At 56.2% G+C, this 57,671-nt stretch carries 48 protein-coding genes and 1 tRNA gene (2 of these 49 only partly in view); 27 read left to right on the forward strand and 22 right to left on the reverse strand.

Features of this window, described 5'->3' with window-relative positions:
• Positions 1 to 354, forward strand: partial view of a site-specific integrase gene (locus tag NQ519_RS01125; protein ID WP_026076356.1) — the final stretch only. It extends 864 nt beyond the left edge of the window; the window shows 354 of its 1,218 coding nt (coding positions 865–1,218); its start codon lies off the left edge, out of view; its stop codon occupies positions 352 to 354.
• A gap of 63 nt (positions 355 to 417) precedes the next feature.
• On the opposite strand, the gene NQ519_RS01130 is transcribed toward NQ519_RS01125, so the two are convergent.
• The 3 genes from NQ519_RS01130 to NQ519_RS01140 all read right to left on the reverse strand — a co-directional run bounded on the left by NQ519_RS01130 (position 418) and on the right by NQ519_RS01140 (position 2,355).
• A complete protein-coding gene (locus NQ519_RS01130) occupies positions 418 to 960 on the reverse strand; it encodes a hypothetical protein (protein ID WP_019149906.1) in 543 nt (180 codons plus the stop codon).
• 166 nt (positions 961 to 1,126) lie between these two features.
• Positions 1,127 to 1,966: a hypothetical protein gene (locus NQ519_RS01135; protein WP_019149905.1), complete on the reverse strand. Its 840-nt coding sequence runs from the start codon at positions 1,964 to 1,966 to the stop codon at positions 1,127 to 1,129.
• A 170-nt stretch (positions 1,967 to 2,136) separates the two neighbouring features.
• Positions 2,137 to 2,355, reverse strand: a complete 219-nt coding sequence (locus tag NQ519_RS01140; RefSeq protein WP_161603968.1) for a hypothetical protein — start codon at positions 2,353 to 2,355, stop codon at positions 2,137 to 2,139.
• 196 nt (positions 2,356 to 2,551) lie between these two features.
• Here NQ519_RS01140 and NQ519_RS01145 point away from each other — a divergent pair, with 196 nt between their 5' ends.
• The 8 genes from NQ519_RS01145 (at position 2,552) to NQ519_RS01175 (ending at position 8,884) form a co-directional block, all read left to right on the forward strand.
• On the forward strand, positions 2,552 to 3,040 hold the full coding sequence (locus tag NQ519_RS01145) for a hypothetical protein (RefSeq protein ID WP_019149904.1): 489 nt from the start codon (positions 2,552 to 2,554) through the stop codon (positions 3,038 to 3,040).
• A 126-nt stretch (positions 3,041 to 3,166) separates the two neighbouring features.
• Positions 3,167 to 4,222, forward strand: coding sequence for a hypothetical protein (locus tag NQ519_RS01150; RefSeq protein WP_227901054.1), 1,056 nt, complete (start codon positions 3,167 to 3,169; stop codon positions 4,220 to 4,222).
• A 191-nt stretch (positions 4,223 to 4,413) separates the two neighbouring features.
• Positions 4,414 to 4,812, forward strand: coding sequence for a hypothetical protein (locus NQ519_RS01155; RefSeq protein WP_147513145.1), 399 nt, complete (start codon positions 4,414 to 4,416; stop codon positions 4,810 to 4,812).
• 279 nt (positions 4,813 to 5,091) lie between these two features.
• A complete protein-coding gene (locus NQ519_RS16215; RefSeq protein ID WP_019149902.1) occupies positions 5,092 to 5,481 on the forward strand; it encodes a DUF6908 domain-containing protein in 390 nt (129 codons plus the stop codon).
• Complete coding sequence (locus tag NQ519_RS01160) at positions 5,478 to 5,756, forward strand: hypothetical protein (protein WP_026076355.1); 279 nt, start codon at positions 5,478 to 5,480, stop codon at positions 5,754 to 5,756. The genes NQ519_RS16215 and NQ519_RS01160 overlap by 4 nt, the downstream gene beginning before the upstream one ends.
• 446 nt (positions 5,757 to 6,202) lie before the next feature.
• Positions 6,203 to 7,426, forward strand: a complete 1,224-nt coding sequence (locus NQ519_RS01165; RefSeq protein WP_083870937.1) for a leucine-rich repeat protein — start codon at positions 6,203 to 6,205, stop codon at positions 7,424 to 7,426.
• 7 nt (positions 7,427 to 7,433) lie between these two features.
• Positions 7,434 to 7,919 (forward strand): hypothetical protein, encoded by a 486-nt coding sequence (locus NQ519_RS01170; RefSeq protein ID WP_147513144.1) that lies wholly within the window; start codon positions 7,434 to 7,436, stop codon positions 7,917 to 7,919.
• Between the two features lie 859 nt (positions 7,920 to 8,778).
• Positions 8,779 to 8,884 (forward strand) — tRNA-Lys (locus NQ519_RS01175).
• Between the two features lie 135 nt (positions 8,885 to 9,019).
• On the opposite strand, the gene NQ519_RS01180 is transcribed toward NQ519_RS01175, so the two are convergent.
• From NQ519_RS01180 to NQ519_RS01250, 15 genes are all read right to left on the reverse strand, one after another.
• Positions 9,020 to 9,703 carry a hypothetical protein gene (locus NQ519_RS01180; protein ID WP_019149897.1) on the reverse strand — a complete coding sequence of 228 codons (684 nt, stop codon included), beginning with the start codon at positions 9,701 to 9,703 and terminating at the stop codon, positions 9,020 to 9,022.
• Positions 9,684 to 10,481, reverse strand: a complete 798-nt coding sequence (locus NQ519_RS01185) for a metallophosphoesterase family protein (RefSeq protein WP_019149896.1) — start codon at positions 10,479 to 10,481, stop codon at positions 9,684 to 9,686. The genes NQ519_RS01180 and NQ519_RS01185 overlap by 20 nt, the downstream gene beginning before the upstream one ends.
• A complete protein-coding gene (locus tag NQ519_RS01190) occupies positions 10,478 to 11,413 on the reverse strand; it encodes an AraC family transcriptional regulator (RefSeq protein ID WP_083870935.1) in 936 nt (311 codons plus the stop codon). Before NQ519_RS01190 ends, NQ519_RS01185 begins: the two co-directional genes overlap by 4 nt.
• A gap of 21 nt (positions 11,414 to 11,434) precedes the next feature.
• Positions 11,435 to 12,292 (reverse strand): ATP synthase F1 subunit gamma, encoded by an 858-nt coding sequence (atpG, locus tag NQ519_RS01195; RefSeq protein WP_019149894.1) that lies wholly within the window; start codon positions 12,290 to 12,292, stop codon positions 11,435 to 11,437.
• Between the two features lie 4 nt (positions 12,293 to 12,296).
• Entirely contained in the window at positions 12,297 to 13,877 is a 1,581-nt protein-coding gene (gene atpA / locus NQ519_RS01200) for a F0F1 ATP synthase subunit alpha (protein WP_019149893.1), read from the reverse strand.
• A gap of 4 nt (positions 13,878 to 13,881) precedes the next feature.
• Positions 13,882 to 14,439, reverse strand: coding sequence for an ATP synthase F1 subunit delta (gene atpH, locus NQ519_RS01205; protein WP_019149892.1), 558 nt, complete (start codon positions 14,437 to 14,439; stop codon positions 13,882 to 13,884).
• Positions 14,424 to 14,945: a F0F1 ATP synthase subunit B gene (gene atpF, locus NQ519_RS01210; protein WP_019149891.1), complete on the reverse strand. Its 522-nt coding sequence runs from the start codon at positions 14,943 to 14,945 to the stop codon at positions 14,424 to 14,426. The genes atpH and atpF overlap by 16 nt, the downstream gene beginning before the upstream one ends.
• 18 nt (positions 14,946 to 14,963) lie before the next feature.
• Positions 14,964 to 15,179 carry an ATP synthase F0 subunit C gene (gene atpE / locus NQ519_RS01215; protein ID WP_019149890.1) on the reverse strand — a complete coding sequence of 72 codons (216 nt, stop codon included), beginning with the start codon at positions 15,177 to 15,179 and terminating at the stop codon, positions 14,964 to 14,966.
• Between the two features lie 4 nt (positions 15,180 to 15,183).
• The gene (gene atpB / locus NQ519_RS01220; RefSeq protein WP_026076353.1) at positions 15,184 to 16,263 is read right to left on the reverse strand and encodes a F0F1 ATP synthase subunit A; all 1,080 of its coding nucleotides are present in this window, start codon (positions 16,261 to 16,263) and stop codon (positions 15,184 to 15,186) included.
• 7 nt (positions 16,264 to 16,270) lie between these two features.
• Positions 16,271 to 16,528, reverse strand: a complete 258-nt coding sequence (locus NQ519_RS01225; protein WP_026076352.1) for a FoF1 ATP synthase subunit delta/epsilon — start codon at positions 16,526 to 16,528, stop codon at positions 16,271 to 16,273.
• 26 nt (positions 16,529 to 16,554) lie between these two features.
• Positions 16,555 to 18,051 carry a F0F1 ATP synthase subunit beta gene (gene atpD / locus NQ519_RS01230; RefSeq protein WP_019149887.1) on the reverse strand — a complete coding sequence of 499 codons (1,497 nt, stop codon included), beginning with the start codon at positions 18,049 to 18,051 and terminating at the stop codon, positions 16,555 to 16,557.
• Between the two features lie 142 nt (positions 18,052 to 18,193).
• Positions 18,194 to 19,375, reverse strand: a complete 1,182-nt coding sequence (locus NQ519_RS01235; RefSeq protein WP_019149886.1) for an ABC transporter permease — start codon at positions 19,373 to 19,375, stop codon at positions 18,194 to 18,196.
• Positions 19,372 to 20,553 (reverse strand): ABC transporter permease, encoded by a 1,182-nt coding sequence (locus tag NQ519_RS01240; protein ID WP_044118588.1) that lies wholly within the window; start codon positions 20,551 to 20,553, stop codon positions 19,372 to 19,374. The genes NQ519_RS01235 and NQ519_RS01240 overlap by 4 nt, the downstream gene beginning before the upstream one ends.
• Positions 20,550 to 21,545 carry an HlyD family secretion protein gene (locus NQ519_RS01245; RefSeq protein WP_019149884.1) on the reverse strand — a complete coding sequence of 332 codons (996 nt, stop codon included), beginning with the start codon at positions 21,543 to 21,545 and terminating at the stop codon, positions 20,550 to 20,552. Before NQ519_RS01245 ends, NQ519_RS01240 begins: the two co-directional genes overlap by 4 nt.
• Before the next feature lie 19 nt (positions 21,546 to 21,564).
• Positions 21,565 to 23,001, reverse strand: coding sequence for a TolC family protein (locus tag NQ519_RS01250; protein ID WP_026076351.1), 1,437 nt, complete (start codon positions 22,999 to 23,001; stop codon positions 21,565 to 21,567).
• Between the two features lie 201 nt (positions 23,002 to 23,202).
• Here NQ519_RS01250 and NQ519_RS01255 point away from each other — a divergent pair, with 201 nt between their 5' ends.
• Complete coding sequence (locus tag NQ519_RS01255) at positions 23,203 to 24,072, forward strand: helix-turn-helix domain-containing protein (RefSeq protein ID WP_019149882.1); 870 nt, start codon at positions 23,203 to 23,205, stop codon at positions 24,070 to 24,072.
• A 183-nt stretch (positions 24,073 to 24,255) separates the two neighbouring features.
• On the opposite strand, the gene NQ519_RS01260 is transcribed toward NQ519_RS01255, so the two are convergent.
• Positions 24,256 to 25,683, reverse strand: coding sequence for an L-fucose/L-arabinose isomerase family protein (locus NQ519_RS01260; protein ID WP_019149293.1), 1,428 nt, complete (start codon positions 25,681 to 25,683; stop codon positions 24,256 to 24,258).
• A 189-nt stretch (positions 25,684 to 25,872) separates the two neighbouring features.
• Here NQ519_RS01260 and NQ519_RS01265 point away from each other — a divergent pair, with 189 nt between their 5' ends.
• Both NQ519_RS01265 and NQ519_RS01270 read left to right on the forward strand, forming a co-directional pair.
• Entirely contained in the window at positions 25,873 to 26,793 is a 921-nt protein-coding gene (locus NQ519_RS01265; protein WP_019149294.1) for a helix-turn-helix domain-containing protein, read from the forward strand.
• Positions 26,794 to 26,831: 38 nt separating this feature from the next.
• The gene (locus NQ519_RS01270) at positions 26,832 to 28,826 is read left to right on the forward strand and encodes a hypothetical protein (RefSeq protein ID WP_227901173.1); all 1,995 of its coding nucleotides are present in this window, start codon (positions 26,832 to 26,834) and stop codon (positions 28,824 to 28,826) included.
• Between the two features lie 65 nt (positions 28,827 to 28,891).
• On the opposite strand, the gene NQ519_RS01275 is transcribed toward NQ519_RS01270, so the two are convergent.
• From NQ519_RS01275 to uxuA, 3 genes are read right to left on the reverse strand one after another with little or no spacing between them, the layout of a single operon-like run.
• Positions 28,892 to 30,820, reverse strand: coding sequence for a glycoside hydrolase family 127 protein (locus NQ519_RS01275; RefSeq protein WP_044118682.1), 1,929 nt, complete (start codon positions 30,818 to 30,820; stop codon positions 28,892 to 28,894).
• On the reverse strand, positions 30,820 to 32,013 hold the full coding sequence (locus NQ519_RS01280; RefSeq protein ID WP_019149879.1) for a glycosyltransferase WbsX family protein: 1,194 nt from the start codon (positions 32,011 to 32,013) through the stop codon (positions 30,820 to 30,822). Before NQ519_RS01280 ends, NQ519_RS01275 begins: the two co-directional genes overlap by 1 nt.
• A gap of 19 nt (positions 32,014 to 32,032) precedes the next feature.
• The gene (uxuA, locus tag NQ519_RS01285; RefSeq protein ID WP_019149878.1) at positions 32,033 to 33,232 is read right to left on the reverse strand and encodes a mannonate dehydratase; all 1,200 of its coding nucleotides are present in this window, start codon (positions 33,230 to 33,232) and stop codon (positions 32,033 to 32,035) included.
• Positions 33,233 to 33,345: 113 nt separating this feature from the next.
• Here uxuA and NQ519_RS01290 point away from each other — a divergent pair, with 113 nt between their 5' ends.
• The 15 genes from NQ519_RS01290 to NQ519_RS01360 all read left to right on the forward strand — a co-directional run.
• A complete protein-coding gene (locus tag NQ519_RS01290; RefSeq protein WP_044118681.1) occupies positions 33,346 to 34,251 on the forward strand; it encodes an AraC family transcriptional regulator in 906 nt (301 codons plus the stop codon).
• Positions 34,252 to 34,419: 168 nt separating this feature from the next.
• Complete coding sequence (locus NQ519_RS01295) at positions 34,420 to 34,920, forward strand: DUF1735 domain-containing protein (protein ID WP_044118680.1); 501 nt, start codon at positions 34,420 to 34,422, stop codon at positions 34,918 to 34,920.
• 12 nt (positions 34,921 to 34,932) lie between these two features.
• Complete coding sequence (locus tag NQ519_RS01300) at positions 34,933 to 37,161, forward strand: SusC/RagA family TonB-linked outer membrane protein (protein WP_083870930.1); 2,229 nt, start codon at positions 34,933 to 34,935, stop codon at positions 37,159 to 37,161.
• A 24-nt stretch (positions 37,162 to 37,185) separates the two neighbouring features.
• Positions 37,186 to 38,010, forward strand: a complete 825-nt coding sequence (locus tag NQ519_RS01305; protein ID WP_019149874.1) for a SusC/RagA family TonB-linked outer membrane protein — start codon at positions 37,186 to 37,188, stop codon at positions 38,008 to 38,010.
• Between the two features lie 4 nt (positions 38,011 to 38,014).
• A complete protein-coding gene (locus NQ519_RS01310; RefSeq protein ID WP_019149873.1) occupies positions 38,015 to 39,694 on the forward strand; it encodes a RagB/SusD family nutrient uptake outer membrane protein in 1,680 nt (559 codons plus the stop codon).
• A gap of 36 nt (positions 39,695 to 39,730) precedes the next feature.
• Positions 39,731 to 42,745, forward strand: a complete 3,015-nt coding sequence (locus NQ519_RS01315; protein ID WP_019149872.1) for a SusC/RagA family TonB-linked outer membrane protein — start codon at positions 39,731 to 39,733, stop codon at positions 42,743 to 42,745.
• 20 nt (positions 42,746 to 42,765) lie between these two features.
• Positions 42,766 to 44,592: a RagB/SusD family nutrient uptake outer membrane protein gene (locus NQ519_RS01320; RefSeq protein WP_019149871.1), complete on the forward strand. Its 1,827-nt coding sequence runs from the start codon at positions 42,766 to 42,768 to the stop codon at positions 44,590 to 44,592.
• 12 nt (positions 44,593 to 44,604) lie between these two features.
• Entirely contained in the window at positions 44,605 to 46,443 is a 1,839-nt protein-coding gene (locus NQ519_RS01325; RefSeq protein WP_019149870.1) for a formylglycine-generating enzyme family protein, read from the forward strand.
• A gap of 10 nt (positions 46,444 to 46,453) precedes the next feature.
• Entirely contained in the window at positions 46,454 to 47,878 is a 1,425-nt protein-coding gene (locus NQ519_RS01330; RefSeq protein ID WP_019149869.1) for a family 43 glycosylhydrolase, read from the forward strand.
• Between the two features lie 30 nt (positions 47,879 to 47,908).
• Complete coding sequence (locus tag NQ519_RS01335; protein ID WP_026076349.1) at positions 47,909 to 48,712, forward strand: SDR family oxidoreductase; 804 nt, start codon at positions 47,909 to 47,911, stop codon at positions 48,710 to 48,712.
• 18 nt (positions 48,713 to 48,730) lie between these two features.
• Positions 48,731 to 51,682, forward strand: coding sequence for a glycosyl hydrolase 115 family protein (locus NQ519_RS01340; RefSeq protein WP_019149867.1), 2,952 nt, complete (start codon positions 48,731 to 48,733; stop codon positions 51,680 to 51,682).
• Positions 51,683 to 51,704: 22 nt separating this feature from the next.
• Positions 51,705 to 52,688: a family 43 glycosylhydrolase gene (locus NQ519_RS01345; RefSeq protein ID WP_019149866.1), complete on the forward strand. Its 984-nt coding sequence runs from the start codon at positions 51,705 to 51,707 to the stop codon at positions 52,686 to 52,688.
• 20 nt (positions 52,689 to 52,708) lie between these two features.
• Positions 52,709 to 55,657: a glycosyl hydrolase 115 family protein gene (locus NQ519_RS01350; RefSeq protein ID WP_147513142.1), complete on the forward strand. Its 2,949-nt coding sequence runs from the start codon at positions 52,709 to 52,711 to the stop codon at positions 55,655 to 55,657.
• A 12-nt stretch (positions 55,658 to 55,669) separates the two neighbouring features.
• Entirely contained in the window at positions 55,670 to 56,980 is a 1,311-nt protein-coding gene (locus NQ519_RS01355) for a glycoside hydrolase family 99-like domain-containing protein (protein WP_129650704.1), read from the forward strand.
• A 9-nt stretch (positions 56,981 to 56,989) separates the two neighbouring features.
• Positions 56,990 to 57,671 carry the 5' portion of a beta-L-arabinofuranosidase domain-containing protein gene (locus NQ519_RS01360; RefSeq protein ID WP_147513141.1) on the forward strand. The gene runs 1,703 nt beyond the window's last position, so 682 of the gene's 2,385 nt are visible here — the first part of the coding sequence; its start codon is at positions 56,990 to 56,992; its stop codon lies beyond the right edge, outside the window.

The raw sequence follows: 57,671 nt of genomic DNA on the forward strand, positions 1-57,671 counted from the left end.
GCCATGCGGATTATCGAGAAATACAGCAAGGCCAACCACGCACAAGAAGATTATATCTTCCCTATTCTCGACCGCTCGGAACACAAGACTGCTCAACAGATTTTCAACCGAACGCACAAGGTTCTGCGGAAAGTTAATCGGGAATTAAAGACGCTGGGAGAGCAAATAGGATTGGAAATGCCATTGACTACCTATGTTGCTCGGCATACGTTTGCCACGGTTTTGAAGCGTTCGGGAGTGAATATTGCCATCATTTCCGAATCGCTCGGTCATTCAGACCTATCCACGACACAGATTTACTTGGATTCTTTCGAGAACAGCCAAATCGACGCGGCAATGCAGAACTTGTTGTGAACGAAAAAGGGCACTCCGACGAATATACGGAGTGTCCTTTTTTTCAACGACAGCAGGCTGAAATTAGGCGACCGTCGCGTGTTCGGGAAGACGTTTTATATCTTCCGACAGAAATCTGTCCGCATCTTCGGGCGAGAAGCGTTTCCCGTAAAGTTGCACATCAGCCCCTAATGTACGGGATACACCGTCTTTCAGCACCTTTTTCATCGTGGCACTACCGAGGAACACGATATGTTCCGCTACATATTCAGGCTTCAAGCCCAAAATTTTGCACTCACGGCAATACCTGCGGCTGTCAAGCAGGATATTTACCTGCTCCATGAAATCAGCCCAAAACTTGTTTGCATCCGAGTAAGCCGCATTCATAAATTTGTTGATGCAGGCCAATTTAATTTCGTTATCCTTTTTCAGTTGGACATCGAAAACGGGCCGCGCCTGCGTCATTACCCGCCACATCGGGGGCGTAGTCGAACGGCGGCGGCGCGAGGTCGAATTTGTCTGCGGCTCTTTCTGCTCGGTGGCAGGGGCAGTCAGGATGGTTGCGGCAGGAGCCGTTACTTGGTTGGTTGCAGCGACCTCGGCTGCGGGAATGATAGCATTTGCCATATCTTTTAAGTACTCCCTTACGGGAGGGGCTAAAATTATTCTGCATCCCTTGCCCAAGCGTTTGCAGGTCGTCGGGTTTATCCCTTTCGACACTACAAAGATTTGACTTTTCGCACCCCAAACACGGGGAGTGAAATAAAGGGCGTTTTTACTCTCCCTTTGCAAATTACAGATAAACAGCGGAATAAGTTGCAGGCATGCGCCCTTTGCAGGACTTAATTATTCCTTTTAACGAATCGTCGCTATACAAAAAGCTGTCATTGCGGGTAAATTCATAGAGGTAACAGATACGCGAAATCAGCAACAGCCGATTCAACGAAACACTCTTGTCGGGTTGCTTTGGGCGGTTGTCCCCCAATAAAGCGTTCAGCATATCCCGATACATCTCCACAGTCCGATAAATCCGAAACGACGTACTCGGATAGGTTTCGTCGAAATTGCCCGTGTCAATCCCGTAATAGTGAATCTTCCTGCCTTTGCATTCCCGTTCATAGGTTTCCCGCAGCCAGTCCAAAATCCCACGCTTTATAACGGGCAGAACCTCGACTTTCTTTCTGTTCTTTTTAAGGGTTATTTCAATATCATCGTCCGTGAAATCCTCGCCCAACTCTTTGAACAGATTTTGCACCGCCTTATCCAAAGACGCGGGTTTCACAAGGCTGTAGTTTTTAAACGAGGTTTCGACATAATCGTAAATAAAGACCAGCGCAAACCAGAATTTCTCGACATCCAGCCCCAATCCCATAACCGTAGCGATTATATCGTCGTTAGCAAGATAATCCGACTTGGCAAAGGGCATCTTAATCTTACCCGTACAGTAGCGATATTCAAACTGCGGCGTGCGGATTCCATACGTCTGTTCATCGCATCCGCAGGCAATATCGACATACTCGCGCAACTCTCGGCGCATCGGGTCGAAATCCCAATGCACAATCTTATCGTTTTCATCCATCAGTAAGGATTCATACATACTCTTACGAATGGCATCGGCCTCTTTTTCATTCATAAAATAGCGTTTTACACCCAAATTTACGGCTTTTTACGTGTACATCGCACTTATTTACCGTGCAAAAACCGCTATTAGCACTTAAAACACGTGTTCGAAAGGAATTTCAGAACAGCCGCACCATGTACCGAACCGCTAACAGTACTGAATTACATGACACGAAAGGCGTTTTAGAACAACGGACTATGTAAAACACCCGCTAATACTGCTTTTTGCACATTAATTTCCCCGTTGAACACACTCCGCCACCCCGTAAACAGCCCTATAATGCCATTTAAGACATAGATAAAAATGTTCGGATTAATTGCTGTCCGACCTTTGTTCCCAATAAAAAAGGTGCTATCTTTATAATACGAAAAAGGAGTAATCCTAATGTCGAGTCCGTCCATAATCGGGAGGTGTTTTTCAGCACCTCTTTTTCTTGTTTCCGAGTGTAATATTTTTTGATTCCGAAATGGACTTTCTCTTTAATAATAACATTACAAGATTAAAAATAATTACAGATTTTATTTCATGAAAAACAAATTACTTATGCGAAACTGAACCATCGACGCACCCAAAGGTGCAAAATTTCTTCGGGACTTTATGACCGAAATTCCCGTGAATTGTCTATTTAACAAGAAAAAGACGGGGTGCGGGGCTACCGAACTGGCTATCCGCAATTCCATTCCCACCCTTATCGCTATGCCTTACGTGGCATTGGTGAAGAACAAGACCGTCTGCCGCACCGACGATATAGAGGTGTTGGGTGTTTACGAAGACATTACCGAGTGGGACATCACGCAATTCGCCCGTACCCATTCCCCCTTAAAGATAGCCACGACTTACGATTCCCTGCCGCGTGTCGTTTCCGCTTTACAGAGCATCGGCATAGACCCTTACAAAGAGCTGTTCCTGCTGGTGGACGAGTGGCACGTGCTGTTCAACTCCTATTCGTTCCGACACCGAGCCATCCGAGAACTGCTTGCGACGGCGGCACGCTTCGACCGTGCGACCTACATGACGGCAACGCCCATAGAACGGGAATACATGTTGGAGGAACTGCGACACCTGCCGACCTGCGAAATCGACTGACCCGACCTTACGGAGGTCAAGGTACGTTCGCGGCAGACCAACAAACCCGATAAATATATCGTCTCGGAGTGCGCCAAAGTCCTGCGCGACGAATTGCCCTATAACCTGCATATCTTCGTCAACAGCGTGGAATTTATCGCAAAGGTCATCGACACGCTCAAACTCGCTCCCGAAGCCGTTAAGGTAGTCTGTTCCACGAGCGGGGAAAGTCGGCAGGAGAACCAGCGCAAATTAGGCAATGCCTATCCCATCGGCCAGCCCTCCGACCCTGCGAAGAAGATAAACTTCTACACCTCGACCTGCTTCGAGGGGTGCGACATCTTCGACCCCGACGGCGTTACATTCATCGTCAGCGACGGACGAAAGGCGCACACGCTGTTGGATATTTCAACGCTCTTTACGCAGATATGCGGACGCATCCGAGATTCCCGTTACAAGGCGCAAATCGTGCACGTCTATTCCACGACCAAATACAGCAAGGCCGTAACGCTCGACGAATTTGTTGCGGCTACCCAGCGGACGCTTGCCCAAGCCGAAAAGTTTGCATCCGACATCAACGCAGTAGACGAACCGAGCCGAGAGAAACTATTGAAGAAAATCCCCTACATCAACGAACAATATGTGCGGATAGTCGATAACCGCCTTGTCGTGGAAAAGAACCTCGCCAACATGGACATCGTGAACTTTAAGATAAGCCGACATATTTATGCGACCTATGTAAACCTTACCGACGAACTGCAACGAAACGGCTACAAAGTAACGGTGCAGACATACAGCAAGGTCGTGGAACACCTTGCGGCCAACCCGACAGCGCGGACTACTTTTCGGGAGTTGTTCGACGAATACTGCCGACTGAAAACAATGACCGAGCAATTTTTCGTGGTAGAAAGCCCTGCCGAATTATGCGCCGTGATAGAACAACGGCATCCGCTGGTGAAGCAGGCTTACGACCAGTTGGGAACGGCTAAAGTGCAGGCGTTGAAATACCATGTCGGCAACATCCGCCGAGAGTTGGTAAAGGGGCTTTCAATCGGCGACGACTATAAAATCGTGAAGATGATAAACGACGCATTTCAGAAGCAGACGCCGATTGCCAAAAACAAGGCGAAAGAACGCTTGCAGGAGATTTACGACACGTTAGGACTGACACGAAAAGCCAAAGCGACAGACCTCGCACAATGATACGAGATAAAGGACGCACCGACACGAATAGAGGGTAAACCGACCGCGTGTGTGACAATTATCAGGGACAAGTTCGTGAGAAGATAGAGGGCGATTACGACCTTATATAAAGAAAAACACCACACATAAGACATTACAACTGTAAACCAATTCAATCAATAATTTCTTATATTTGTACAAAACGTACAATGATGAATAGCATAATATTTATGTGGATAACAATAATAGTTAATATTTTAGGATGGTTTATATTACATATACTATCTAAACGTCGAGATTTATCCAACAAGAAAAAAGAAATTACCATCCAATATCTAATAACAGCATGGCAATTATTAGAAAATGCATCTAACCGCAACGATGGCACTCGGAATGCTGATGTTGAAAAAGCTATTGCGAACATTCAACTATTCGGAACCCCAACACAAATACAATTAGCTCAAAAATTATCTGATGAAATTGGGGATACTCAGCAAGGAGATACTAAACCTCTTCTTATTGAATTAAGAAAAGAGTTGAGAAAAGAGTTAGAGTTAGAAGTTGTTGGAGATAAATTAAGACATTTACGTTTTAATAAAAAAGCCTTATAGTTAGGGCTTTTTTATTTTATCCATGCAGACAATCCCTATTTTTCACCCCTCCCCCTTTTCAGATGGAAAACCGAATTTTTATCCATCCCATTTAATAGGATTCCACATAAAACAGACCACCCCTATCTGCGTCCGAAACCATATAACCACATAGAATTATTTGCATTATATAGAATCGGAAAGCTATTCTTACATGGAGATATGCCGCCCTTTTTAGTTGGTTATGAATGGAGTTATCTTTTTACAAGTAATGGGGAATAACTCTAAACTTTACAGACCATGAAAACATTAAATGAAAGGGCGACAGAAATTCTGCAAGCCTTGTTAGCCGTGCGGTCTTACAGAATCGACCACGGAAACGGAGTTTACACACGCTTACGTGCCGCAATGATTGGGCGCAATGGAAAGTACAACCTTATTTCGCTGGTAGAATACTACGAAGCTAAAGGTAAACTTGCGCAGAGTACAGAAATGAATTTTGCATTTGACACAAGTACAAAGCAGTTTATCCCGTACTATTACTGCAACAAAACTCTCCGCATTGAATCGCATAGTGCGTACCCGACAGAAAACGGAATGGAGAATTGCACCGAGGAACGACAGGCTGACCACACAAATTTTGCAAACCGATGGCTAATACGCATGAACTCGCAACAACCGATGATATGAATGCGCAACGAGTAGTACAGAATTGTGTTTTGAAGAATCAAAGCACGGTTATCGAGGAAATGATACGGGCAAACCTTATTTCCGAAGAATATCTTTATCCGTTCGTAGATGATGTCATGGAATGGTGGCTGATTGATTCTTGGCTGGCCGAACGACTGAAAGCGCAAGGCGAGGTTATCATCGAGGAATACGGTTGCTACTGGTGGGGCAGGCAATCCAGCGGTCAGGCTATTTACATGGACGGCGTAATACAAGAAATCTGCGGGGAAGATTAACCCAACTTACAACTAACAAAGTTTCGATTCCATACTCCCTGCTATTGGATAGAAACTTTGTTTTCAAGAACTTTGCAACAAAATTTAACGGCAACACCCCAACGGAGAGCATTGTAATTCAAAAACATTTTCTAACTTTGCATTGTCACCGAATAGGTGGCAGACATATTGATTAGTGAAAGTGTTTCGCTATATTCCTCGTCAGAAATCTGGAAAATTTCACGTAAACAGGAATAAGCATTACAAACGCTCTTCACCTTGTGTAGATTATATCCTTTCGATATATCTGCCCAAGTGTGGGGTGTTGCTTATTTGTTTACGGGCATTCCAGAGCCTCTGACGAAATAGGTGAACAACTCCACACTTTCTTTTTGCATATAACCCACCGCAGCAGGAGTTGATACGGTAAGATTTGAAACACTTGTTTAACTTAAATAAATCTTACTATGAAAAAATTATTTTTATTTGTGCTTACTGCAATGATGATTTGCGGATGCTCCAAGAACGGAAACGAAAACCCTGCACCTCCTGAAGAGGATATATTTTCCGTCGATATAACATCGCTGGAATTTAGCGGGCGGGGAGGCACACGATACATTTCCTTTGAAAGCACCCAAGATTGGACACTTTCGGGTGGTGCTTCTTGGTGTGAACCGTCGCAGAAAAGCGGAAGCGGAACAGACCGCTATTTTTCTGTCGATTTTTCTGCAACAAGCAATACGACAACTGATAACCGCTCAACTGCATTCACGCTCAAAAGCGGAGAACAATCGGTAGAAATACAAATAACACAGGGATTTGTTCCGACCGTCATTGTGTCCGAAGCGGGAACATTACAACAAATCTTAACGGAACAAAATCTATTGGAAACGACGGAATTGAAAATTAACGGCAAGCCCGATGAAACGGATTTCAAATTTCTCAAATCCGTGCTGACATTGAACTATTTGGATATTTCGGACGTAAATTTGGAAGAGTTGCCTGAAAGAGCCTTTGCAAATTCCCTTATTTCCCATGTTATATTACCGCGTTCTTTGAAAGTAATCGGCAATGAAATGTTCTATATGGCAGAAACGAGAACCGTACAAATGTTTGACGAAGTAGTTACCATAGGCGACAAGGCATTTTCTATGAGCGAAATTCATTCGGATTTTCATTTTTCATCCAAATTACAAACTATCGGTAAAGAGGCGTTTTATCATTGTTCGGGCTTATATTCTCTAAAATTTCCTGCATCACTTGAAACTATTGGGGAAAGTGCATTTGCGAATTTGACATATTCCGTCACGAGTTACCCATCTCTTGATTACATATTTTTTGAAAAAGGGTCGAAATTGAAAACAATCGGAGCTGGAGCATTTAAAGACGCAATAGATCACGATGGAATTATTTATATGCAACATTGTACCGAAATAACAGATATGGCGTCAGACGCCTTTAGGCGTGACATAGCTTCCAAGTTCTATTTAGGAGTAAAAACACCCCCTGCATCGCTTCTCCCATTTGATAGAGGAAGGCTTGATGATGGAGGACGCTATACAAACGGATGGACTGTCGAGATCTATGTTCCAGAAATGTACGTTGACGCATATGGTAAGATATGGGGCAGTCGTGATGGGATAACTGGTAGATACATGTCGTTAGAAGATAATATGCCCGAAGACAAATGATACTGCTATGAAGCAAAATAGGATAAATAAAGCCCAATGGCGAGAATTGATTGCAAATTACATTTCTTACTGCAACAATAGAGGAAATTTAGGATTGTTGGTCAAGACGGATAATCTACGGCATATTTCAAATGTAATTTGGGATGAGTGGAGCCGCATTATATCAACAAATTGCAATCGCCTTTCCCAATCGGCCGATTTTAACGAATTGTACGAACGCATAGAGGATTTGAAAATTCGGGGAATAGGAGCACAATCCATGATTGAAACAGCCCGACAAGTCGCTTATAAATACGATATTCCATTGGATGATTCCTGCTGGAGAGTGGTAGTGCGAAAATCCCCTATTATCAAATTACTTGGTGTTCCTGCAAGAGATATTAAAAGTTACTTTGCCCGATTATCTTCCGATTTTGGACAATTAACCTCACAGCAGAAAATAGATTTTATTATTGCCTACCAAAATAAAATTAGGCGTCTGCTAAAGAAATAAGATACACCACCTATCGAGTGACAGACTTTGTGAAAAGGTTAATCTATAAGACCCTTTTGCAGAGTTTGTCACTCTCTTATTTTGTTTATTCCACTAATAATCTTATCTTTATAAAGATAAATAACGATTAAATTTTAGCTAAAATGAACAGATACAAACAACCTAAAACAGAATGAATGACCAAAACATGAGAGGATAAACAAGCTATTTGCAAGTTGGTCGAATGGAGCAAGGCAGAGGGAATAGGCTTAATTGTCATAAAGCCTCAAAATGAGATTTATCCCGAAATGTTTTACTTTGTTTTCTCGCCCGAAACAGCGGACATAAATAAACCCGTTGAAATCGCACTTGTAAAGAATAAACAATGAATAATCGGGTGAAAAAGCGACCTTGAAGAGATAAACGATATAATAGGAATAATAATCGCCAACGAGATGAAGATGGAGGGCATGAGCGAAACGGTAAATTTATTCAACTGCCTTGTCAGAGCGAACACTATATTATTCCATTACACCACACCCGACGGACGGGACGAGATGGTGAAATTCCCGTTAGCTGGATTCTGCGAAAACTATCTGATGCAGTTTGCAAAGTAGCGGCAGGAACCGTACGGTAGTATGGAACAGGCGCACGTATTAGAGGCAACGAATATTACTCCACAAAAAATGGAGTTATATATACTATATATCTTAAAAGGTTAAGGGCAGGCCGAAAAAATGCGGTTTTCCTTTGACTACAATAATACTAATTCACTTATATATATTAATTGCAAGCAGGTTTATCCGCATTTATTGTTTAACACTTTGTTTAACACTTACCTTATAGCTACCTTTGCACTCGCAATCGGATAACGATTGATGCCTCTTTAGCTCAGTTGGTTACGCCGAAACGCGGAGCGTTTTGGTGGCTTGGAGAGCACGACACTCTTAATGTTGGGGTCCAGGGTTCGAGCCCCTGAGGGGGTACAAAAAGCGAGAATCAAAAGATTCTCGCTTTTTTCGTTTGTCTGCCCCCCTTACATGCGCCGGGAAGACGATGCGGGGAGGGTATCCGCCGTCTTCATCCGGTTTCTGCGCCCTCCCCGGGCCGGAAGGGCACATCTATCGCAACAACTGGAACTTGATCCCCACCGAGAAATAGACGATCTCGGACAAGTCGAGCGACTTGTTCCCGCATTTGGCGACGATGTCGAGGTCGTTGGCGCTCAATTCGTAATAAAGCGTGATATGACGCAGCAAACTGTCGTTTTTCAGGTAATACGTGAAACGCTGCCCAACGTAGAGATGCGTCCGCAGGCGCGAGGTGAAGCCGTAGTAGCTGTCGCCGGGGTATTTGTCGGATTCGCGCACCCAATAATCCTCGCCCGTAATCAGGTTGAGATAAACTCCGGTCGTGAAGGGCTCGATGGCGAACCGCTCGCAGCACCGGATGCTCCACGGAATGTAATTCTGCCGGAGCGTGAAGGTCGTATGCGTCCGGTCGGAATAGGCCCCGGGCAGAAAACCGACCAGCACGTCGGTCTCCCAGCGGCATTTCTTTCCGTAGTCCCAACCGCAGCCGAACGACATGAATCCCATGCCTCCTGCGTACTGCGCCTTGACATGCGTGGGAATCCCCCGCTCCCACCCTTCGTAACCCCGATGCTCCCGGAAGTCGAGGCGTCGGTTCTGTCCGAGCCGGATGTTGGCGAGCGGAACGAACGACGGGTCCTGAGCCGTCGCAGGCGACAACCACAGACAACCGGCCAATATGACGATCAGCCGCTTAAAATTCCACCCGTTCATAGCTGTATCCCTCCCCGGTAATGGTAAAGAGCAGATAGGTCTCTTTGCCGATGTTGTCGCATTCGTAGTAGATCACGCCGTCGCCGAACAGATCCTCGGCGGCGAAATGGTGCCCGTGGCCGTTCAGGCAGAATTGCAGCTGCGGGAACCGCCGGATCGTCTGTTGGAAGATTTTGGCCACGTTGTTGTCGAACTGTTCGGAATAGGGCTTGGCGTGCATGACCACGACGGTCTTTTCGGCCCCGGCGGGGAAGCCGTCGATCTGGCGTTCGAGAAAGTCGAAGTTCGGGACGGGCGTGTCGTGGTCGAACTCCAACGCATTGGTGTTCAGGCAGACGAAGCGCACGTCGCCGGCCGTGAAGGCAAAATCGACCTCGCCGAAAATCTTAGTGAAAATCCGCTCGCCGGTGGCCAGACAGTCGTGGTTGCCCAGCAGGACGACGTAAGGAACATTCAGACGATTGAGGATGTCGCGCTGCCGCTCGAACTCGTCGCGCATGCCGAAATCGGCCAGATCGCCCGTGTGGATCACGAAGTCGATGTCGTCGCGGGCGTTGATGGCTTTCACGGCATCTTCGGTCTCGTCGTACCACCGCTGCGTGTCGCTGATCTGCGCGAAACGGATCGTCCGCCGGCCCTCGCACGCCGCCTCGATGCGGGCGATGTTGCGGGCGTTGACACCCGTCGGACCGTCGATGCGGGTGTCGTAGGGGTGGTATTCGACCTGGCAGGCGGTCAGGAACACAACGGCCAAAAGCGAAAAGAGTTCGGTTTTCATAACGGCTGTTTTACGGACTGCAACCGGAAATTGCTCGGCGAACACCCGACATGTGCCTTGAAGAAGACCCCGAAGAACGACTGATTCGGAAAGTTCAGGTCATAGGCGATCTGCTGAATGCTCCGGTCGCTGTTTTTCAGCAGAAACAAGGCGTCGTTGATCACGAAATGGTCGATCCACTCCCCGGCACTGCGACCGCTCACCTCACGCACCAATGTCGTCAGGTATTTGGGCGTCAGGTTGAGCTGTTCGGCATAGAATCCGAGCCGCCGCTGCTCCCTGTAATGCTTCGCAAGCAGCTGGATGAAGCGCACGAAATAGGAGTTGCGCCGGTCTTTCACCGATCGTTTCACCTCCTGACGCGGCAATACGGGATCGGAAAGCACGTCGCCCAATGAATAGAGAAACGAGGCGACGGCATTGCGGACCGCCATAGCGCAGAATTCCGAATCGCTTCCCCGGTCGGTCAGATGCCGGATATTGTGCAGCTGCACGAAACAAAGGTCGATCTGCTCCGGAGTCAGCCGGATAACCGGGTATTCAGCGAACCGCATCATAAGTTCCGAGACATGTTTCATCGCCATGACACCCCGAAACGCAGGGGCGGAGTCGAGGATGAGACACCGGGCGGAGAACTCACGCCGGCTTCGGATGACGATCCGGGTTTTCGGAAGGATGAAGATCATCCGGTTCCGTTCCAGGCGGAATTCCGTTCCGTTGACGGCGAAATCGACCCGGCCTTTCGTACAGAATACGAAACCGCCGATCTCCGTGCGAATCAAAGATCCGGGCTTCAACCGCTCGTCGGACGCAGCGTCCAGATGTCCGATCACGCATCCGTTGCGACGCATATTGGCTGATGCCATGAAATGACGGGCGGCATCGTCGAAGGTCAAGACCGAAATCGGTGAAAAAGTGTTGGTTGCGTTCATTACTATACGTTTTTTGGATATTTATTCTGCGGGCGTGATGTCGGCCAGTTCGTCGGTGATGGCCTGCTGGCGACGCTTGTTGTAGGTCAGCGACAGGTCGTCCAACAGCTCCGCAGCGTTGTCCGAGGCGGTCTGCATGGCAACGGTGCGGGCCGCCTGCTCGGCCGTAATGCTGTCGAGCAACACCGCATGGAGGCGCGCGCGAAGCGTCTGAGGCAGCAGCGCCGCGAGGAGCGTCTCCACCCCGGGCTCGCAGATGTACTCCGGCACGCGGCCGGGCCGTTCTTCGCCTGCGGGCAGCGGCAAAAACATCTCCTGCACGGGCGTCTGACGCCCCATCGAGCGGAAATGGTTGTAGACCAATACCACCCGGTCCGCCTCTCCGGCCGCATACTCCGCCATCAGGGCATCGGCCAGCGCCGCAGCACCCTCGCAGGCCGGATTCGACACGAGCGTGCGGAAGCGGCCGTCCGTATCGTAGTCCGCTTCGGCGGCCGCCTGCGCAATCTTCTCGCCGACGGGAATCACCGTCACGCGGTCGAAGCCCTCGGCACGGAGCCGTTCGACCTGCTGCGCCAGCGCCTTGACGGCATTGGCGTTGAACGACCCGCACAGCGAACCGTCGGACGAAAAAGCCACGACGACGGCCCGTCCGTGCTTGTCGTGCGGCAGGAGCAGCGGCGACGCAGCCTTCGCGCCGGATGCCGCCGTCAATGCCGCCGCGATCTGCGACAGGCCCCGTTCGTATTCGGCCGCCGCCTGCGCCTGACCCTGCACGCGGTGCAGCTTGGCCGAGGCGACCATCTTCATCGCCGAGGTGATCTTCAGCGTACTTCGCACCGAAGCGATGCGCGCCTTTATCTCTTTGAGTGCGGCCATACTCCTATGCTTTCAGATGGGACGACACCCGTTCGGCCGCGGCTTCGATGGCGGCGGCGGTAGCCTCGTCGATCACCCCCTCGCGCAGGGTCGGGAATACCTCCGACGTTTCCAGCTCACGGAGCAGCTCCCGTTCGAAATCGGCGACCCGCTCGACGGGAATCTCCCGCATCAGTCCGTGCGTGCCGCAGTAGAGGACGGCGATCTGCCGCTCGACGGGCATCGGGCTGTACTGCGGCTGCACCAAAAGACGTGTGTTCTTGCGCCCCTTGTCCAGCACGGCGGCCGTCACGGCGTCCATGTCGCTGCTGAACTTGGAGAAGGATTCCAGCTCGCGGTACTGCGCCTGGTCGATCTTCAGCGTACCGGCCACCCGCTTCATCGCCTTGATCTGGGCGTTGCCGCCGACGCGCGAGACGGAGATGCCAACGTCGATGGCCGGGCGGTTGCCCTGATTGAAAAGGTCGGCATCGAGGAAAATCTGACCGTCCGTGATGGAGATGACGTTGGTCGGAATATAGGCCGACACGTCGCCCGCCTGCGTCTCGATGACGGGCAGCGCCGTGAGCGACCCGCCGCCGCGCACCTTGCCCCAGAGCGATTCGGGCAGGTCGTTCATCCGTTCGGCGACCTCCTGCTGGTCGATGATCTTGGCGGCACGCTCCAAAAGACGCGAGTGGAGGTAGAAAATGTCGCCCGGGTAGGCTTCGCGGCCCGACGGACGGCGCAGCACGAGCGACACCTCGCGGTAGGCCACGGCCTGCTTCGAAAGGTCGTCGTAGACCACGAGCGCATGGCGCCCCGTGTCGCGGAAATACTCGCCGATGGCCGTCCCCGCGAAGGGTGCGAAATACTGCATGGCGGCCGAATCGGCGGCCGTGGCGGCCACGACGACCGTGTAGTCCATCGCCCCGTGGCGGCGCAGCGTCTCGACGAGCGCGGCGACGGTCGATGCTTTCTGGCCGACAGCTACATAGATGCAATAAATCGGGTCGCCCGCCTCGAAGCAACGGCGCTGGTTGATGATCGTGTCGATGGCGATCGCCGTCTTGCCGGTCTGACGGTCGCCGATAATCAGCTCGCGCTGTCCGCGGCCGATGGGAATCATCGCATCGACGGCCTTCAGGCCCGTCTGCAAGGGCTGGTTCACCGGCTGGCGGAAGATGACGCCCGGAGCCTTGCGCTCCAACGGCATCTCCGTGAGGTCGCCGCCGATCGGGCCCTTGCCGTCGAGCGGCTCGCCCAACGGGTCGATGACACGGCCGAGCATCGCCTCGCTCACGCGGATCGAGGCCGTGCGGCCCGTGCGGCGCACGAGATCGCCCTCCTCGATGCGGTCGGTGGGCCCGAGCAGCACGGCGCCCACGTTGTCCTCTTCGAGATTCATCACCACGGCCCGCATGCCGTTGTCGAACTCCAGCAGTTCGTTCGCTTCGGCGTTCCGCAATCCGAAGATGCGCACCACGCCGTCGCTGACCTGCAACACCGTGCCCACCTCGGCGAACTGCGCCGTGAGGTCAATGCGCTGCAATTCGGAAAGGAGTATATCCGAGACTTCCGATGGTTTTATCTGTTCTGTGTCCATGATTTCATACGATTCTGTTCTGTTTGTTTCCGAAGCCCCGGCGCAGCGTGTCCAGCTGGCGCGCAAGGCTCGCATCGACCAGCAGGTCGTCGAAGCGCAGCACGAAGCCGCCGATGAGCGACGGATCGGTCTCACGGCGAAGCCGCACCTCGCGGCTGCGGGTCCGCATCTGCATCAGACCGGCGATCCGGTCGGCCTCCTCGTCGGCGACGGGAGCGGCCGTCGTCAGCGTCGCGTCGAGTATGCCGTGCCGCTGCTTGTACAGGGAGAGGTAGGAGTGCAGCATGAAGCACAGATACTTTTCCCGGCGGCGGCGCAGCACCAGCGAGACGAACCCCTCCAGCGTGCGGCTGACCGTGCCGTCCAGCACCTGCCGGAAGAGCGCCTCCTTCGCCGCGACGGGCAGCACGGGCGACAGGAGCGCATCCCGCAAAGAGAGGTCGGTGCGATAGACGGCGGCCAGGCGGCGCACCTCGTCGTAAACCCGCCGTTCTTCGCCGTTGGCGGCGGCGAAGTCGGCCAAAGCCGTGGCATAGCGTCGGGCGATCAATCCGGTGTACATGTCGTTCGGTTTTTCGGGCGTTCGATTTCGTCGAGCAGCCGCTCGGCCAATGCGGTCTGCGATGTCTTGTCCTGCAACTCGCAGCGCAGCATCTTTTCCGTGACGGCCACGGCGAGCAGGGCCACCTGCTGCCGGGCGTCGCGCAGAATGGCTTCCCGCTCCGCCCCGGCCTCGGCACGGGCCTCCGCCACCAGGCGGGCACGCTCCCCGGCGGCCTGCTCCCGCGCTTCGGTCAGCATGCGTTCCCGCTCCTCGGCGGCCGTGCGGAGGATGTCCGCACGTTCGGCTTCGGCCTCCATCCGCATCATGCGTTTCTCCGTCTCGACTTCGGAGAGCTGCTGGCGGGCTTTCCGCGCCGCATCGAGCGAAGAGTCGATGTAGTGTTTCCGATCGTCGATCGCCTTGACGATGACCGGAAAGCCGAACTTCGCCACGAGGAAGAACACCGCGCCGAAGGCGAGCGTCATCCAGAACAACAGTCCCGATTCGGGTTGTAACAGTCCCATGATTGCCGTCGCTGAGGGTTACAGGGCCATGAAGCAGACGGCCACGGCGAACAGCGCCACGCCCTCGATCAGGGCCGCCACGATAATCATGTTCGTGCAGATCTTGTCCGCCGCTTCGGGCTGGCGGCCGATGGCCTCCATAGCCGACGAACCGATTTTGCCGATACCGAAAGCCGCACCGATGACGGCCAGACCTGCGCCGATGGCGGCGCCGAAAATTCCTAAGGTTTCCATGATTTCATTTATTTAAGATTCGACATGTTTCATTTTGTTCCGTGCGGGGCGTCTCCTGCGCCAGTCCGATGAAGACGGCCGAGAGCATCGTGAAGACGTAGGCTTGCAGGAAGGCCACCAGCAGTTCGAGGCAGTTCATGAAGACCGACAGCAGCACCGACACCACCGTCATCGAACCACAGACTGCCGCCCCCATTTCGGCCGTCACGAAGACGATGCACGTGAGGATCAGGATCACCGAATGGCCCGCCATGATGTTGGCGAAGAGACGGATCATCAGCGCGAAAGGCTTGGTCAGGATGCCGACGAACTCGATCAGCGGCATGATGGGAACCGGCACCTTGAGCCACGTCGGCACGTCGGGCCAGAAAATGTCCTTCCAATAGTGCTTCGTCCCGAAGAGGTTGATGGCCAGGAATGTGGCCACGGCCAGCACCAGCGTCACGGCGATATTGCCCGTTACGTTCGCACCCGCCGGAAAGATCGGGATCAACCCCATCAGGTTGTTCACGAGGATGAAGAAAAAGACCGTGAGCAGATAGGGCGCGAACTTGCGCCACCGCTCGCCGACGCAGGGACGGATGATGCCGTCCAGCAGCGACGAGCAGAGCATCTCGAACAACCCGACCACGCCGCGCGGCGCCTCCTCGGTCGCCCTGTGGCGGCGATACCAGTGTGCGACACCCAGCACGAGCGCGACGACCAGCGCGCTGTTTATCAGCAGCCCCGCCGCCGTTTTGGTAATCGAGAGGTCCAGCGGCCGGACATCGGACCCGTCGGCCTGCCGCTCGACGATGCGGCCGGCATGGCCGCCTTCGGAGGCGATGCGCAGCCCCTCGTATTCAGCGCCGCCGTGCAGCCGCGCCGAGGAGAAGCAGTGCCATCCGGTCGTGCGGCTGCGCACGATGACGGGCAGATGAAGGGTCCATTCCCGTTCGCCAGCAGTCGTGATGTGCCACTCGTAGCTGTCGCCGATATGCTCCATCACCACGCCGATCACATCGGGACCCGACTGTTCGGCGGCCGCGCGAAACGGGAGCGTGAGCAAAGCGGCCAGCAACAGTATTTTAGAATTCCATCGCATGATTCCTCTATTTTTGCGGGCCGGGCTCGGGAAGTTCGACATTGGCCGCCACCGTGTCCCGCTCGATCCGGACGAAACCCCGCAGGATCTCCTGTTCACGCTCTTCCGCGCCGGACGTATAGCGGATCTTGCCCGCCGTCAGCTGGGCGATCAGGGGCGCATGTCCGGGCAGGACGGTGAAAGCGCCTAACGCTCCCGGGAAAGAGACCTTTTCGACGGCCGTGTGGCACAACACACCGCGCGGAGCCATAATAATAAGCTGCATATCAACATGTTTTTCAGGTTTCGCAATTACGATTTCCGCATCAGCTCCTCGCCCTTGCGGATGGCGTCGTCGATCGTCCCGACATTCAGAAACGCCTGCTCGGGCAGGTGGTCCGTCTCGCCGTCCAGAATCATCCGGAAGCCCCGGATCGTCTCGGCGATGGGCGTCATCACTCCGGAAACCCCCGTGAACTGCTCGGCCACGGAGAAAGGCTGCGAAAGGAACCGCTGCACACGGCGGGCGCGGTTCACGATCGTGCGGTCTTCGTCCGAAAGCTCGTCCATGCCCAGAATGGCGATGATGTCCTGCAACTCCTTGTTGCGTTGCAGAATCTGTTTCACCCGCTGGGCCGTCCGGTAGTGCTCCTCGCCGACGATGTTCGGGTCGAGGATGCGCGAGGTGGACTCCAGCGGATCGACGGCCGGATAGATGCCCAGCCCGGCGATCTTGCGGCTCAGGACGGTCGTGGCGTCGAGGTGCGTGAAGGTCGTGGCCGGAGCGGGGTCCGTCAGGTCGTCGGCAGGCACGTAGACCGCCTGCACCGAGGTGATCGACCCGTGTTTGGTCGAGGTGATGCGCTCCTGCATCCGGCCCATCTCCGTAGCCAGCGTCGGCTGGTAGCCCACGGCCGAGGGCATGCGCCCCAGCAGGGCCGAAACCTCCGAACCGGCCTGCGTGAAACGGAAGATGTTGTCGATGAAGAAGAGGATGTCGCGCGACGCCCCCTCCCCGCCACTGTCGCGGAACGATTCGGCGACCGTAAGGCCCGACAGGGCGACCGACTTGCGGGCTCCGGGCGGCTCGTTCATCTGGCCGAAAACCAGCGTGGCCTGCGATTTGGCCACCTCGTCGTAATCGACCTTCGAGAGGTCCCAATGGCCCTCCTCCATGCTGCGTTTGAACGCCTCGCCGTAGCGGATGACGCCCGATTCGATCATCTCGCGCAGCAGATCGTTGCCCTCGCGAGTGCGCTCGCCCACGCCGGCGAAGACCGAGAAGCCGTTGTGGCCCTTGGCGATATTGTTGATCAACTCCATGATGAGCACCGTCTTGCCCACGCCCGCGCCGCCGAACAGACCGATTTTGCCGCCCTTGACATAGGGTTCCAGGAGGTCGATGACCTTGATGCCCGTGTAGAGCACCTCCTGCGAGGTGGCCAGTTCGTCGAACTTCGGCGGTTCGCGGTGAATCGAGGCTTCGCCCGTGCGGTCGAGCGGACGCATACCGTCGATATTTTGGCCCGTGACGTTCATCAGACGTCCTTTGATCTGATCGCCCACGGGCATCGAAATCGCGCGGCCGAGCGGGACTACCCGCATGTGCCGCCGCAGCCCGTCGGTAGAATCCATCGCCACCGTGCGCACCGTATGCTCGCCGATGTGCTGCTGCACCTCGACGACGAGCTCCGTGCCGTTCTCGCGGCGGATCGACAGCGCCTCGTCGATGGCCGGAAGCTGTCCCTCCGTTTCGGGGAAGCGAACGTCCACCACCGGGCCGATGATTTGTGAAATGTATCCTTCCATCTGTTTCGTCTTGTTTGTTTCGTACGGCAAAGCAACTGATTCCGCGCGACATGGCGGTTATCTTTTCGGCTCATAGAGTGTCCGATATTTCCCGCCCGCTCCGCAAAACGACCTATCGAACATATCTGCATCCGAAACGGACTTATGCACGGTAATGCCGGTCCGCGATCAAACGGATCTGCCTGCGGTAGATCAGGCAGGCGAGGAGGAAATAGACGCCTGCCTGAATCCAGAGGCCGCGCAGTTCGAAGGCAACGTCCGAAAGCGTCGCACCCGTCGATTGGATGCGGACATAGCCGTTCATGCCGAAAGTCGAGGGGAAGAGGCAGGCCACCCCTTTCCAGAAGGCGGGAACGGAGGGCCACGGCCACGACACGCCCGAGATGAAGAGCAGCGGCACGGAGAGGCATACGAACAGCAGGATGCAGTCCTCGCGCCGCCAGACGAGCGACGACAGCACCATCGCCAGGAAGATGCACGCGAGCAGGAACGGCACGACGAAGGCCGTGAGCGTGGCCAGGTCGCCCAGCTGCGGCAGCGAGAATCCGTGCGTGACGATCGTGAAGGCGTAGAGGGCCATCACGATGTAGATGCCGAAATAGGCCGCCGCCTTTCCCAATACGATGCAGACGGGATTCTTGTAGTCGCGGTGGAACGGCACGAGCGACCCGCGGAAGCGTTCGCGCATGCGGCCGGCCGACATGCCGACGCCCAACAGCAGCGTCTGCTGGAGAATCAGCATCAGCACGGGCGGTATGAGAAACGCCGCAAAGCCGCTCTGCGGATTGTACAACGCGACGTAATCGTACTCGATGGGCGTGTGCTGTATCTCGTCCTGCCGGTCGGTCGTGCCCGGCAGGTGGCGCCCGACCTTAATGTCGGCGTTCATCTCCAGCGACACTTTGGTCGCAGCCAGCAGCAGGGCTTTGTAGTAGAGCATACTGCTCATGTCGCTGTATACGCCGACGAAGGTCTGGTCGCCGCGCCGGATGTCCTTCGTGAAGCTCTCGGGAATGCGGATGATGCCGAAGACCTCGCGGCGGCGCAGCAGCTCTTCGGCCTCGGCGACCGTCGTGCAGTGCGCCGCGACGGCAACGTCGGGGGTGGCGTCCACCATGCGGATGAACGCACGGCTCTGCGGCGTGCGGCTGTCATCGACGACCGCGGCCGGCACCTCGCGCACGACCTCGTTGGTATAGACCCACGAGTAGAGGAGCGGATAGGCCAGCGGCACGAAGAGGATGAAGATCAGGATGCCCTTGTCCCTGAACAGGTCGGTCAGCTCGTCGTACCAGATGCGGAAAACAGTGCGGATCGGTTTCATGGCTTATAATGATATTTGAGGAATGCGGCGCGATAACGGCCGTTGACCGCGAGCGGCAGCATGATGAAAAGCAGCAATGCGACGACCGAGGGCCATGCGCAGGCGATCGGATAGCCGTTCAGCGCCTGATCGACATAGAGCAGATAGTAATGACGCAGCGGGAACAGGGCGGCCAGACGGCCCAGCACGGGGGTCATGGCGGTCGTCGGATAGGTGAACCCCGCCAGCGAGAACGAGAGGATGCCCCACAACGACGACAGACACATCGCAAGGCGCATCTGGCCGCTGAAAACCCCGAACAGAAAGACGCCGAACGCCTGCGAGGCCAACACGGTCAGGATGCCGATGCCCATCATCGCCGCGATCCCGCAATTGCACGGAAATCCCATGAACCGGTAGAGATAAACGTCGTAAAAGAGGATCATCAGCACATACAGTACCGTCTGCGGCAGCAGTTTGCCGACCAAAGCCGTCGTCACGGAGTAATCGGCCATGCGGAACCACTTGCGCTGCGTCCGCTGTTTCCACTCCAGTCCGATCGTGTAGGTCGTCGAGAGCATGATGAGCAGGATCAGAATGCCCGGCAGGACGATGTTCGAGAGGTAGACGGAGTAGTCCAGCGTCGGGTTGTTGAGCGGATGCGCCTCGACGACGATGGGACGGATCACGGCCATCGCCGCCCGCTCGTCGTACCCTTTGGCATAGAGCGTCTCGCGGGTCAGCGCCAGCGAGAGAATCTCGGAGGCGGTCATCATGTCCTTCATCAGCAGGGTCCCCGGCACGAAATAGGCTTCGTTGGTGTAGAACGACACGCAGGGCTGTTTGCTGGCCATCGCCTTTTCGGTCGTGCCTTTCGGAATGTAGAAGAATCCGTATATCTCGCCCCGCTGCACCGCTTTGCGGGCTTCGGAGAAAGAGTCGTACTGATCCGCGAAGTCCGAAGCCTCGAACGCCTCCATCGTGCGTGCGAGGATGCGCGTGATGTGCGTGCGGTCCTCATCGACCAGTCCCATCGGGAGGCCGGTCGGCAGACCGGCCCGCATCAGCGACGTGAAGAAGACGACGCAGACCACCGGCATGACGATCATGCAGAACAGGAAGATGGGCCGGCGGGAGAAGATGCCCAACTCCCGCCGGAAAATAGCCGTCAGCCGTTCGATAGTTCCACGGTGTCTCATTCGATCTCGCTTTTACGAAGTACGGCCGACATGCCCGGGTGAAGCCCTTCGACGGGCGATGCGGGGCGGGTCCTCACCTCGAATGTCTTCAGGTCGAAGCGGTCGAGCGCCTTGGTGGCCTTCCACACGGCGAAGCTGCCCACGTCCTTCATGCGCGTGATACGCACCGGAACGGCGATGTCGAGCGCCGGGAGGTAGGCCGTCAGCTCCCGTCCGACAGCGATACCCGGCAGCAGGTCTTCGCGGATGTTGAACGTGAACCACACGTCGTCCATACGGGCCACGTTCATAATCGGCGCTCCCGTGCCGACCAGTTCGCCGACCTCGGGAAAAATCTCCGTCACCAGTCCGTCGTCCGAGGCCGTGAGTATCGTCTCGTTCAGGTAGGAGGTCACCTCGGCGATGGCTCCCCGGGCCCGCGACACCTGCGCCTCGGCAGCCAGCCGGTCCTCCCGGCGGGCGCCGTTCACGGCCATGTCGTACTGCGCCCTGGCGGCACGCTCCGTAGCGGCGGAGGCTTCGTATCTGGCCTGCGCCTCGTCGAATTTCTGGGCGGCGACAACTCCCTCGCCGTGCAGGCGTTCGATGCGCCGGAAGGTCTTTTCCGCCACCTGCAAACCCGCCCGGGCCTGCTGCCAAACCTCGTAGGCGGCCTGGATCTGCTCCTGCCGCGAACCGTTGCGGGCCTTCAGCTCCAACGCTTCGGCAGCCGAACGGGCCGCCTCGGCCTGCGCCAGCCGCGCGGCCATGTCGGGAGCCTCCATGACGGCGAGCGTGTCGCCCCTCCGCACGCAGTCGCCCTCGGCGACCCGGATTTGCAGCACGCGCGACGGCACCTTGCACGACACGCGGTAGTCGGTCGTTTCGACCTCGCCCTGAATATACTCCTCCCGCTCGGGCAGCGAGAGCCCGATGACGATGACGACCGCGATCACCGCAAGCATGGATACGGCCGTCAAAAGAATCCCTTTTTGCTGTTTGTTCGTTTTCATATGCGTCTTGTTGTTTGAATTATTTCAATGTACCCAGCGCCTTGCGCAGATAGAGATCGGCGAGCAGCACGTCGATGCGGGCGGTGAGCCGCTCCGAATGGGCGGAGAGCCATGCGGTCTGCGCCTCCAGCACGTTGCTGACGGGGATGACCCCTTCCTGCATGCCGAGGGTGGCGCAGCGCAGGTTCTCATCGGCCTCCGCCTGGCTGCGCGTGGCGGCCGCATACCGCTCGGTCGCCTCCCGCATTTTCTGACGGCTCTGCGTCACCTGCAACTCGACCTTCTCGGCCGCCTCCTCGAACTGATACGCGGCAATGGCGGCTTCGCGGCGGGCGGCCTGCACCTTGTGGTGGCGCTCGCCCCAGGTCAGAATGGGAATCTTCACCACCACGCCGACATTCCACAGTCCGTTGAATTTTTTCTGGAATCCGTTGGTGAGCGAGGGGTTGCTCGTCAGATAACCGCCTGTGAGCGCTACATTGGGCATGAATTCGGAGCGGGCGATCGTCACCTTGTGCTTCCCGATCCGCTGCGCCATGTCGAGGCTGCGGAGTTCGGGACGGTTTTCCAACGCCGTCTCCAAGTCGGCGGCAGTCGTCCCGACCGGCAGTTCCGCGGCTTCATCCCGCAGCCGGACTTCCGTCGTCAAATCCAAGCCGCACAACTGGCAGAGCAGCATCCGGGACAGGGCGAGCCCGTTATCGACCTGAATGAGCGCCACCTCCGCCTCGTTGACCTTCACCTTGATGCTCAGTCCGTCGGCCTTGGTGGCCATCCCCGCCTCGATCAGCTGCCCGACATCGCCGTCGAGCTTCCACACCAGTTCGAGGTAGCTCTCGGCCAGCCGCTTTTTCGATTGCAGGGCGACGATCTGCCAATAGGTGCGATCGACTTCGAGAATCACCTCTTGCAGCTGCTGATCGTGCTGGCTGCGGGCGATCTGCTCCGCAAAACGGGTGATCTTGTCATAGGCCGCGATCTTGCCGCCCATGTAAACCGGCTGGGTCAGCATCACCGACACCACGGTCATGTTCCGCGTATCGGTACGCAGACCATCGACCAGACTCGTCCCGAAAGCGTCGAGACCTCCGGCAAGCGAACCCGCGACGGGCCCGAACTGCTCGCCCAGCGAAGGATACTGCTGCAAAATGCCCTGCAACTGCCCGGAGGCGTTCGTGCCGAGGCGCCCCAGCGTATTTTTCTGTTCGTCGCTGAGCAGCGACAATTCGTCCGACGTATGCAGGTAGGCTCCTGCCGCCGAAATCCGGGGCAGGTAGTTCGTGAAGGCGGCCTTGCGCCGATGACAGGCCGCCTGCTCCCTCTCGCCCGCCATGCGCAGCTCCTTGTTGTTCTGGATGGCCAAAGTCCGGCACTCCCCGATCGAAAGCTCCGTCGTCCGGGCCTGCACCGCGACCGCCGCAACGAGCAGCCATCCCGTCAAGATTCGTGTTTTCATATTCGTGCATTTGATTCGGCTGCAAAAATGAACCATCCGCACGAATCCGCGGTTATCCATCCGTACGGGAAGAGGGCCGAAATTCCACACGCCGCGGAAATCGGTAAATATCGGACACTCGACAAGCGGTTTCGGCCACCCGCCGTATCCGAAAAGGACTTATTTTTGTCCTTCGGAACAATTCTGTATAAACTGAATCATATGCGACCCGAATCCAACAGCGAAGAACCTTTCAAGTTTCTGTCGGAACATTTCGTCATCTTCGAAAACGCAAGGGATTTCGTCCGGCTCGACGATCAAAAGGGCTGGCGCATGCTGCTTTTTTGCATCGACGGACGTTTTCAGATCGAAGTGAACGGCACGCCCTACACCATCGAACCGAACGACATCGCATTCTGCACGCCCGACAAGATAGTCACCCGCACGATGATGAGCCCCGATTTCAAGGGGTATCTGTTCGGCTGCTCAGCGAACTTCTCCAAACGGATTTTTCCGAACTCGGCGGATTTATGGAACAAGGTGTTCTATATGAGCCGCAATTTCAAGATTCACCTCTCCGACAGGGAATCCGTCGAATTGCTGGAGGATTATCATTTTCTCAAACGGAAAATCACACGCATCGACCATCTCTATTACGACGAAATCATACGCTGTCTGCTGCAAGCGTTCCTCTACCAGACGGCGCATGTGCTCGACAACCATGTCGAGGCGGAAACGACCGCCGAAGAGCCGCTTCAATCCCGGCACCAGATCTGCCAGGCGTTCATCGACCTGCTCTCCTCAACCAAACCCGTGCCGCGCTCGGTGCAATGGTATGCCGAGCGGCTCTGCAAAACTCCGCGTTATCTCTCGACGGCGGTCAAGCGCGCCAGCGGCCGAAGCGCTTCGGAATGGATTCACGAAGCCCTGACGCGCGAGGTGGCCGACGCGCTGAAAAATTCCCCGAAAAGCATCAAGGAGATCTCCGACGAGCTCGACTTTCCGAATCTTTCGTTCTTCGGCCGTTATGTCCGTCAGCGGTTGGGATGTTCGCCGTCCGAGTTCCGGCAGCGGAAAAACAATCCGCAATAGCCCTTTCGCTCCGGTCCGGATTTCGTCTGAAGTCATGGGGCATAAAACAGATTATCCCGCACGAAACGGCCATCATCCCCGAAATGGAGACCGTAGTAAATCAACAGGATAAATTCCACACTGCAAAAAGCGAGAGCCCGATAATCGACGATTATCGGGCTCTTGGCATATATCTGCTGAACGCTATTCTACGACAAAGATCGGGATTCCGAACAGGAAGGCCGTTTTCTTCAACGGCCCGAGCAGATGTCCGACCCCGATGGCGCAATGATGAGAAGGACCTGCTTTGCACCAGGCATCCATGAATTTCCGGGCTCCGCATCCGAAGCGATAACGGCTGTTGGTATTGCCGATCTGTAAGGTCGGACCCTCGACCGCTTCGCCTTCGGCAGCCAACAGGTAAACACCCTTTCCGTCCTCGCAGACCGAAAGCAACGTCACCGGCCCTTGTTTCACCGACATCTGAATCGAAAGACCCTTTCCGGGCTTGCCGTGATAGACCGGCAACGGCACAAGGCCGACGCGGCCTTCGGAAATCTCGAAATGGGCCGGTCCGTCATGTCCCAACATCACGATATCATCGTTGAAATCCATTGCATAGAACTCCGAGAACGATCCTCCAGCACCCAACAACGACAGAATCTTCATCGCCTGGGCATTTTTCACCTCGCACTCGCCGGCAACGGGGATGCCGCGCCCCGTAAGCAACGTATTCCCGGCGATTACGGAAGTCGCAATATCTTCATACGCACCTTCGCCCTCGTAATAATAAGCCATTGCCCCGAGCCGGTGGTTTTCGACCATCCGGTCCAATGCCGCCGATGTCGCCGCCGCTCGCCGAAGTTCCGAATCTTCGCATTCCGGACTCACCTCGAAGTTCGAGCGGAATTCCCCGAGCTTGGCATTCACATCATCCTCGGTCAACTGCTCCCGGAAACGTTTCAACTCACACATCTCCAACATCTCCAAATGCGTCCCGAAGACAGCGGACTGGCGCGTGATGTCGGTATAAACGTCGAGCATGCCCCCGTAATAATGGCCCAGAATACCCAGCCGGTTCTCACGCATGCCCCGGTAAACTTTCGCCGCGGCCACCCACTCCCCGATCTGTTCCCAGGCCGAAGCGTCTTTCAGGTAACCGGTGACGATGTCATAACGCAACCCGGCCCGGTTGAACACGTTGGCGATCTCCGGAACGGAGCAAGCCTGACAGTTCTCCAACCACATTCCGGTCATCCGTCCCCGGTCGCCGAGTGCATTGATCTTCCGGTAGTCGATGGCGGCCGAAGGCTGCAAGTTCAACACGATGACGGGGCATCCGATGCGCTGGGCCACGGGCAGAATCGTCGAGGAGAGACAATAAGTGGCGACATACAAAAATACGAGATCCACCTCCCGCCGGGCCAGCAGAGACGCTGCCGCGAGCGCCTTTTCGGGCGAATCCACCATGCCCCCATCGACGACCTCGACGTTGCCCGTTCTTTCGATCCCGGCAACGATCTCCGCCCTGTAAGCGTTCAGATGGTCGCGAAGACCTTCGAACTGGTTCCAATACGTATCGAGTCCCGTAGCAAAGAGCCCGATACGGGCCCGTGTCGTTGTGTGTTCCATAAAATCATCAAATGCAAGTAACGAATTTTCAGCAAAGCTATGGAATTCATCGCAAGCACTATTTCTCGCATTGATTTGATGATTTCATTTTCTGACATGAAATTTTGTCAAAATATAAAGCCCCATATAAACATTTATTCCTATAATTGCACTGGAGATTTCAAAATTTGCCGATATCATTTTCTCACAATGGAAGAAAGCCACGTAAAATACCTGATGTCGAACGACCAGGATATGCTTTGGGGAATGGTCGTAACCACGGCCGGGCACCAGAACATCCCGCCGCAAGCCGAATACCCGTCGCGCAACCACCCCACCCGCTATCTCTTTTCAACCGAAAAGGGGCGAGTCCTCAACGAATACCAACTGGTATACATCACCCGGGGCAGAGGACAGTTCGTGTCCACCCGGCAAAAGGAGTGTGAAATCCGGGAGGGGGACATGTTCCTGCTCTTTCCGGGAGAATGGCACAACTACCGTCCCGATCCGCACACCGGATGGCACGAATCCTGGGTCGGATTCACGGGGCCGGACATCGAAAAACGGGTGGCAGCGCGGTTTTTCGTCCGGGAGAAGGCCGTGTTCAGCATCGGCATCCACGAGGAGATATACCACCTCTACCGCTGGGCCGCAACGGTAGCACAACAACAGGGGTCGGGCCATCAACAGATTCTGGCCGGAATCGTCAACCTCCTGCTCGGGTTCGCGTACAGCGAGGACAGACAGATGGCTTTCCGTGACAAGAACATCGACGGGCAGATCGCCAAAGCGAAAATCCTGATGCAGGAGAACATCGAACAAAATCTGCCGGGAGAAGCGATCGCCAGGCAGATCGGGATGGGATACTCCTGGTTCCGGCGCATATTCAAGGAGTACACGGGGTTCGCCCCAAACCAATACATGCAGGAGCTGAAGATATCAAAATCCAAGGAACTGCTAACCAACTCCGAAATGAACTGTCAGCAGATCGCATATGCCGTGGGGTTCGAAACGCCCTCATACTTCAACATCGTATTCAAAAAGAAAACAGGAATGACCCCTTCCAAATACAGGGAATTCACACAAGGAAGCCTCCTGAAACCACAGAACGAACTGAACCTACAATCCTAAATACTATGACGAAATACATTGCATGCGCATTGGCCTGCATGATACTGCCATACTACATAAAGGCAACGCCGAACAGTGTGCTGACCGCAGGCTGCCACACGATCTCCCTGAAAACGCCCGGAAACCCGGCTGTCGATCATCCCCTCACACCACGCCCCGGAAACGGCCGCTTTCTGCTGGAAGCGGAACGCAGGCTCCCGGTCTCCATCGTCGCCACCGAAACACCGCACGACGAAGGCAGCACGGTCGAAATATGCATCACCGCCCTGAAAGAGGTCTGGTTCCAATACAGCCAGACATTCGACACCGGATTCGCCCACGACGAATGCCAGTTCCTGATGCCGGGGTTCTGGTACCGTCAGAATCTTCGGTCGCCGAAGGAGGCGCCCTCATTCCACACGTCCGACAGCTGGACTGTCCGCGAAGACCGCCTCAGCACCCCGCTGACAGGCATCTTCGATCCCGCCAGCGGAAAATACCACACGGTGCTGCGTGTATGCGGAGCCGGCTGCGATGCTCTGACGACCCACAAAAGCGGAGAGGTGATGCTCTCGGGCAATACGTCGATCGGATTCACGGGCTTCGAGAACATCGCAGGCCGGGCTGCGCTCCGCTTCGGATTCCCCTATCAGGAGACCCCCTATTGCTATATCAGTAAACTCACGCTGGCTCCGCCGGTCCGGGCCTACCAACACCTGCCCGAAGGCACGACGATCATCCTCCGCTGGGAACTCCGCCACGGAACGGCCGCGGATTTTTCCGAGTTCGTGCGGAATACCTGGGAATACAGCTACGACAGTCTGCTGCCGGAGGCCCCCGAACCGGCCTATTCGGACGAACGGATGAAGGAGGCGCTGACAGGCTATTTCACAGCGGCTTATGTGGACAGTTATCCGCTGAAATACATGTCCGGAGAACAACTCCGCACAGCCGACTGCGAGCCCAACGGCCGTGCGGAAGTCGGCTTCGTAGGACGGGTGCTGCTCAATGCGTTTAACGCCCTCGAATACGGATACGAACATGGCCGCACCGATCTCATCGACATAGCAAAGCAGACGTTCAACAGCTACGAACGCAACGGATTCTCCGCCGGAGGTTTCATCCGGGAGTTCGTCGATTTCAAACGCGGCACCGAAACCGATGTTTTCAGCATCCGCCGTCAGAGCGAAGGCATTTATGCACTGCTCCACTACCTGCATTACGAAAAAAAGCATGGCCGCAAACATCCCGGACTGGAACGGAAAATAACCTCCATTCTGAACGCATTCCTGCAATTGCAGGCCAATGACGGCAGTTTCCCCCGGAAATTCCATGACGACCGAACGACCGTCGATGCCAGCGGAGGAAGCACGCCTTCGGCCACCCTCCCGCTGGTCATGGCCTACCGCTACTTCGGCGACAAGCGCTACCTCACGGCCGCCGAAAAAACAGCCCGTTACCTCGAATCGGAGATCATCGACAAAGCCGACTATTTTTCATCGACGCTCGATGCCAACTGCGAAGACAAGGAGGCTTCGCTCTATGCGGCAACGGCCATGTACTACCTGGCGTTGGCCGGCGACCGGGAATCCCGCAGCCATTACGCCGCCTTAGCCCGCAAGGCCGCCTATTTCGCGCTTTCGTGGTACTACCTCTGGGACGTACCATTCGCTCCGGGGCAGATGCTCGGAGACCTGGGACTGAAAACACGAGGCTGGGGAAACGTTTCGGTCGAAAACAACCACATAGACGTATTCGTCTTCGAATTCTGCTCGGTGCTCGACTGGCTGGGACGAGAGTTCGGCGAGAGACGTTTCTCCGATTTCGCCCAAGTGATCGAAAACTCTATGCGGCAGCTACTTCCAACGAAAGAACGGCTGTGCGGCATCGCAAAACCGGGTTACTATCCCGAAGTCGTACAACACACCAACTGGGATTACGGGAAAAACGGCAAGGGATTCTACAACGACATTTTCGCACCGGGCTGGACCGTAGCTTCGCTCTGGGAAATGCTTACCCCCGGACGTGCCGAGCGGTTCCTGAACAGGAAATAACGACATCCCTGAAAACAGACATCCCGGGACTTTTCGTCCCGGGATGTTCATTGTCACAAAGTGCTCTACCGCACCGGCCAGTAGATCGTATAACGCTCGAAATGAACCCGATAAAACGGTTCGATCTCAATATCCCGGAATTCCTCCCCGTCGAATCCGAACGTAAGGGGATCGTCTCCGATCTTCACCACATGCGATGCGATGGTTTCAGCCGTCCAAGGCACGAAAGTCCGCGCCGGCATCGGGATCACATTGTTGGCTCCATTGTCGATTCCCCGCCAAAACGAAGCGGGCAGAGAATCCGTACCCATACGTCCGGCCAGTACATAGGGGCCGTAAAGCAACGCCGAATAACGCTCCGAGCCGGGCAGCTTCTCCGCCGTGACACGCGGATGAAAACCGATCGTCAGCGTATCCGCCCCGCTCCACGGTTCCCGAACGACCCAATAACCGGCCGAATCCGTTTCGGGCACGATCACCCGGCCGTTGAGCGTCAGCATAGCCTCCGGCGACCACGAAGGTTTGCGCACCAACAGACCCAAATCCCGCTCCCGCCCGGTTTGCAGGATCAAGGTCACCTCCGGCGACTCCGGCATCGAAGCCTGCTGGATCAGGGAGATGTCCCGCTCCTTCCACGTTACGGCCGCCGGCACGAACAGATTGACCATCAGATCACGTCCCTGTTTCGTGAAAACCATTCGGTTCAGTTTGGCGGGAGTTTCCAAACCGGACTGGTTGCAGCACCAGAACGAATGGTCCTCCGAACCGTAGACCCGATAGTGCGCCGGGCGCATCGGTGTAAAATAGACACACATCCCTTTGCAAGGATCGTATGCCGAAAGAATATGATTCAGCAACACCCGCTCGTAATACTCCGCCATCCGGGCTTCCGGGCGCTGTGCGAACAGTGCTTCGGTCAGGCGCATCATATTCACCGAATTGCAGGTCTCGGGCCCGCCCTGCTGCAATACCTTCTCTTCGAAGCCGGACTCGGGAAAGAAATGTTCTCCGGTACTGTTACCGCCGATCACCCAACTGTGGCGCGTCGTGACGATCTCCCAGAAATTACGCGCGGCCCGGTCGAAACGCACATCCCCGGTATGGGTGTAGTACTTTTCAAATCCGGTGAATTTGGGTATCTGCGTATTGGCATGCCAGCCGTTCAGAATATCCTTCCCCTCGGAAAGGGGAACCCACATACTCCGGTCGTTAAGGCGTCCGGCCCATTCCAGGTAACGCAACTCCCCGGTCAGTTCATACACGTCGAGATACGACTCGTTGATCGAACCGTGTTCGCATACCAACAGCCGCTGAACCTGTTCGTCCGTGAGCTTGTCCAGCACACCGTACCCGAACCAGTCCGCCAGCGAAGTCATCAGCGTCAGCGCCTGCCGCTGCCCAGCTTCCACATAGGCGGCCCGGAGACCGTGAAGCATCTTGTTGATCAGGTAAAGCGGAGCCCACGCCCCGTTGACGGTCGGATTGTCGGTCCGAATCTCCCCGGCCGCCACTCTCCGGAACAACTCCCGCCCGTCGGCAATGGCCATGATATACCCGTCGCCGCCCGCCTTCCGGCAGGCTTCGAGTTCCGAGAGGGTGTATTCCAACCGCCGGAGCAGGCGTTCGTCACCCGTCGCCCGGTACATCAGCGACAACCCCGACAGATAGTATCCCATGAATCCGCCGCGCAGGGGCCCGACACCCCAGACATCCTCGGATTCCCATCCGGCATAGGGCTGAGCTTTCGGAGCCAGCCCGGCTTCAATCCGGAAAAAGTGAAGCAGCGAATCGGGCTGCAACCAGAGCAGATAATCCCGCCCCTGCTCCTGCAATTCCAAGAGCGGTCCCGGGAGTAAGTTCACTTCGTCCGGGGCAAACCAGGCCACCCGGTCGGCGATGCAGGGAGCGACCTTCGGTCCACGGGACGCATCGCACCCGGCGAATGCGGATAAACAAAGGACGGCAAGGCCCAACCAATAATAATGTCTCTTCATCATTCTATGGTTCTAAATACACGTTTGACTGCTTCCAGATATCCGTAACCGTTCAGGCTGTCGGGCTCGAGGCAGCTGCCCTCGGCCCATTCGTTCCAGGCGTTGATCGTGATCAGGGGCGGTTGGTCGGGATGTGCATCGACATAGGCTTTCGCACGCCGCAGAAATGCTTCGAACCGGGCCGGCGTCGATCCCGTCACACAGGGCTGCAACCCCTCGGGATAGCGAGGGTTCGGGTCCCAACCGATCGACACATGCGGGAAATAGGGAACATCGAATTCCCGGTCGAACTTTTCATAATAGGCGGAGGCCATATCTCCCCACTCCTGATAATCCCGGTCCGCCGGCACTAGGTGGCACCATTGGTAATTGGTCAGGCTCTCGAATCCGAAACGGCGCACCGTGTTCTGCTGGGAGACGGAGGTATCCCCCGCCATACCCGTCGAAGTCGCAGGCAGCAGAAACCAAAGGATCGGCTGAATGTGCACTCCCGGCAATCCGGCTTCGACACATTTCTTCCGGAACCGGTCGAGCGCGGCAACCGCCTGCTCCTCACCGCCCATTTCACGGATGAAAGTCGAAGTTTCGTAGATGGAGAAAACCGGTTTGCCGTCGATCTTGTAGTAATTCGGCAGTTTGAAATAATCTTCGATCAGGTGGTCGGCAATCCGGTCGAATATTTCCGGCGTAACCGGCTCCGGCCAGTAGACTTTGCTCTTGTCGGGATCGGCCGCATCGAGATAGGAAGTCATCACATGGTTGGCCCACATCAGATAAAACTTCATTTTCCGATTATTCCCGGCTTGCAGAAAGCCCTTGTTCAGCACATCTTCCAGGAACGGACGGTCATCGTACCAATACCAGTCGAAAATGAAAGTATTGACCCCGTATTCGAGGGCCGTGCGAATTTTTTTCTCCTGCACCTGCGGATCGGCCTCGTCCAGATACCCCCACAGCGGGATACGGGGCTGCCGGTGTCCTTCGAATTTAGGGCGAGCCTTGTAAACGGCCTCCCATTCGCCGACCCCGTCGGGGAAAATCCCGATCTCCGCGAAACGGGGATCATTGTGATAAGCCGGCCAGACGAATGCGGCGACATCGTATTCGGCGGCAGGAGGTCTGTCCTCCCCGCAGGACGGAGCGGCGAGACATAGTGCTCCGGCGAGGAATAAAACAAAGGTCTTCTTTTTCATACAATTCGGATTTATGGATTCATAAACTTCGTTCGATGCCCATTTCGAGACCGCAGATCTCGGCGAAACCCTTCATGCGCCCTACCAGCGGATAACCCGGATTGGAGGAGCGTCCGAAATCGTCGAGCATCCGCAGCCCGTGATCGGGACGGAACGGCATGGCCGTATCCCGCCTCCCTTCGGCAATGCGGCGGCGCTGTTCTTCAAGTAAGGCTTTCAGTACGGCGTACATATCCACCGACCCTGTGAGATGCCCCGATTCGAAGAAACTCTTCGGCCCCAGCTGCTGCGTATTGCGCAGGTGTACGAAATGAATCCGCGGCCCCAGTTCGCGCGCCATAGCCGGCAAATCGTTATCGGGTCTCGCCGACAACGATCCGGCACAGAACGTCACACCGTTGACGGGATCGTCGTACTGACGCAGAATCCAGCGGAAATCCTCGATGGTGCTGGCGATACGCGGCAGTCCGAGCAGCGGGAAAGGCGGATCGTCGGGATGGATGCAAAGATTGACGCCCGCCTCCCGGGCTGTCGGGCAGACCTCTTTCAGGAATGCCGCCAGATGTTCCCGCAGCCGGTCGGGGCCGATGCCGTCGTAACGCGCCAAATAACGCAGGAATACCTGCTTGTAATCCTCGCTGTCGCCGACCGTACCGTTGATGAAACCCTGCGTGACCACGATGATATTGTGGGCCAGTTCCTCCCGCTCCGCGGCACTCATTCCGGCTGCCAGCGCTGCGGCCCGTTCACACACCTCAGACGGATAGTCCCCTGCTGCCCCAGGACGCCGGAGAATATGGATGTCGAATGCGGCGAAACGGTCGTAGTCAAAGTGCATCGACTCGGTACCGCGTACATTCGCATAGTGCAGGTCGGTACGCGCCCAGTCCAATACGGGCATAAAATTATAACATACGGTCCGGATTCCGCAAGCCGCCAGATTCCGCAGCGACTGCCGGTAATTCTCGATATGCCGTGCGCAATCCGCCGTACGGAGTTTGATCGCCTCCGATACCGGAAGGCTCTCGACCACACTCCAGCGCATACCTGCCGCAGCAATGCGGTCACGGACTTTTTCGATCTCCTCTACGGGCCATATCTCGCCCGTAGGTATGTGGTGCAGGGCCGTCACGATGCCTTCGACGCCGATCTGCCGGATCTCCGGCAGCGTCACCGTGTCGTTCTCTCCGAACCACCTCCAAGTCTTTTCCAATGCCATAAAATCAAATATTATAATAAATATTCAAAGATTGAAAATAAAAGCCCCCGAAGCAAGTGATTTTTTTGCATCTTCTGTTGATATATTTGCATAAATCCATCAATCCCGACACCATGAAAGACGAAATCAAAATCATGTACGAGCAGGTGGGGCTTACCAACGGCTCCCCGCTCAAAGTCAAGAAGTGCGACTACGATTATTTCAAGTACCCCTGGCACTTCCATGACGAGTACGAAATCGTCTACATCATCAAGAGCACGGGAACCCGGTTCGCAGGGAACAGCATCGAACCGTTCTCCGACGGAGACCTGGTCTTTTTCGGCAGCCTGCTCCCACACATGTACCGTAATGAAGACATTTATTACCGCGGCAACCCCTCTCTACGAGTCCACGCCATCACGATCCAATTTTCCAAGGACTTTTTCAACCATGCGATTCTCAACTACCCTGAATTTTTGAAAATCAAGGAATTGCTCGAAATGTCCCGCTACGGAATCAGCTTCGATACGACTCCGAATGCCCCGATCCGGCGCCATATCGAAATGCTGCCCAACAAGACAGGACTCGACCGCCTGATGGCGTGCATCCATATCCTTTCGATGATGAGCCGCACGACCCACAAACGGAAACTCAACGACGACAGCATCGACCTCCGCCTGCCTGCCTACGGAGAATCCCGTATATATAAGGTATTGGGACGACTCAACCGGGACTATATCCACAACATCAACCTGGACGACATCGCCCGAACGGCCGGCATGAACACCAGCGCTTTCTGCCGCTATTTCAAGGAGAAAACCGGCAAATCGACACTCCAATATATCAGCGAATTACGCATCGGATACGCCTGCAAGCTGCTGTTGATGGGCGAACTGACCGTCACGCAGATCTGCTACGAATGCGGATACAACAACATCTCCAACTTCAACCGTCAGTTCAAAAAGATCACCCGGTTCACCCCCTCGGAATATATCGAGGAGTTCAAGCGCAATCCCGGGATGGCCGCACTCTCCCTGTAATCCGCCGGACAGGAGTATCACAAATTTTCACATTTGCAAATTAAATACAAACGATTGCAAATTTCATATTTGTAATCGGATGGCAATACCGCCATATTTGCATCAGTGATCACCAAACATAAGTTTAACACACCCCACGCCGGGAACAACCACCTAAAACTGACCCGTATGAAGAAAATTCTGCGTTTATTCCTTGTTGGGTCCCTTCTCCTCGTTTCCTGCCAGGACGACGAAGAGATGAAGTATGCGTCCGTCTATTTCCCGCTGGCCACCTGGGCCGACGGAAACGGAATTTTCCAGACGAAATTCGACTTTTCAAGGGACACCACCTACATCGTCGGGGCCTACTGCTCCGGCAGTATCATGCCCGAACACGACATCCGTGTAACGATGGAACTGGCCTCGGACTCGCTGGCTTCCGCCAAGCAGGCTTCGGCAGCCATCCGTGCCTACGATCTGTTGCCCGAATCGGCCTACACCGTGGAACCTGCCAGCCTCGAATGCACCATCCGCAGGGGTACCGAAAGAGGCGATTTGCTGGTAACGTTCCACACCTCTCAACTCGATGCGGACAAAAAATACATCTTGCCGCTGCGTATTCGATCCGTATCGGAATATGAAATCGCACCCCGGTACAATACGCTCTTTTTCGGGATTACAAAACGCTAAAATTACAAACGAATGAGCAACGCTATAATGCCCAAAGCGTTATGGACGCTTTTATTGTGCCTGTGCCTCGGCACCGGCTACTCCGCCGCACAAAATAAAAAGGATGTCGCCGTGCACGGGCAGGTTACGGACCCGGCCGGAATGCCGCTCGAAGGCGTACTGGTCGAGCACAAAGAATCGCGCATGTTCACGCTGACCGACCGGGACGGCAATTTCACGATCCGGATACCCGGCGACAAATCGTCCCTGATCTTCACGTTGGAGGGATACGCCCCTAATCAGGTATATATAGGAGATACGCACCGACTGAAAGTTACGTTGTTGGAGGGGGGGGGAGATTCCGACCCTGAAATAGCTCTCCTGTACGGCCGCCAGAACCGGTCGCTGATGACTTCGGCCGTTTCGACGATCGAAGGCTCGAAGCTGACAGATCTTCCGACCAACTATGCGAACACGGCATTGTCGGGCATGATTCCCGGAATAGCCACCTCGCAGAACAGCGGAGCTCCCGGCAGCGACTATTCGTGGCTCTACGTGCGCGGCCTCCGGTCGTGGCGCAACAGCACGCCGCTCATCATGCTCGACGGACACGTCCGCGATTTCTCGATCCTCGACCCCAACGAGATCGATCAAATTTCCGTTTACAAAGACGCCGGAGCACTGGCCGTGCTCGGACTCCGGGGCTCGAACGGCGCCATCATGGCTACCACCCGCCGCGGCAAGGAAGGACGCCCCGTACTGAAATTCAACACGCAGATCACGTTCCAACAACCCATCAAACTGCCCAAATTCCTCGACTCGCACGATTTCGCCCTGCTGCACAATGAAGCCATGCGCAACGACGGCCGTGCAAACGAACAACGTTACAACGAGGAAGACCTGGCCCTCTACCGTTCGGGGCAAGACCCCTGGGGGCATCCCAATGTCGATTGGATCGGCCAGTCGCTCAAAAACGTGACCGTCGGACAAAAATACAACCTCAGCATCGAAGGCGGCAGTTCGGTTGCCAAATACTTCGTCAACCTCTCCTATCGCTCGGATGAAGGAATCTACAAAACCGACAAAGACATCAACACCTACAAAACGAATGCGAGCGCCAAAATCTACTCCCTGCGTTCGAACGTTGACATTGCCCTGACCAAGAGCATGGACCTTTCGATCAATCTTTTCGGATTGCAGCGCCAACTCTCGAACCCGGGAGCCGGCAGTCCGTTCAGCGCGATCTACTCCCTGCCATCGAACGCCTTCCCCATGAACTACGGCAAGGACAAGGTCGCCGGCACCAATGACCTGCGAAACAATCCCTACGGCATCCTCAACCACAGCGGTTACACCCGCTACACCCACAGCACGATGGAGGCGCAGGCCGAGCTGGGCCAAAAACTGGACTTCATCACCAAAGGACTCCGCGTGCGGGGATCGCTGGCATTCGATTTCTTTTTCGAGAACAACATCAACCGCAGCAAAAGCTACGTCGTCTACGAATACACGGGCGACGGGGAGGACGGCAAACCGCTCTTCAACACCTGGGGCGAGGAGAAAAAACAGGCGAACTTCAACTCCTACGGAGCTGCCAAGACCCGCATTTTCGACGTAGAAGCCGGTCTGGACTACGACCGCACTTTCGGGAAACACCTCATCGCCGCAACTCTGTTCTTCAATTACAGTCAAAAATCGGACGACACGCAGAACCTGCCCAACACGCACCAGGGCCTGTTAGGACGTGCCACCTATGCCTATGACTCTCGGTATATCGTCGAATTCTCGTTCGGCTACCAGGGTACCGAGCAGATGCCGCCCCAGAAGCGCTACGGCTTCTTCCCCGCAGTTTCTGCCGGATGGGTGCTCTCGGAAGAGTCCTTCATCAAGAACCATATCGGAAACATCCTGAGCTACTTCAAGGTGCGCGGTTCGTGGGGCATCACCGGCAACGATGCCGGCATTCCCTACTACTTCTACCTGCCCGCATTCATCCAGGCCAACGGCCGTTACACGCTGGGAGCAGAACCGCAGAACGTCAACAGCTGGGTAGAGGATGTCCACCACCAATATCTCCCCAACGTCACCTGGGAGAAATCCGAGAAAACCAATGTCGGCGTTGACATGCGGCTGTTCAAAAACCACCTGAGCATCAGCGCAGATTATTTCCGAGAATTTACCAGCCAGATTCTGACGCCCCGCAACACCGTTTCGACCCTGATCGGCTACGGAACTTCGGGCGGCCCGCTGGGCAACGTCTGAAAGACCTACAACAGCGGATTCGAAGTGGAGGCCGCCTACTCGGGCCGGATCAAGGATTTCCACTGGACACTGGGCGGATACGCCTCCTATGCGCACAATGAGATCCGCTACAACGACGAACAGCCTTTCGCCTACGACTACCGCAGCGCCGTCGGCTATCCCATCAACAGCCAGTACGGATTCCAGGCCAACGGACTCTACACCAGCGAACAGGACCGCTACAACAGCCCCAAGACGACCTTCGGAACATCCTATGCCGGCGACATCAAGTACCGCGACCTGAACGGCGACGGCGTAGTAGACAATCAGGACCAGCACCGGATCGGATACAGCAATCTCGGAGAGATCAACTACGCCTTCTTTGCGAATGCGCAGTACAAAGGCTTCGACTTCCAGATCATCTTCTCGGGAGCCGGCAACCGCGACGCCTATCTTTCGGGCGTAGCGATCCAGGCTTTCACGAACATCTCCGGTTCGGGCAGCGAAATGGCCGGCAATGTCCGCCGGTACCACTGGGACAACCGCTACATTCCCGAAGACCCTGCGACCTGGACCACGGCGAAATATCCCCGCCTGTCGCTGACCGACCGCGACCACAACTACAAGCAGACTTCGAGTTTCTGGGTTGACGACGCCTCGTTCCTGCGTCTGAAAAATCTGGTGATCGGCTATACCCTTCCCCTGCGCATTTCGAAGAAGCTGCGCATGTCCAAACTGCGCATCTATTACAGCGGATACAACCTCTTCACCTGGTCCGACATGCGGACCATCGACCCCGAGGATGCAGGCTCCGGAAACGGCTACCCCATCCAGAAATCGTCGAGCATCGGTATAAACATTCACTTCTAAGACCATGAAAAAACTCATCATAACCGCCATAGCATCGCTTACGACACTCTGGTCCTGCGATCTGAATTACGTTCCGCTGGAACAGATGTCGGCCGAAGAGGCTTTCAAGGACAGTCTGCGTCTGGAAATGTTCGTCAACGACCTGTACGTCTATCTCAACACCGGTGTCCAGTTCAACCGCGTCGGCGGCGCCCTGCTCGACTGTGCCACGGACCTGGCCGTATACAGCCCGCTCGGGACCAGTTCGGGCATCAACTCCTACACCCGTGCCACGATGAACGCCGCATCGGGCGGCAACCCCGACTCCCGCTGGGCAGAGACCTACACCGGCATCCGCAAAGCCAACGTCATCCTGCGCAACATCGACCTCACCGTGGGCCTGTCCCAAAGCAAAAAGAACCAGTATCTGGGAGAAACGCTGCTCAATAAAGCGCTGATGCACTATGAGCTCGTCAAGCGTTACGGCGGCATCCCGATCATGGACGACATTCTCGACCTGTCGGGCGACATCAACATCCCCCGTTCGAAGTTCGGCGATTGCGTGGAATACATCGTCCGCCTGTGCGACGAGGCCGCACCGCTGCTGCCGACGAAATATCCGGACAACGACTACGGACGCCTCACCCGCGGAGCCGCCTACGGACTGAAAGCGAAAATCCTGCTCATGGCCGCCAGCCCGCTCTTCAACGCAAACCCGATCGAGGGATCGAACGAGATACACCGCTACGCCTCACCGGACCTGGAGCGCTGGAAACGGGCCGCCGATGCCGCACGTCAGGTCATCGAGCTGAAAAATCCCGACGGCACGAAGGCCCACGAACTCTTCCCGTCGTATCAACGGCTGTTCTTCACCAATTTCGGGAACACCGAGTCGATCATCGTCAAATGCCGCAACCTCACCAACGACGTGGAGGCCGCCAACGGACCTTCGGGTTACCAGAGCTGCCGGGCCTGCACCAGCGTCACGGCGGAACTGATCGACATGTACGAGCTCAAAAGCGGCCGGCTGCCTTCCGAAGACCCGGATTACGATCCCCAAAAGCCTTATGAAAACCGCGACGACCGGTTTTACGCCAGCGTACTCTACTCCGGTGTACCGCTCTGGGGCCGCGAGGTGGAACTCTACACCGGAGGCAAGGACTATCCCGCAACCATCGGACAACGCGGCTGCGAAACCGGATTCAGCCTCTACAAGCACATCGACCCCCTGGCCAGCGTCGTACCGGCCAAATACACCCTCCACAATCACCAGATACTGCGCTACGCCGAAGTATTGCTGATCTACGCCGAGGCCATGAACGAATACCTGGGGACGGGCGACGACGACATGTGCACGGACGAGATGATCTACGACTGCGTCAACGAAGTGCGCCAGCGTGCGGGACTGCCGCCGGTAAGCGGTCTGACCATAGGCCAGATGCGTGAACTGATCCACCGGGAACGCACTGTAGAGCTGGCTTTCGAGGAGGTGCGCCTCTACGACCTGAAGCGCTGGCGCGAGGCGGAAACCGTGCTGAACCGTCCGGTCCACGGAATCAAAGTGACCCAGGAGGGCGGAACCATCGTCTACGGCGAGAAGTTCGCCGTAGAAGAACGCTCCTTCCCTATGCGGATGTACTACTACCCCATTCCCCAGTCCGAACTGGACAAGAACAGCGCGCTGGTGGTAAATCCGGGATGGTAATCCGAAATTCATTGTCAAATCTGTAAATCAGCACCGATGAAAAAATATATATTGATATTCATCTTCGCACTAATCCACGGATTCACCGCAGGATTACAGGCCCAGGGAATTGCCGTTTCCGGCAAGGTCAGCGACAAGAACGGGCAGGAACTGGTCGGAGTGGCGGTCATAGAGACCGGCACCAACCATGCGACGGTAAGTGCCGCGGACGGCAGCTACAAACTCACCGTTTCGGGTAAAAACGCCCGGCTGGAGTTCCGTATGCTGGGCTATATTCCCCAGGAGATCACCGTAGGCAGCAGGACCGCCATCGACATCATCCTCGAAGAGGAAGCCCTCAACATCAACGAGGTGGTCGTAGTGGGATACGGCACCCAGAAACGCGCCACCGTCGTCGGGTCCATCTCGACGGCAGACGCCTCGGCCATCCAGAAAACGGGAACGACGAACCTCACGCAGGCCATCGGCGGCCGCGTCTCGGGCGTCTTCACCCGCAACCCGGGCGGACGTCCGGGCGAGGACAACGCCAATGTCTACATCCGCGGTACGGCCAGTTACAACAGCGGTGCCAACAGCCCGCTCGTACTGGTCGATGGTGTGGAACGCGAATACGCCCAGATCGACCCCGAGGACATCGAGAATTTCTCAGTTCTGAAAGATGCCTCGGCTACGGCCGTATACGGCGTGCGCGGAGCCAACGGCGTCATCCTGATCACCACCAAACGCGGTCTTACGTCGAAACCCGAAGTATCGTTCCGCGCGTCGTTCACCGCGAGCACCCCGACACGGCTGCCCGACAAACTCGGATCGTACGACTACGCACGCCTACGCAACGAAGCGCTGATGAACGTCGGACTCGACCCCGAGTACAGCGCCTACGACCTCGAAATGTTCCGCACGAAAGCCAGTCCTTACACGCATCCCGACAACGACTACATCCACGACATGCTCAAAAACGCAGCCTTCAAGCAGCAGTATTCGCTGGTCGTGCGCGGCGGCTCTTCGTTCATGCGTTATTACGTGTCGGCCGGATATGCCAATGACGACGGTATCTACAAGAACTTCAACAACGGCAAATACGACACAAACGTCTATTTCCGGCGTTACGCCCTGCGTGCGAATCTCGACTTCAACGTAACCAAAACCACCACGGTCGGCGTAGACCTCGCAGGACGCCTCGAAGAACGCCATAACAACGGCGCCGGCGATGAACTGTTCCAGCATCTGGTACGTACCCCGCCCGATTATTTCAACTACGTGAACCCCGACGGATCGATCGGCGGCCACCTGAATCTGACCAACCCCTACATGGCTCTTTCGCGTTGCGGCTACTTCCACTCCAAGACCAACAAGTTCGAGAGCGTGATCCGTCTCAACCAGCAGCTGGAATTCATCACCAAAGGACTTTCCGCACGCGGTATGTTCAGCTACATTTCGTCGATGCGCTCCCGCCGGGACCTCTACGAACGCCCCGCGACCTACTATTACACCAAGGAAGGGACCTACGAACTGGTCCGCGAGGAAGAGCCCATCACCATTCGGACGGGCTCCGGGAACGGCCCCTTCCGCCGGGATTTCGTAGTCGAAGCGGCTCTGAACTACAACCGCACTTTCGGCGACCATGCCGTCACGGCCCTGTTGGCTTTCAACCGCCAGGAGATCCAGAGCGACGCCACGCTGCCGATCGGTTACATCAACTACGTCGGTCGTGTGACCTATGCCTATAAGAACAAGTACCTGGCCGAGTTCAACGCCGGATACAACGGTTCGATGCAGTTCTCGAAGGACAAGCGCTACGGTTTCTTCCCGGCGGTATCCGCCGGCTGGGTTCTCTCTGAAGAGGGATTCTGGGGCAAATCGGCCAAGACGTTCAGCTACATGAAGCTCCGCGCTTCGTTCGGACAGGTCGGCAACGACCGCATCGGGTCCGACAAGTATTACTACCTCCAAACCTATCCCCAGCTGGGATCGAACCGCCCCTCGTTCGGCGAGACGAACAATCCCGAAAACCGCATCTACGAAGGCAAGGAGGGCAACACCGAAGTGGGATGGGAGCGTGCCAACAAATTCAATGTCGGCGTGGACCTCAAATTCTTCGACAACAAGCTGTCGTTCACGGGAGACTATTTCCACGAACGCCGCCACGGCATTCTCGACTACGACGGCACTATTTCGTACATCTACGGCATGATGGCCCCGAACGACGGCAGCAAAGGCTTCCCGCCGGCAAACATCGGCGAGGTCGTCAACCGCGGTTTCGAAATCGACCTGGGATACAACGGTCTCGTCAACAAATTCCGGTATTATATCCGAGGCAACCTCTCCTTCGCCCGCAACAAGGTGGTCGAATGCGGTGAAAGCCCCGTCACCTACCCGTGGCTCTCCAAGGTGGGACGCCCCATCGGCCAGCGCTTCGGACTGATCGCCGACGGTTTCTACAACACCGAGGAGGAGATCGACGCCCTGCCGTCGGGATTCACCGACAGGCCCAAACTGGGAGACATCAAATACCGCGACATCAACGGCGACGGCAAGACCGACAACTACGATGTCGTACCCATCGGACGCACCCAGGTACCCGAAATCATCTATGGATTCACCGTAGGCGGCAACTGGCGCAACCTCGACTTCGAGCTCTTCTTCCAGGGGGCTACCAATTCGGATATCTACGTGAACGGCTACGGCTACTGGGAATTCCAGGGTATCAGCGGCGCCATGCACCACCACCTCGGCCGCTGGACTCCCGAAAACAAGGAGCACGCCACCTATCCGAGCCTTTCGCCCTCCACCTCGGAACAGAATCACCGTTTCTCGACATTCTGGCTGAAAGACGGCTCCTACCTGCGTCTGAAAAACATTCAGATCGGGTACACGCTGCCCCAGCGAATCTCCAAAAAGGTCGGCATGTCGAACCTGCGCTTCTATGTGACGGCGACCAACCTGTTCACGTTCTCCGAATTCAAGGAATACGACCCTGAATCCAACGACGGCGACGGCAGCGCCTACCCGGTCATGAAATATTTCGGCGGCGGCGTCAGCCTCAAGTTCTAACCTTCAAATTGCGAAGCTACATGAAAAAGATCGTTTATATACTGTTGTTGTGCCTGCCTATGCTTTCGTGTCAGGACGCCTCGTCGCTGATGGACAAGGAGGATGTGGGCGACCTGTATGAAAAGGATGTCTTCCGGAGCGGCACCTACGCCCGCTATTTCGTCAACGACATCTACTACAATATCATCAGCACCGGATACGGCGTATCGGGCTGGGTAGGCGCATACATGGACTGCGCCACCGACAACGGCGAGGCCCGCCCGCTCAACTCCGCGGCACACCGCTACAACACCGGCAACTGGAACGCCGCAGACAACCCGCTGGGATTCATCTGGACCAACAGCTATGCCCAGATCCGCGCCTGCAACAAATTCCTGGAAAATTACCATCTGATCGAAGAGGAATCCGGCATCACCACCCGGCTGGACATCGAATATCTGCATGCCCAGGTCATCTTCCTGCGCGCCTATTTTTACTCAGAACTGCTGAGAGCCTTCGGCGGCGTGCCGCTCATCACCAAGGTTCTGTCGATGAACGATCCCGAGATCAATTCGGAGCGGGACTCGTTCGAAACCGTCCTCGATTTCATCGTCAGCGAATGCGAAAACGCTGCCGAACTGCTCAAATCGCTGCGAGGCGAAGACGCCACCCGCTACGGAATGTTCGGAGGTAATTTCGGCCGCGCGAACGAAGGTACCGCTCTGGCGTTGAAAGCCAAAGTGCTGCTGATGGCCGCCAGTCCGCTGTTCAACCGTCCGGCCGACTTTCCGCAATACGACTCTGCCGACCCCAACGTCTCGTTGTGGCGCTATCCCGACTACGATCCCGAGCGCTGGAACACCGCGGCCAAAGCGCTCAAAGACGTTATCGACTTGGGATTCTACGATCTTTACCGGGCCAAAAACGGGACCAAGACCGAATACGAAACACTGTTCTGCGTCCGGGCCCCGATCGAGGAAGCCATCTTCCCATACCTGCGCGGTCCCAGCATCGACATCTATTTCAACAACCTGCCGTTCGACTTCATGCTCGTACGCGGCAAGGGAACTCCGGTATGCTATACGCTGCCCACCCACGATCTGGTCATGGCGTATGAGATGAAAAACGGCATGCTGCCCGAACAGGAGGGCTCCGGCTACCGTCCGCTCAACCCCTTCGCCGACCGCGATCCGCGCCTGAACGCTACGATCTGGCACGACGAATCGGTCTTCTGCAACATCCGCTTCGACACGTGGCATCGGGAGGTCACCTCGGAAAAGAGCGACGGCAAGCATTACATCACCGGATATTCGCGCACGGGTTACTTCCTGCGCAAATACATGGACCCCGACCTGAACCCCTCGGCCTCGACGGCTCCGACTCTGCCGAATTCCTACCACCTGATTCGCTATGCCGACATCCTGCTGATGTACGCCGAGGCGTTGAACGAGTACTATGCCGATCCCGCATCGGCTCCGGAGGACGGCATCCGCTGGGCCATCGACCAAGTCCGCTCGCGCGCCGGCATGCCGGGTGTGGACGAAACGTTCCGGAACCGGGGCTGGGACCTCACCCAGGAGAACGTACGCAAATTCATCCAGAACGAACGCCGCGTGGAGTTCGCCTTCGAAGAGCAGCGTTTCTGGGACATCCGCCGCTGGATGATCGGTACGCAGACCCAGCGGGAAGCGCACGAACTGGACATCACGCTCAAAGACGACGATCTCACGAAGGTTTACAAGTCCCGCAAATTCGAAAACCGCATTTACGAAGACCACATGAACCTGATGCCCATTCCGCAGTCGGAGATAAACAAGAATCCCAACCTCGTACAGAACTGGGGCTGGTCTCCGAAACAAGTCAACTAAAAAACAGTCGTTATGAAATTCATCGTGAAATTACTGGCACTGACTTTTGTGACCATACCGTTCCTGTTTTCCTGCAAGGACGAAGAGATTACCGAACCCGGCGTACAGGTAACCACCCTCGATTTCTCGTCGGTCGGAACCAATACGGCCGTCGGCAGCGGCTACCTCACCAAAGGCAACGCAGAAGCGCTGACGGAACGGGGTATCTGTTGGAGCACCCTCGCCGATCCCACCGTCGCCGACAGCAAGGCCGTCTCGACGGACGATGCAGCGGAGCACAGTTTCTCCGCGCAGCTCACCGGCCTCACGCCCAATACCTGCTACCATGCCCGGGCCTATGTCTCGGACGGCAGCGTCGTACACTATGGCAATCCGATCACTTTCACGACCAAAGACCGGCCCGAAGAGGGATGGTGCCTGATCGAAAGCGTTACCGGAATCACCCCCTCCTCCGCCACCGTCAATATGACCATGGCATCCGACGGCGGCAATGACATCGCCCAAATCGGCGTCTGCTTCTCACAGACGGCAGAACCGACGATCGACGACGAAGTGCTGTTCACCGAGGGCGGCCGCGATTTCTCGGCGGAACTTACCGACCTGAAACAGAACATGCAGTACTACGTCCGCCCCTACATCAAAACTGCGGACGGGCAGATCACCTACGGCGAGCAAGTCGCATTCCGCACCATCAACTTCATCGTCACCAAAGCCCCGTATCCGGGCTATAAGACAGCCTATCTCTTCGGAGAGACGATGAAGAACGAATCGGACCCCTCGATCGAGCGCGGATTCTGCTGGAGCGAAAATGAAAACCCGACCATAGAAACCGACCAGTTCAAGATGATCAGCGGAACCGTGGGTAACTTCAACCTGCTGGCCACGGGCTTCGAAAAGGGCAAGACCTATCATGTCCGAGCCTACGCCAAAAACACCAGCGGCACGCATTACGGCGAACAGATGACCTTCACCACCAAGACAGGCAGCATCCTGCCGGGCCTGACGCTCGAAGACATGGTCCTCGTAGAAAAAGGCTCCTTCCAGATGGGTTATCCCCAATCGGCTACCGTACCCAACCTTTTCAGCGGCAAAACGCTGAACACGGAAACCGTACACTCGGTAACGCTGACCAAGGATTTCTATATCTGCCGTTACCAGGTGACCTGCGAGCAGATATGCGCATTCCTCAACAGCCATCCGATCAACCGGTCTACGAGTCTCGTCTACAACACTTATCTCTTCGGAGCCACCAATACGCGCCCCTTCTCGTTCAAGGCGCCGATGGACGGCGGCACCTCGATATTCGAACCCAACACGAACTGTGCACGCCGCCCTGCGGCCAGCATCACGTGGCTGTGCGCCTACGAATATTGCCGCTGGCTCTCGGCCGAACTCGGCGTAGAGGTGCGCCTGCCGACCGAGGCGGAATGGGAATACGCAGCCCGCGGCGGCAACAAGAGCCAGGGCTATCTGTTCAGCGGCAGCAACACGGCCGGCGAAGTCGGAGTCCGCACCAACAGCAGCACCGGCACTCAGAACGTCGGGTCGTTGAAAGCAAACGAGTTGGGCATCTACGACATGAGCGGGAACACGTTCGAATATTGCGAAGATGTCTATGCCGATTTCTACTACAAGGACGGAGCCGTAGATCCGTGCAATAAAAACACCAACGATCTCACGGGCCAGCCGAGATGTATCCGGGGCGGCAGTTTCAGACATTACAACGCAGATCAGACCAAAGACTATCAGGTAGTGACACGCCGGGGCCGTGCCGGCAACGGCAATACCGACTGCGGCAACCACTCGGGAATGCGTATCGTCATGACAAAACTCCCCGCAACCCTCGATTAACCCGGCTACGATGAAAAGCAATTATCTGAAATTCGGAATCGGAATACTGATGATCCTCCTTTGCGCATGCGAAGGGGGATCATCGGAATCCGATGGCGATCCCGAAGGTCCCGCCCCCGGAACCAAACCATTCCTGAGCATACTGCCTACGACGAAAACGGTAGGCACCGCAGCCGGGGAGTTCAACGTTTCGGTCAGCAGCAACACCTCCTGGACCGTCGAACCGCTTGCCGAATGGATCAGCATACCCGTGCGCGAGGGCGAGAAAAGCAGCTCCGTAAAGATCCGCTATGAATCCAGCACGGTGACTTCCCGTTCGGGCGAAGTGATGTTCAGCGCCGAAGGCGTCGAGCCGGTGAAGCTGCGGGTGACGCAGGGCGACAAGACCTTCACCAATCCGCTCGGCGGAGTCCCCGACCCGTGGATCATCCAACACGACGGCTGGTATTATCTGTGCAAAGCTCATGGAAACGGCATCAATTTATCCCGCTCGAAAAAACTCACCGAACTGACAAGTACGCAACAGGTTTTCGCCGCTCCCAGGGATACGGAAGGAAACAAGCCGTGGAATGTCGCCAACTACTGGGCTCCCGAACTGCACTACATCGACGGCCGCTGGTATATCTACTACACCGCAGGCCGGCCCATCTCGGAATTCGGCGGACATTACTATTCGCAGCGCAGCGGCGTTCTGCGTGCCAAGAGCTCCGACCCGTTCGGTGAATGGGAGGATATGGGCATGCTCTACACGGGCGACCACTACACCGAAGGCATCGTCCCCACGCTGGAAAACACGGAGTATTTCGCCATCGACCTGAATGTCATGGAGATCAACGGGACACTCTATGCCGTCTGGTCGGGCAACCCGGTCGGGTCCACCACGCAGAGCCTCTTCATCGCCGAGATGAAAGATCCCTGCACCATCGGTTCCAACCGAGTGAAGCTCTCCGACCCCGACCAGCCCTGGGAACTGCTGACCTCGACCATCCAAGAGGGCCCCGCCATGATCAAGCATGGCAACAAAGCCTTCATCGTCTACTCCTGCAACGGCTCCTGGACCAAACAATACCGGCTGGCCTACCTGGAACTGGACGATATCCGGAAAGACCCGATGAAGCCCGAGAACTGGAAGAAATCGGCATCCTACGTCTTTTTCCGCAACGACGACATCCGGGCCAAGGACAACACCTATCAGGAAGGCATCAACGGCGAACCGGGTGGAGTCCACGGCGTAGGCCACTGCTCGTTCACCAAATCTCCCGACGGAACCGAAGACTGGATCGTCTATCACACGAAACGATTCCGCGAAGACGGATACGAAACCTATCGTTACACGTTCGTACAACGGTTCGGATGGAATGCCGACGACACGCCGAATTTCGGCACGCCGGTCGGCTGGGAAGAGCCCGTGGTCGTCCCTTCGGGCGAAGAATAAATACGAGACCCTAATAAATTCAACAAAAAAATGAGTGATTTAAGAGGCAAAGTTGCCATTGTAACAGGCGGAGGCGGAGTGCTGGGAGGAAATATCTCGGACAGCCTGGTCAAAGCCGGAGTAAAAGTAGTCATCCTCGACATCCGTCAGGAAAACATCGACAAGCGGGTGGCGGCACTCTCCCCCTACGGAGAAATCGCCGGATTCACCTGCAATGTCCTCGACACCGAAAGTCTGGAAGAAGTGAAGAAACAGATACTCGAACGCTGGGACCACATCGACATTCTGGTCAACGCCGCCGGCGGCAATCTCCCCGGCGCCACGCTGCGCGAAGACCAGACGATCTTCGACATGAAGATCCCGGACCTGAACCGGGTGATCGACCTCAACATGTACGGTTCGGTCTATCTCTGCCTGGTGTTCGGCAAAACGATGGCCGAACAGAAATACGGCGTGATGATCAACGTCTCCTCGATGGCCACCTATTCGGCGATCACGCGCGTACTGGGTTATTCGATGGCCAAAAGTTCGATCAATATATTCACCCAGTGGATGGCTATGGAGATGGCGCTCAAATTCAGCGACAAGATTCGTGTCAACGCCATCGCCCCGGGCTTTTTCATCGGCGACCAGAACCGAGCCGTACTGATCAACCCGGACGGCTCCTACACCGAACGCAGCAAAAAGGTGATGGCACACACACCGATGGGACGTTTCGGCGACATCTCCGAACTGAACGGAATCGTAAAATTCCTCTGTTCGGACGAAGCGAGCTTCATCACAGGCGCCGTCATTCCGGTCGATGGCGGATTCAGCTCTTTCAGTGCAGTATAACCGGAAAAACGAACCGAGATGAAAAAAACGCTGATCCTGATTGCCTTCATGCTCGGACTGTCCGGTCCGAGCATGAAGGCTCAGGTGCGGCTGACCGAAAAGACCTCCGGCAAGGAGGTTTTCCGGCTCTCCGCACCGAACCGGCAAACGGTTATCCGTTACGACGCCAATGACGCAACGGTCGTCGGCAAGACGGCGGAGCTCCTGGCCGCAGACCTCGGTCTCGTCACAGGACGGCAGGGGCTGACGACGACCGGCGACACGCTTCCCCGCAACGCCGACGTGATCATCGCCGGAACGATCGGCCAAAGCGCCCTGATCGACCGACTGATCGCACAGCGCAAAATCGCCGCCGACACGATCGCAGGCTGCTGGGAGCGCTACCTGATTCAAACGGTAGCCAAGCCCTTGCCGGGCGTCTCCGAAGCGCTGGTCATCGCCGGAAGCGACCGCCGGGGAACCGCCTATGGTCTTCTTGCCGTTTCGGACGCTATCGGCGTAAGCCCGTGGTACTGGTGGGCCGACGTTCCCGTCAAGCCGCGCACGTCGCTCTACCTGCACGTTCATCCCGAAGTTTCCAAAACGCCGTCGGTCAGATACCGGGGGCTGTTCATCAACGACGAAGACTGGGGGCTGCTGCCCTGGGCCCGGCATACGTTCGATCCCGAACGGGGCAACATCGGCCCCAAGACCTACGCCAAAGTCTGCGAACTGCTGCTTCGGCTGAAAGCCAATTACCTCTGCCCGGCCATGCACGAAGCCTCCACGGCTTTCAACAAGATTCCCGAAAACAAAATGGTGGCCGATTCGTTCGCCATCGTCATGGGATCGGTGCATTGCGAACCCCTGTTGTTCAACAATGCCAGCGAATGGGACCGCAAGACGATGGGCGAATGGGACTACGTAAAGAATAAGGAGGGCATCAACAGCGTACTGCGCCGGCGTGTCCGGGAAAATGCCGCTTACGAAAACGTCTATACGCTGGCTCTGCGCGGCCTCCACGACCGGGCCATGACCGGCAGCAGCGACATAAAAGAACGCGTCCGCCAGTTGGAAGGCGCCCTGCACGACCAGCGGCAGCTGCTCGTCGATGAGCTGGGCAAACCCGGAGAGGAGATCCCGCAGGCTTTCACCCCGTACAAGGAGGTGCTGGAAGTCTATTCAAACGGTCTCGAACTGCCGGACGACGTGACGATCATTTGGCCGGACGACAACTACGGCTACATGAAACGGTTGAGCGGCGAGCGCGAACGAAAGCGTTCGGGACGTTCCGGTGTCTACTACCACGCCTCCTATCTGGGCAAACCGCACGACTATCTTTGGATTTCTTCAACCTCGCCGGCGCTGATGTACGAAGAGCTCCGCAAAGCCTATGACGCCACAGCCGACCGCATCTGGCTGCTGAATGCCGGCGACATCAAGGCCTGCGAACCGGCCGTAGACCTTTTTTTGGCTATGGCATACGACATCGACCGGTTCGACTACGCGAATGCGGCCGATTATCAGGCCCGGACGCTCAGTCGGATTTTCGGCAGCCAATATTACGACACTTTCCGCGAAATCACCGCGACGTTCTACGACCTGGCCTTTCAGCGCAAACCCGAACTGATGGGATGGGGATACCAATGGGCGACCGACAAACACGGGCGGGAACGAAACACCGACACGGATTTCTCCTGCGCCAATTACAGGGAAGCCAGCCGACGCATAGCCGAATACGATCGTATCGGCAAACTCGCCGAAAAGGTGATGACCAATCTTCCGGAGATTGAAAAGCCCGCTTTTTACCAGTTGTTGTACTATCCCGTCCGAGCCTCGGAACAGCTCAACAAAATGATTCTCGACGGGCAGCGGAACCGTTGGTATGCCCGGCAGGGCCGTGCCGCCGCCAACCCGCTGCGCGATGAGATCCGGGCGCATTACGATTCATTGCAAAACCTTACAGCGGGCTACAACGAACTGCTCGGCGGCAAGTGGAACCGAATCATGACGACACGCCAGGGCTTCGCCTGCTCCTATTACCAGTTGCCGGAGTTGGACAGCGTCACTTTGCAGTCCGGAGCATCGTTGGGCATCTGGGTCGAGTCGGAGGACGTACTTAAAGGCCAGCGCAGTTTCCACGCGCTGCCTGCTTTCAGCGTCTACACCCGCCGCACGGGACGGATCGACGTATTCAACAAAGGCAATAGGCCGCTCGTCTGGACCGCCTCTCCTTCCGACGAATGGATTCGCCTCGACCGCACGTCGGGAACGACCTCCACGCAACAGGAACTGACCGTAGAGATCGACTGGGAAAAGGTTCCCGTCGGAGAACGCATCCTGGGATCGGTCCGCATCGACGCCGGCAGCGAACGGGAGACCGTACTCGTCTCGGTCTTCAACCCCGCCACTCCCGCACCGGCAACGATCAAGGGCCTGTATGTGGAGGACAACGGATGTGTCTCGATCCCGGCCGCCGGCTTCCATCGCAAATTTGAGAACGAGCAGGTGAAAATGACGCTCATCGAAAACCTCGGATACGAAAAGGAAGCCGTCATGATGGGACATCCCCTGAGCAGCGTGCAGCGTACCGGAGGCCGCAATACGCCTCGTCTGGAATACGATTTTTACAGTTTCAGCAGCGGATCGGTAGACGTATACACCTACATGCTGCCCACCTTTCCGCTGAGTGCCGACCGCCCGTTCGCCCATGAAACCTCATCGACGGAGACCAAATACGGCGTGGCGATCGACGAAGGCCCGGTGATGAACCCCACAACCTCCTCGTTCGAATATGCACAGGCTTGGTATGAAAACGTACTGAAAAACTGCGCCGTGAAGAAAACCACGCTGCACATCGACCGCCCCGGCAGGCACACCGTCAAGATCATCTGCGGAGATCCGGGCGTCGTAGTCCAGAAGATCGTCCTCGACTTCGGCGGCATGAAACGCTCCTACGCCGGACCTCCCCCGACCGAAGTCATCCGATAAACAACAAAACAAATAAAACCCGATGAAGAAACTCCTCAAAACACTGGTTCTCTGCGGCATTCTTTTCCCTGCGTCCGGCATCCGGGCCCAGAACACCTACACCAATCCGGTCATGGATTTCGACATGCCCGACCCGACGGTGATCTGTGCCGACGACGGCAGCTTCTATCTCTACGCCACGGAAGGCCACGGTTACAGCATCCCTATCGTCCGTTCCTCCGACCTGGTGAACTGGGAGCGCGTCGGCACAGCTTTCAGCAAGGAAACACGCCCCACATTCGAACCCAAAGGCGGACTCTGGGCCCCCGATATCAACCGGCTGAAAAAACAATACCTGCTCTACTACTCGATGTCCTACTGGGGCGGAAGCGAAACATGCGGTATCGGCGTGGCGACGGCAGACAGCCCGCAGGGTCCTTTCAAAGACCACGGGCCTCTGTTCCGCAGCAACACGATCGGCGTGTTCAACTCCATCGACCCGGAGTTCGTCCACGAGAAAGGCCGCAACTACCTCTTCTGGGGCAGCTTCTGGGGCATTTATGCCGTGGAGCTCACCAAAGACGGACTGGCCGTGAAGGCGGGCTGCGAGCCGAAGCAAATCGCCGGAAGGGCTTTCGAAGCGACCTACATCCACAAACGGAACGGCTACTATTACCTTTTCGCCTCGATCGGGTCCTGCTGCGAAGGTCTCAACAGCACCTACACCACCGTCGTCGGACGCTCCCGCAACCTGATGGGTCCCTACACCGACAAATCCGGAAAAGGGATGCTCGACAACGGCTACGAGGTGGTCATCCGGCGCAGCGACCGTTTCGCAGGGCCCGGACACAACTCCGACATCATCACCGACAAGGCGGGCGACGACTGGCTGCTCTATCACGCCGTGGATTCCCGCGACCCGCGGGGCCGCAAACTGCTGCTCGACAAGATCGAGTGGATCGACGGATGGCCGACGGTACGCGACGGGCACCCTTCGGACACCCCGCAACCGACTCCTCTTTTTTAACCATAAAACCTGAAAACGACATGACAAGAATGTGTGTTAGAACGATGGTCCTGACAGCGCTGCTCTCTTTATGCGGAGTTGCCGGAGCGATTGCGCAAATTTCCCTGGCGACGGGGAAACCCGCCGGCAGTCAGTTTCTGCTGGCCGGCAAGAGCTCCGGGGCGACCCTCTATTACGACAGCCGGGACTTCGAAGTAGTGAAACGTGCCGCCGGGTTTCTTTCGCAGGACATCGGCCTGGTGACAGGCCGCAGCGCCACCGTCCGAACGCTGCCCGCAGCCAACGAAGCGACGATCGTAGTGATCGGCACGCTGGGACATAACAGCCTGATCGACAAACTGGTGTCCGAAGGTCGGCTGAACGTGGACAAGATCAGGGGCGGCTGGGAGCAATACGCCGTCGAGGTCGTGGAGCGCCCCGCTGCCGGCATCCGCAAAGCATTGGTCATCGCCGGGTCTGACCGTCGGGGCACCGCCTACGGCGTATTCTCCGTATCGGAGGCTATCGGCGTAAGCCCGTGGTACTGGTGGGCCGACGTTCCCGTCGCAAAAAAGGACCGCCTTACGCTGGACGTAAAATCCTACCGTTCGAAAGAGCCGTCGGTCAAATACCGCGGTCTGTTCATCAACGACGAGGATTTCGGACTCAAGCCCTGGGCCGCCAAAACCTTCGAGCCCGAAGTGGGCGACATCGGCCCCAAAACCTACTCGAAAATCTGCGAACTGCTCCTGCGCATGAAGGGCAACTACCTTTGTCCGGCCATGCACTCCTGCACCAAGGCGTTCAACTACTATCCCGACAACAAACTGGTCGCCGACAGTCTGGCGATCGTCATGGGATCGGTGCATTGCGAGCCCCTGCTGTTCAATAACGCCAGCGAATGGGACCGCAAGACGATGGGCGAATGGAACTACGTCACCAACAAGGAGGGCATCAACAAGGTGCTGCGCAAACGGGTCGAAGAGAACGGCGCCTATGAGAATGTCTACACGCTGGCGATGCGCGGCATCCACGACGCCGTAATGGCCGGCAATCTGACCCTCGAAGAGCAGGCCCGAGTGCTCGAAAAGGTGTTCGACGACCAGCGGCAGATCCTGAGCGACGTGCTCGGCAAACCCGCCGATCAGATCCCGCAGGCTTTCACCCCATACAAGGAGGTGCTGCACACCTACGAACACGGCATGAAACTCCCCGACGACGTGACTATCGTCTGGGGCGACGACGATTTCGGTTACATGAAGCGGCTGAGCAATGCCGAAGAGCAGAAACGCAGCGGACGTTCGGGCGTCTACTACCACCTCTCGTACTGGGGTCCCCCGATGAATTTCCTGTGGATCAACACCAATCCTCCGGTGCAGATGTACACCGAACTGAAAAGGGCTTACGACACCACCGCCGACCGCATCTGGCTCGCCAACGTGGGCGACATCAAACCCGCCGAAAACGCCCTTTCGCTCTTCCTCGACATGGCGTGGGACATCGACGCCTTCACGGTGGAAAACGTCGGGTTCTACTACGCGAACACGCTGTCGAAATATTTCGGCGAACAGCACCGCGACGCGCTCCAGCACATTTTCGACGAATATTTCAGTCTGGCCTTCGCCCGCAAGCCCGAGCACATGCAACACCATCTGGAACAGCATTTCGCCGAGGACAACTACCACGAAGCCGAACGGCGCACGGCCCGTTACGCAGCCATCTCAGCAGAGGCCGATGCGATCTATGCACAACTGGACGAAGACTCCAAACCGGGTTTCTTCCAATTGGTCTACTATCCGGTCAAAGGCGCCGCACTGCTCAATATCGCGTTCCTCGAAGCCCAGCGCAACCGCTGGTACGCGGCACAGGGGCGCGTGTCGGCCAATCAGGTCCGGGAACGCGTGAATGCCGCCATCGACGAGTTGCGGAAAATCACGAAGGATTACAACGAGCTCAAAGACGGCAAATGGCGTTACATGATGACACTGGCACAGGGCGGCTGGAGAGACATCTACGTCCCGCCGACGAAAAAGGTCGAACCCGCAGCCGTACCGGGACTGGGCGTTCACGCCGAGAGCGAAACGCTCCACACCGGAATGGGCAACTTCCACACGCTGCCCACCTTCAACCCCTTCACCGACAAATCCTATTACGTTGACGTGTTCAACACGGGCAACGGTGAGCTGAAATGGAGTGCGCAGCCGTCCGAACCGTGGATCAAACTCGACAAGATGGCCGGCAGCACCCCCTACGAACAGCGGGTGAACGTCTCGGTAGACTGGGACAAGGCGCCCAAAGGCCGCAATCTCAGCGCCCGGATCGCATTCAAGGGCGCCGGAACGGAGAAAACCGTATACGTCTCGGCGTTCAATCCCGCAGAGATCGTCCGCGACAGCCTGGCCGGCCTCTACGTGGAGGATAACGGCGTAGTGTCGATCGACGCCGCGGGTTTCCACCGCAAATTCGAACGCCACGGCATCACATTCGACAAGATTGCACGTTACGGATTCGAAGACACCGTCGTGCAGTTGGGCGATCCCTTCGCCAAGGCTGACTTCTACCCCGGTCTGGAACTGACCTCGAATTACGTGGCGCCGGCTCCGCTGGACCGCTATCCGATGATCGAGTACGATTTCTACTCTTTCACCACGGGTCCTATTGATGTCTATACCTACATGGTGCCGCTCTTCCCGCTCGACGATGAACACGGTACGCGCTACGGCGTGATGGTTGACAGAAGCCCCGTCTACCTGCCCGAAGCCGGAGCGCCCTATTACAGCACGCTTTGGATACAGAGCATCATGCGCAACTGCCGCATCAACAAAACCTCGCATATGATCTCCGAACCGGGCAAACACACCGTCCGCATCTTCGCCGCCCATCCGGGCATGATGATTCAGAAAATCGTGATCGACTTCGGCGGTATGAAGTATTCCTATATGGGTCCCCAACCGACCAAAGTCGAAGCTAAAACCAAATCTGAAAAATAAATGCGCACACACATGAAAAAAGCACTGTTCAAATTCAGTTACGTGATGTTTCTGACACTATTCATCGGCATCACCGGAGCCGAAGCAAAGAAAGATCAGAAACAGTCCCCGGTCTACCGTCTTCCCGACGACTTGCAGACGCTGGTCGGAGACCCGTCATTGCTCCGAAAGCCCGAAGGACTCGAAGTGGCCGCCTATGTATTCCCGAACTATCACGCCTCGGCCCTCCACAACAAGCTCTATTCCCCCGGATGGACCGAATATAACCTCATCCGAAGTGCACGTCCCTGGTTCGAAGGCCATCAACAGCCCCGGACGCCGTTGCTGGGAGAACTGGACGAAAGCCTGCCTTCGACCTGGGAGGTCTACAACAAACTCTGCAAAAACAGCGGCATCGACGTACTGATCTGGGACTGGTATTGGTACGACGGCAAGCCCTGCCTCCACGAGGCGCTCGAAGAAGGGTTCCTCGAAGCGAAGAACACCAACGATGTGAAATTCGCCTGCATGTGGACAAACCATCCCTGGTATATCCTCTATCCCACGAAGCAGACTGACGGAAGCAACGCCTATCCGCCCAGTTTCGATGCCCCGGACTTTTCCTATGAGGAGGCTTTCCGAAGCCTTTCCTACATCGTCACCCGTTATTTCAACCAACCGAACTACTGGAAAATCGACGGAAAACCCGTCATCTGCATCTGGGATGCCCGGCGGCTGGAGCAGAAACTCGGACTGGAAGGGGTTCAGAAACTCTTCACCGAGTTGCGCGGACTGGCCGTAAAACTGGGACATGCGGGCATCCATTTCCATATCACGGGATTCACCTCCGGACACAACAAAGAGGCCGGATACGACACCTCCGGATCATACAATCCGCTGGACTGGATCGCAGGCCGCTATCAATCCAAAGAGATCGAATTGCCCGACTACGGCGTTGCGGCGGCCGATGTGGCGTTCAAAGTCTGGGATGAAGGTTACGAGACGCATCAGGTTCCCTACGTCCCGGCAGTCGGAGCCGGATGGGACTCCACGCCCCGCTACATCGCACCCGCCAACCGTCCCGCGACACCCGACCGCACGAAATGGCCCGGATGCACGATATTCGTCAACGAAAGTCCCGCGGCTTTCAAAGCGTTCGTACAAGCGTCGTTCGCTTATCTGAACCGGCATCCCGACGTGCCGCGCTTCGTAACCATCGCATGCTTCAACGAATGGAGCGAAGGACACTACCTGCTTCCCGACAACCGCTTCGGATACGGTATGCTTAATGCTCTGGGTGAAGCTGTCGGATTGCAAAAACTGAATCAAAGAAGAGGAAAATAATCCGGAACGATGAAGAAAACAATGCTGTTGATCTGCGCCGCACTGCTGGCCGGAGCTGTCTGTACGACCGCTCCGGCACAGGAGGTGCCCGACCTGAAAGGAGGCCCGATGGGCGTGGAACGAATAGCCAAGCTGGCCAACTACTCGGTTTACAGCTCCGTGCCAGCCGACTCCCCGACCGACACCTGTTGGATGCAGGTCGATTTAGGACGTTCTTACCCCATAGATCAGGTAAAACTCTATCCGGTTATCTGGGACTGGTGGCTCGCCGTATGGCGTCCCCGGTTTCCGGTGCGCTTCAAACTCGAAGCCGCCGACAACGAAGCCTTCGACAACCCCCGCCTGATCTCCGATCAAACAGCAAAGGATTATGAAGTCACGATCGTGGACAAGGTGGATTCCTACGCCCCGTCCGAACCGGTTTCGGGCCGTTATGTGCGGCTGACGGTCACCAAACTGCCCGAATTCCAGAAAAAATACTCGTTCGACCTATGGCGTTTCGAGGTAATATCGGGCGGTAAGGACATCGCCGAAGGACGCACGCTCAGCGATTCCGGCCGGGGGTATCTGGGTAAACATCAATTATTGCGGGCTCCCCGTCCGATGGGCGAACTCGCCGTATTGGATTGCCCGGAGAATGTCACTTCACCCGATTCGTGGCGTCCCGTCAAAGCGGAACTCCGCGTCCCGC

The sequence above is a fragment of the Alistipes senegalensis JC50 genome (assembly GCF_025145645.1).
In the GTDB taxonomy this organism is placed as follows: domain Bacteria; phylum Bacteroidota; class Bacteroidia; order Bacteroidales; family Rikenellaceae; genus Alistipes; species Alistipes senegalensis.

Bases quoted from the DNA above. Each gene is read 5' to 3' on its own strand.
- NQ519_RS01130 (WP_019149906.1), bottom strand. From the start codon at position 960: ATGGCAAATGCTATCATTCCCGCAGCCGAGGTCGCTGCAACCAACCAA.
- NQ519_RS01135 (WP_019149905.1), bottom strand. From the start codon at position 1,966: ATGAATGAAAAAGAGGCCGATGCCATTCGTAAGAGTATGTATGAATCC.
- NQ519_RS01140 (WP_161603968.1), bottom strand. From the start codon at position 2,355: ATGGACGGACTCGACATTAGGATTACTCCTTTTTCGTATTATAAAGAT.
- NQ519_RS01145 (WP_019149904.1), top strand. From the start codon at position 2,552: ATGACCGAAATTCCCGTGAATTGTCTATTTAACAAGAAAAAGACGGGG.
- NQ519_RS01155 (WP_147513145.1), top strand. From the start codon at position 4,414: ATGAATAGCATAATATTTATGTGGATAACAATAATAGTTAATATTTTA.
- NQ519_RS16215 (WP_019149902.1), top strand. From the start codon at position 5,092: ATGAAAACATTAAATGAAAGGGCGACAGAAATTCTGCAAGCCTTGTTA.
- NQ519_RS01160 (WP_026076355.1), top strand. From the start codon at position 5,478: ATGAATGCGCAACGAGTAGTACAGAATTGTGTTTTGAAGAATCAAAGC.
- NQ519_RS01165 (WP_083870937.1), top strand. From the start codon at position 6,203: ATGAAAAAATTATTTTTATTTGTGCTTACTGCAATGATGATTTGCGGA.
- NQ519_RS01170 (WP_147513144.1), top strand. From the start codon at position 7,434: ATGAAGCAAAATAGGATAAATAAAGCCCAATGGCGAGAATTGATTGCA.
- NQ519_RS01180 (WP_019149897.1), bottom strand. From the start codon at position 9,703: ATGAACGGGTGGAATTTTAAGCGGCTGATCGTCATATTGGCCGGTTGT.
- NQ519_RS01185 (WP_019149896.1), bottom strand. From the start codon at position 10,481: ATGAAAACCGAACTCTTTTCGCTTTTGGCCGTTGTGTTCCTGACCGCC.
- NQ519_RS01190 (WP_083870935.1), bottom strand. From the start codon at position 11,413: ATGAACGCAACCAACACTTTTTCACCGATTTCGGTCTTGACCTTCGAC.
- atpG (WP_019149894.1), bottom strand. From the start codon at position 12,292: ATGGCCGCACTCAAAGAGATAAAGGCGCGCATCGCTTCGGTGCGAAGT.
- atpA (WP_019149893.1), bottom strand. From the start codon at position 13,877: ATGGACACAGAACAGATAAAACCATCGGAAGTCTCGGATATACTCCTT.
- atpH (WP_019149892.1), bottom strand. From the start codon at position 14,439: ATGTACACCGGATTGATCGCCCGACGCTATGCCACGGCTTTGGCCGAC.
- atpF (WP_019149891.1), bottom strand. From the start codon at position 14,945: ATGGGACTGTTACAACCCGAATCGGGACTGTTGTTCTGGATGACGCTC.
- atpE (WP_019149890.1), bottom strand. From the start codon at position 15,179: ATGGAAACCTTAGGAATTTTCGGCGCCGCCATCGGCGCAGGTCTGGCC.
- atpB (WP_026076353.1), bottom strand. From the start codon at position 16,263: ATGCGATGGAATTCTAAAATACTGTTGCTGGCCGCTTTGCTCACGCTC.
- NQ519_RS01225 (WP_026076352.1), bottom strand. From the start codon at position 16,528: ATGCAGCTTATTATTATGGCTCCGCGCGGTGTGTTGTGCCACACGGCC.
- atpD (WP_019149887.1), bottom strand. From the start codon at position 18,051: ATGGAAGGATACATTTCACAAATCATCGGCCCGGTGGTGGACGTTCGC.
- NQ519_RS01235 (WP_019149886.1), bottom strand. From the start codon at position 19,375: ATGAAACCGATCCGCACTGTTTTCCGCATCTGGTACGACGAGCTGACC.
- NQ519_RS01240 (WP_044118588.1), bottom strand. From the start codon at position 20,553: ATGAGACACCGTGGAACTATCGAACGGCTGACGGCTATTTTCCGGCGG.
- NQ519_RS01245 (WP_019149884.1), bottom strand. From the start codon at position 21,545: ATGAAAACGAACAAACAGCAAAAAGGGATTCTTTTGACGGCCGTATCC.
- NQ519_RS01250 (WP_026076351.1), bottom strand. From the start codon at position 23,001: ATGAAAACACGAATCTTGACGGGATGGCTGCTCGTTGCGGCGGTCGCG.
- NQ519_RS01255 (WP_019149882.1), top strand. From the start codon at position 23,203: ATGCGACCCGAATCCAACAGCGAAGAACCTTTCAAGTTTCTGTCGGAA.
- NQ519_RS01260 (WP_019149293.1), bottom strand. From the start codon at position 25,683: ATGGAACACACAACGACACGGGCCCGTATCGGGCTCTTTGCTACGGGA.
- NQ519_RS01265 (WP_019149294.1), top strand. From the start codon at position 25,873: ATGGAAGAAAGCCACGTAAAATACCTGATGTCGAACGACCAGGATATG.
- NQ519_RS01270 (WP_227901173.1), top strand. From the start codon at position 26,832: ATGATACTGCCATACTACATAAAGGCAACGCCGAACAGTGTGCTGACC.
- NQ519_RS01275 (WP_044118682.1), bottom strand. From the start codon at position 30,820: ATGAAGAGACATTATTATTGGTTGGGCCTTGCCGTCCTTTGTTTATCC.
- NQ519_RS01280 (WP_019149879.1), bottom strand. From the start codon at position 32,013: ATGAAAAAGAAGACCTTTGTTTTATTCCTCGCCGGAGCACTATGTCTC.
- uxuA (WP_019149878.1), bottom strand. From the start codon at position 33,232: ATGGCATTGGAAAAGACTTGGAGGTGGTTCGGAGAGAACGACACGGTG.
- NQ519_RS01290 (WP_044118681.1), top strand. From the start codon at position 33,346: ATGAAAGACGAAATCAAAATCATGTACGAGCAGGTGGGGCTTACCAAC.
- NQ519_RS01295 (WP_044118680.1), top strand. From the start codon at position 34,420: ATGAAGAAAATTCTGCGTTTATTCCTTGTTGGGTCCCTTCTCCTCGTT.
- NQ519_RS01300 (WP_083870930.1), top strand. From the start codon at position 34,933: ATGAGCAACGCTATAATGCCCAAAGCGTTATGGACGCTTTTATTGTGC.
- NQ519_RS01310 (WP_019149873.1), top strand. From the start codon at position 38,015: ATGAAAAAACTCATCATAACCGCCATAGCATCGCTTACGACACTCTGG.
- NQ519_RS01315 (WP_019149872.1), top strand. From the start codon at position 39,731: ATGAAAAAATATATATTGATATTCATCTTCGCACTAATCCACGGATTC.
- NQ519_RS01320 (WP_019149871.1), top strand. From the start codon at position 42,766: ATGAAAAAGATCGTTTATATACTGTTGTTGTGCCTGCCTATGCTTTCG.
- NQ519_RS01325 (WP_019149870.1), top strand. From the start codon at position 44,605: ATGAAATTCATCGTGAAATTACTGGCACTGACTTTTGTGACCATACCG.
- NQ519_RS01330 (WP_019149869.1), top strand. From the start codon at position 46,454: ATGAAAAGCAATTATCTGAAATTCGGAATCGGAATACTGATGATCCTC.
- NQ519_RS01335 (WP_026076349.1), top strand. From the start codon at position 47,909: ATGAGTGATTTAAGAGGCAAAGTTGCCATTGTAACAGGCGGAGGCGGA.
- NQ519_RS01340 (WP_019149867.1), top strand. From the start codon at position 48,731: ATGAAAAAAACGCTGATCCTGATTGCCTTCATGCTCGGACTGTCCGGT.
- NQ519_RS01345 (WP_019149866.1), top strand. From the start codon at position 51,705: ATGAAGAAACTCCTCAAAACACTGGTTCTCTGCGGCATTCTTTTCCCT.
- NQ519_RS01350 (WP_147513142.1), top strand. From the start codon at position 52,709: ATGACAAGAATGTGTGTTAGAACGATGGTCCTGACAGCGCTGCTCTCT.
- NQ519_RS01355 (WP_129650704.1), top strand. From the start codon at position 55,670: ATGAAAAAAGCACTGTTCAAATTCAGTTACGTGATGTTTCTGACACTA.